Origin of the sequence: Pseudomonas sp. SBB6 (genome assembly GCF_024213215.1) — a bacterium.
In the GTDB taxonomy this organism is placed as follows: Bacteria; Pseudomonadota; Gammaproteobacteria; order Pseudomonadales; family Pseudomonadaceae; genus Aquipseudomonas; species Aquipseudomonas donghuensis.
Window position 1 is genome coordinate 223,449 of record NZ_JANAVH010000001.1, and the last position, 55,741, is coordinate 279,189.

The 55,741-nt window shown below is 62.5% G+C and carries 53 protein-coding genes and 1 pseudogene (2 of these 54 only partly in view); 27 read left to right on the forward strand and 27 right to left on the reverse strand.

Annotation, left to right across the window (positions count from 1 at the left end; genetic code table 11):
• Nucleotides 1–64, forward strand: the end of a protein-coding gene (locus NLX68_RS01100; protein WP_254282243.1) for an SDR family oxidoreductase. 794 nt of this gene lie to the left of the window's left edge; 64 of the gene's 858 nt are visible here — the last part of the coding sequence; the start codon falls outside the window, past its left edge; it ends in the stop codon at nt 62–64.
• Nucleotides 65–67: 3 nt separating this feature from the next.
• Here the strand turns inward: NLX68_RS01100 and NLX68_RS01105 are convergent, their stop codons facing one another.
• The 5 genes from NLX68_RS01105 to NLX68_RS01125 form a co-directional block, all read right to left on the reverse strand.
• Nucleotides 68–805 carry a hypothetical protein gene (locus NLX68_RS01105; RefSeq protein ID WP_254282245.1) on the reverse strand — a complete coding sequence of 246 codons (738 nt, stop codon included), beginning with the start codon at nt 803–805 and terminating at the stop codon, nt 68–70.
• A 61-nt stretch (nt 806–866) separates the two neighbouring features.
• Nucleotides 867–1,247, reverse strand: a complete 381-nt coding sequence (locus tag NLX68_RS01110) for a RidA family protein (RefSeq protein WP_003229509.1) — start codon at nt 1,245–1,247, stop codon at nt 867–869.
• 23 nt (nt 1,248–1,270) lie between these two features.
• Entirely contained in the window at nt 1,271–3,379 is a 2,109-nt protein-coding gene (gene spoT / locus NLX68_RS01115) for a bifunctional GTP diphosphokinase/guanosine-3',5'-bis pyrophosphate 3'-pyrophosphohydrolase (RefSeq protein ID WP_010225903.1), read from the reverse strand.
• A gap of 60 nt (nt 3,380–3,439) precedes the next feature.
• A complete protein-coding gene (gene rpoZ / locus NLX68_RS01120) occupies nt 3,440–3,706 on the reverse strand; it encodes a DNA-directed RNA polymerase subunit omega (RefSeq protein ID WP_010225901.1) in 267 nt (88 codons plus the stop codon).
• A 240-nt stretch (nt 3,707–3,946) separates the two neighbouring features.
• Nucleotides 3,947–4,825, reverse strand: coding sequence for a LysR family transcriptional regulator (locus tag NLX68_RS01125; RefSeq protein ID WP_010225899.1), 879 nt, complete (start codon nt 4,823–4,825; stop codon nt 3,947–3,949).
• A 246-nt stretch (nt 4,826–5,071) separates the two neighbouring features.
• Between NLX68_RS01125 and NLX68_RS01130 the strand changes: the two genes are divergently transcribed.
• The 4 genes from NLX68_RS01130 (at nt 5,072) to NLX68_RS01145 (ending at nt 10,392) form a co-directional block, all read left to right on the forward strand.
• A complete protein-coding gene (locus NLX68_RS01130; RefSeq protein WP_254282246.1) occupies nt 5,072–6,454 on the forward strand; it encodes a glutamine synthetase family protein in 1,383 nt (460 codons plus the stop codon).
• A 17-nt stretch (nt 6,455–6,471) separates the two neighbouring features.
• Nucleotides 6,472–7,965 carry an aldehyde dehydrogenase gene (locus tag NLX68_RS01135; protein WP_254282253.1) on the forward strand — a complete coding sequence of 498 codons (1,494 nt, stop codon included), beginning with the start codon at nt 6,472–6,474 and terminating at the stop codon, nt 7,963–7,965.
• Between the two features lie 14 nt (nt 7,966–7,979).
• Nucleotides 7,980–8,759 carry a gamma-glutamyl-gamma-aminobutyrate hydrolase family protein gene (locus tag NLX68_RS01140; protein WP_254282255.1) on the forward strand — a complete coding sequence of 260 codons (780 nt, stop codon included), beginning with the start codon at nt 7,980–7,982 and terminating at the stop codon, nt 8,757–8,759.
• A 112-nt stretch (nt 8,760–8,871) separates the two neighbouring features.
• The gene (locus NLX68_RS01145; RefSeq protein WP_254282257.1) at nt 8,872–10,392 is read left to right on the forward strand and encodes an APC family permease; all 1,521 of its coding nucleotides are present in this window, start codon (nt 8,872–8,874) and stop codon (nt 10,390–10,392) included.
• A gap of 21 nt (nt 10,393–10,413) precedes the next feature.
• Here NLX68_RS01145 and gmk read toward each other — a convergent pair whose 3' ends face one another.
• Together gmk and NLX68_RS01155 are read right to left on the reverse strand one after the other, a co-directional pair.
• Entirely contained in the window at nt 10,414–11,034 is a 621-nt protein-coding gene (gmk, locus tag NLX68_RS01150; protein WP_254282259.1) for a guanylate kinase, read from the reverse strand.
• A gap of 13 nt (nt 11,035–11,047) precedes the next feature.
• Nucleotides 11,048–11,911 (reverse strand): YicC/YloC family endoribonuclease, encoded by an 864-nt coding sequence (locus NLX68_RS01155; protein ID WP_254282261.1) that lies wholly within the window; start codon nt 11,909–11,911, stop codon nt 11,048–11,050.
• Between the two features lie 236 nt (nt 11,912–12,147).
• Between NLX68_RS01155 and rph the strand changes: the two genes are divergently transcribed.
• Together rph and NLX68_RS01165 are read left to right on the forward strand one after the other, a co-directional pair.
• Nucleotides 12,148–12,870 (forward strand): ribonuclease PH, encoded by a 723-nt coding sequence (gene rph, locus NLX68_RS01160; protein WP_010225884.1) that lies wholly within the window; start codon nt 12,148–12,150, stop codon nt 12,868–12,870.
• A 24-nt stretch (nt 12,871–12,894) separates the two neighbouring features.
• Nucleotides 12,895–13,263: a DUF4870 domain-containing protein gene (locus NLX68_RS01165; protein ID WP_254282263.1), complete on the forward strand. Its 369-nt coding sequence runs from the start codon at nt 12,895–12,897 to the stop codon at nt 13,261–13,263.
• A 66-nt stretch (nt 13,264–13,329) separates the two neighbouring features.
• Here the strand turns inward: NLX68_RS01165 and NLX68_RS01170 are convergent, their stop codons facing one another.
• On the reverse strand, nt 13,330–14,109 hold the full coding sequence (locus NLX68_RS01170; RefSeq protein WP_010225880.1) for an exodeoxyribonuclease III: 780 nt from the start codon (nt 14,107–14,109) through the stop codon (nt 13,330–13,332).
• 80 nt (nt 14,110–14,189) lie between these two features.
• Here NLX68_RS01170 and pyrE point away from each other — a divergent pair, with 80 nt between their 5' ends.
• Nucleotides 14,190–14,831 (forward strand): orotate phosphoribosyltransferase, encoded by a 642-nt coding sequence (pyrE, locus tag NLX68_RS01175; protein ID WP_010225878.1) that lies wholly within the window; start codon nt 14,190–14,192, stop codon nt 14,829–14,831.
• Nucleotides 14,832–14,937: 106 nt separating this feature from the next.
• Here pyrE and argB read toward each other — a convergent pair whose 3' ends face one another.
• The 4 genes and pseudogenes from argB to coaBC form a co-directional block, all read right to left on the reverse strand.
• The gene (gene argB / locus NLX68_RS01180; protein WP_010225876.1) at nt 14,938–15,843 is read right to left on the reverse strand and encodes an acetylglutamate kinase; all 906 of its coding nucleotides are present in this window, start codon (nt 15,841–15,843) and stop codon (nt 14,938–14,940) included.
• Nucleotides 15,844–15,872: 29 nt separating this feature from the next.
• Nucleotides 15,873–17,243, reverse strand: a pseudogene (locus NLX68_RS01185) (phosphomannomutase/phosphoglucomutase); the annotation flags it as partial.
• Nucleotides 17,244–17,384: 141 nt separating this feature from the next.
• Complete coding sequence (gene dut / locus NLX68_RS01190; protein ID WP_254282265.1) at nt 17,385–17,840, reverse strand: dUTP diphosphatase; 456 nt, start codon at nt 17,838–17,840, stop codon at nt 17,385–17,387.
• Nucleotides 17,841–17,846: 6 nt separating this feature from the next.
• Nucleotides 17,847–19,055 carry a bifunctional phosphopantothenoylcysteine decarboxylase/phosphopantothenate--cysteine ligase CoaBC gene (gene coaBC, locus NLX68_RS01195; RefSeq protein ID WP_254282267.1) on the reverse strand — a complete coding sequence of 403 codons (1,209 nt, stop codon included), beginning with the start codon at nt 19,053–19,055 and terminating at the stop codon, nt 17,847–17,849.
• 133 nt (nt 19,056–19,188) lie between these two features.
• Here coaBC and radC point away from each other — a divergent pair, with 133 nt between their 5' ends.
• Nucleotides 19,189–19,863: a DNA repair protein RadC gene (gene radC / locus NLX68_RS01200; protein WP_254282268.1), complete on the forward strand. Its 675-nt coding sequence runs from the start codon at nt 19,189–19,191 to the stop codon at nt 19,861–19,863.
• On the opposite strand, the gene NLX68_RS01205 is transcribed toward radC, so the two are convergent.
• On the reverse strand, nt 19,860–21,449 hold the full coding sequence (locus NLX68_RS01205) for an ABC transporter substrate-binding protein (protein WP_254282270.1): 1,590 nt from the start codon (nt 21,447–21,449) through the stop codon (nt 19,860–19,862). The two genes, radC and NLX68_RS01205, sit on opposite strands and share 4 nt — an antisense overlap.
• A gap of 362 nt (nt 21,450–21,811) precedes the next feature.
• Here NLX68_RS01205 and rpmB point away from each other — a divergent pair, with 362 nt between their 5' ends.
• Together rpmB and rpmG are read left to right on the forward strand one after the other, a co-directional pair.
• Nucleotides 21,812–22,048: a 50S ribosomal protein L28 gene (gene rpmB, locus NLX68_RS01210; RefSeq protein ID WP_010225868.1), complete on the forward strand. Its 237-nt coding sequence runs from the start codon at nt 21,812–21,814 to the stop codon at nt 22,046–22,048.
• 11 nt (nt 22,049–22,059) lie between these two features.
• The gene (gene rpmG / locus NLX68_RS01215) at nt 22,060–22,215 is read left to right on the forward strand and encodes a 50S ribosomal protein L33 (RefSeq protein ID WP_010225867.1); all 156 of its coding nucleotides are present in this window, start codon (nt 22,060–22,062) and stop codon (nt 22,213–22,215) included.
• Between the two features lie 163 nt (nt 22,216–22,378).
• Here rpmG and NLX68_RS01220 read toward each other — a convergent pair whose 3' ends face one another.
• Nucleotides 22,379–22,744 carry a cupin domain-containing protein gene (locus NLX68_RS01220; RefSeq protein ID WP_254282271.1) on the reverse strand — a complete coding sequence of 122 codons (366 nt, stop codon included), beginning with the start codon at nt 22,742–22,744 and terminating at the stop codon, nt 22,379–22,381.
• Between the two features lie 197 nt (nt 22,745–22,941).
• Here NLX68_RS01220 and NLX68_RS01225 point away from each other — a divergent pair, with 197 nt between their 5' ends.
• Nucleotides 22,942–24,435, forward strand: coding sequence for an aldehyde dehydrogenase (locus NLX68_RS01225; RefSeq protein WP_254282272.1), 1,494 nt, complete (start codon nt 22,942–22,944; stop codon nt 24,433–24,435).
• Nucleotides 24,436–24,521: 86 nt separating this feature from the next.
• On the forward strand, nt 24,522–25,661 hold the full coding sequence (locus NLX68_RS01230; protein ID WP_254282273.1) for an MFS transporter: 1,140 nt from the start codon (nt 24,522–24,524) through the stop codon (nt 25,659–25,661).
• On the opposite strand, the gene NLX68_RS01235 is transcribed toward NLX68_RS01230, so the two are convergent.
• Entirely contained in the window at nt 25,658–27,214 is a 1,557-nt protein-coding gene (locus NLX68_RS01235) for a phospholipase D family protein (RefSeq protein WP_254282274.1), read from the reverse strand. The genes NLX68_RS01230 and NLX68_RS01235 overlap by 4 nt on opposite strands.
• 60 nt (nt 27,215–27,274) lie before the next feature.
• Complete coding sequence (locus NLX68_RS01240) at nt 27,275–28,705, reverse strand: PLP-dependent aminotransferase family protein (protein ID WP_036995226.1); 1,431 nt, start codon at nt 28,703–28,705, stop codon at nt 27,275–27,277.
• Nucleotides 28,706–28,883: 178 nt separating this feature from the next.
• On the opposite strand from NLX68_RS01240, the gene NLX68_RS01245 reads away from it, so the two are divergent.
• Nucleotides 28,884–29,114: a DUF1127 domain-containing protein gene (locus tag NLX68_RS01245; RefSeq protein WP_254282275.1), complete on the forward strand. Its 231-nt coding sequence runs from the start codon at nt 28,884–28,886 to the stop codon at nt 29,112–29,114.
• Here the strand turns inward: NLX68_RS01245 and NLX68_RS01250 are convergent.
• Complete coding sequence (locus tag NLX68_RS01250; protein WP_254282277.1) at nt 29,111–30,415, reverse strand: FAD-binding oxidoreductase; 1,305 nt, start codon at nt 30,413–30,415, stop codon at nt 29,111–29,113. The two genes, NLX68_RS01245 and NLX68_RS01250, sit on opposite strands and share 4 nt — an antisense overlap.
• A 114-nt stretch (nt 30,416–30,529) precedes the next feature.
• Between NLX68_RS01250 and NLX68_RS01255 the strand changes: the two genes are divergently transcribed.
• The gene (locus tag NLX68_RS01255; protein ID WP_254282280.1) at nt 30,530–30,883 is read left to right on the forward strand and encodes a YkgJ family cysteine cluster protein; all 354 of its coding nucleotides are present in this window, start codon (nt 30,530–30,532) and stop codon (nt 30,881–30,883) included.
• A gap of 3 nt (nt 30,884–30,886) precedes the next feature.
• Here the strand turns inward: NLX68_RS01255 and dadR are convergent, their stop codons facing one another.
• A complete protein-coding gene (gene dadR / locus NLX68_RS01260) occupies nt 30,887–31,375 on the reverse strand; it encodes a transcriptional regulator DadR (protein ID WP_008366790.1) in 489 nt (162 codons plus the stop codon).
• A 156-nt stretch (nt 31,376–31,531) separates the two neighbouring features.
• Here dadR and dadA point away from each other — a divergent pair, with 156 nt between their 5' ends.
• From dadA to NLX68_RS01290, 6 genes are all read left to right on the forward strand, one after another.
• On the forward strand, nt 31,532–32,833 hold the full coding sequence (dadA, locus tag NLX68_RS01265) for a D-amino acid dehydrogenase (RefSeq protein ID WP_254282282.1): 1,302 nt from the start codon (nt 31,532–31,534) through the stop codon (nt 32,831–32,833).
• The gene (locus NLX68_RS01270; RefSeq protein ID WP_010225843.1) at nt 32,805–33,158 is read left to right on the forward strand and encodes a RidA family protein; all 354 of its coding nucleotides are present in this window, start codon (nt 32,805–32,807) and stop codon (nt 33,156–33,158) included. The genes dadA and NLX68_RS01270 overlap by 29 nt, the downstream gene beginning before the upstream one ends.
• 97 nt (nt 33,159–33,255) lie before the next feature.
• Entirely contained in the window at nt 33,256–34,329 is a 1,074-nt protein-coding gene (alr, locus tag NLX68_RS01275) for an alanine racemase (RefSeq protein WP_254282284.1), read from the forward strand.
• A 108-nt stretch (nt 34,330–34,437) separates the two neighbouring features.
• Nucleotides 34,438–34,986, forward strand: a complete 549-nt coding sequence (locus tag NLX68_RS01280) for a cupin domain-containing protein (protein ID WP_010225839.1) — start codon at nt 34,438–34,440, stop codon at nt 34,984–34,986.
• Nucleotides 34,987–35,125: 139 nt separating this feature from the next.
• Complete coding sequence (locus tag NLX68_RS01285; RefSeq protein ID WP_010225838.1) at nt 35,126–35,548, forward strand: cytochrome c5 family protein; 423 nt, start codon at nt 35,126–35,128, stop codon at nt 35,546–35,548.
• Between the two features lie 126 nt (nt 35,549–35,674).
• The gene (locus NLX68_RS01290; protein ID WP_254282645.1) at nt 35,675–37,585 is read left to right on the forward strand and encodes an acetyl-CoA hydrolase/transferase C-terminal domain-containing protein; all 1,911 of its coding nucleotides are present in this window, start codon (nt 35,675–35,677) and stop codon (nt 37,583–37,585) included.
• Nucleotides 37,586–37,680: 95 nt separating this feature from the next.
• On the opposite strand, the gene NLX68_RS01295 is transcribed toward NLX68_RS01290, so the two are convergent.
• Nucleotides 37,681–38,253, reverse strand: coding sequence for a xanthine phosphoribosyltransferase (locus NLX68_RS01295; protein ID WP_010225834.1), 573 nt, complete (start codon nt 38,251–38,253; stop codon nt 37,681–37,683).
• 63 nt (nt 38,254–38,316) lie between these two features.
• Nucleotides 38,317–40,326, reverse strand: coding sequence for a DNA helicase Rep (rep, locus tag NLX68_RS01300; protein WP_010225832.1), 2,010 nt, complete (start codon nt 40,324–40,326; stop codon nt 38,317–38,319).
• 265 nt (nt 40,327–40,591) lie between these two features.
• Between rep and NLX68_RS01305 the strand changes: the two genes are divergently transcribed.
• On the forward strand, nt 40,592–42,256 hold the full coding sequence (locus NLX68_RS01305) for a bifunctional diguanylate cyclase/phosphodiesterase (RefSeq protein ID WP_254282286.1): 1,665 nt from the start codon (nt 40,592–40,594) through the stop codon (nt 42,254–42,256).
• Between the two features lie 116 nt (nt 42,257–42,372).
• Here the strand turns inward: NLX68_RS01305 and NLX68_RS01310 are convergent, their stop codons facing one another.
• Entirely contained in the window at nt 42,373–43,764 is a 1,392-nt protein-coding gene (locus tag NLX68_RS01310; RefSeq protein ID WP_254282288.1) for a NorM family multidrug efflux MATE transporter, read from the reverse strand.
• A gap of 155 nt (nt 43,765–43,919) precedes the next feature.
• Between NLX68_RS01310 and NLX68_RS01315 the strand changes: the two genes are divergently transcribed.
• Nucleotides 43,920–44,864 (forward strand): LysR substrate-binding domain-containing protein, encoded by a 945-nt coding sequence (locus NLX68_RS01315; protein ID WP_254282290.1) that lies wholly within the window; start codon nt 43,920–43,922, stop codon nt 44,862–44,864.
• Nucleotides 44,865–44,869: 5 nt separating this feature from the next.
• On the opposite strand, the gene NLX68_RS01320 is transcribed toward NLX68_RS01315, so the two are convergent.
• Together NLX68_RS01320 and NLX68_RS01325 are read right to left on the reverse strand one after the other, a co-directional pair.
• Nucleotides 44,870–46,267, reverse strand: coding sequence for a VOC family protein (locus tag NLX68_RS01320; protein ID WP_254282292.1), 1,398 nt, complete (start codon nt 46,265–46,267; stop codon nt 44,870–44,872).
• A gap of 95 nt (nt 46,268–46,362) precedes the next feature.
• The gene (locus tag NLX68_RS01325) at nt 46,363–47,259 is read right to left on the reverse strand and encodes a LysR family transcriptional regulator (RefSeq protein ID WP_254282294.1); all 897 of its coding nucleotides are present in this window, start codon (nt 47,257–47,259) and stop codon (nt 46,363–46,365) included.
• Nucleotides 47,260–47,394: 135 nt separating this feature from the next.
• On the opposite strand from NLX68_RS01325, the gene NLX68_RS01330 reads away from it, so the two are divergent.
• Nucleotides 47,395–48,885 carry an aldehyde dehydrogenase family protein gene (locus NLX68_RS01330; protein WP_254282296.1) on the forward strand — a complete coding sequence of 497 codons (1,491 nt, stop codon included), beginning with the start codon at nt 47,395–47,397 and terminating at the stop codon, nt 48,883–48,885.
• A 118-nt stretch (nt 48,886–49,003) separates the two neighbouring features.
• Nucleotides 49,004–50,290, forward strand: coding sequence for an FAD-binding oxidoreductase (locus tag NLX68_RS01335; RefSeq protein ID WP_254282298.1), 1,287 nt, complete (start codon nt 49,004–49,006; stop codon nt 50,288–50,290).
• A 3-nt stretch (nt 50,291–50,293) separates the two neighbouring features.
• On the opposite strand, the gene NLX68_RS01340 is transcribed toward NLX68_RS01335, so the two are convergent.
• The 4 genes from NLX68_RS01340 to NLX68_RS01355 form a co-directional block, all read right to left on the reverse strand.
• Nucleotides 50,294–51,724, reverse strand: a complete 1,431-nt coding sequence (locus NLX68_RS01340; RefSeq protein ID WP_254282300.1) for a mechanosensitive ion channel family protein — start codon at nt 51,722–51,724, stop codon at nt 50,294–50,296.
• A gap of 55 nt (nt 51,725–51,779) precedes the next feature.
• Nucleotides 51,780–53,273, reverse strand: coding sequence for a YifB family Mg chelatase-like AAA ATPase (locus tag NLX68_RS01345; protein ID WP_254282302.1), 1,494 nt, complete (start codon nt 53,271–53,273; stop codon nt 51,780–51,782).
• A 245-nt stretch (nt 53,274–53,518) separates the two neighbouring features.
• A complete protein-coding gene (locus tag NLX68_RS01350) occupies nt 53,519–53,872 on the reverse strand; it encodes a gamma-glutamylcyclotransferase family protein (protein WP_254282304.1) in 354 nt (117 codons plus the stop codon).
• Nucleotides 53,873–53,879: 7 nt separating this feature from the next.
• Nucleotides 53,880–54,143 carry an accessory factor UbiK family protein gene (locus NLX68_RS01355; RefSeq protein WP_254282306.1) on the reverse strand — a complete coding sequence of 88 codons (264 nt, stop codon included), beginning with the start codon at nt 54,141–54,143 and terminating at the stop codon, nt 53,880–53,882.
• A 329-nt stretch (nt 54,144–54,472) separates the two neighbouring features.
• On the opposite strand from NLX68_RS01355, the gene glnK reads away from it, so the two are divergent.
• Together glnK and NLX68_RS01365 are read left to right on the forward strand one after the other, a co-directional pair.
• Complete coding sequence (gene glnK, locus NLX68_RS01360; protein WP_002555808.1) at nt 54,473–54,811, forward strand: P-II family nitrogen regulator; 339 nt, start codon at nt 54,473–54,475, stop codon at nt 54,809–54,811.
• Between the two features lie 43 nt (nt 54,812–54,854).
• A protein-coding gene (locus tag NLX68_RS01365; RefSeq protein WP_010221118.1) for an ammonium transporter crosses the window boundary here: on the forward strand, nt 54,855–55,741 show its 5' portion. It continues 445 nt past the right edge of the window; only the first 887 of its 1,332 coding nucleotides appear in the window; the start codon lies at nt 54,855–54,857; its stop codon lies beyond the right edge, outside the window.

The following is a 55,741-nucleotide window of genomic DNA, read 5'->3' on the forward strand; positions in this document are numbered from 1 at the left end:
CTGGGCGCCACAGTACCCAAGCTACAAGGAAGGCTATGCCGCCATCCTTGCCGGCAGCCTTTAACCCTTACTGACGCTCAAGCAGCCAGCGACGGGTGCCAGGATGCAAATCCGGCATCTCGTCGGCCTTGGCCTGGTTGACGGCCTGGAAGATTTCCAGTTGTTTGCCGTCACGCTTGAAGATCCACGGATTGCCCTGCTGGTTGCGTTCCAGCCACAGGCTGTCGTACTCGCCGCTCATGGCCGCGCAATCGCCGGCCAGGCACAGGGCGTAGCGATCCAGGCCGGGCAGGCCGTCGAGGCTGCCGTTGGCGCGAAAATGTGCCACCGCCCCCTGTCCCGGGCCCTCGACAATCTTCCAGTCGCCACCCAGGTAGGCGCTATAAAGCGCAGTTTCAAAGGTGGTGCCCACGGGGGCGTCGATGGGGGCCGGTGTTTCGGCACGCTGGAAACTCTGCTGGCCATTGGCGTCGCTGGCGGTTTGCACCAGTTCATCGCCATCCAGGCTCAGGGTTTCGGCGTAGTTGCCGTAGAAATCAACTTCCCACTGGCCGTCCTTGAGCGCCTTGAGCTTGCCGTCGCCGGCTTCGAAGCCATTGCTATAGGTGGCCTGGCCAGCAGCGATATTGACCTTCCACTCCAGGTTCGGGCCATTGGCGAGCAGGGCCTGGCGCAAGTTGGAGCCTTTGGCGGCGGCGTCGATGGCGTTTTGATTGATCCAGGTACCGTTGAGGTCTTCCGGGCTGTGGCTGGCGCAGCCGCTCAACAGGGTGGCGAGCAGCGACAGGGCGAGCGCGTAGCGCATGGCGGGGGTCCTTGCAGGGGCTGGGGATGAAGGCGCGCCGGGCGACGCGCCTTCGCAGGTGTTACTCGATGACCAGGATGGCATCCATTTCAACCTGCGAACCCTTCGGCAGGGCAGCAACGCCGATGGCGGCGCGGGCCGGGTATGGCTGGTCGAAGTACTTGCCCATGATCTCGTTGACCTTGGCGAAGTGGCTCAGGTCGGTGAGGAAGATGTTCAGCTTGACGATGTCCTTGAACGAACCGCCAGCAGCTTCAGCAACGGCCTTGAGGTTTTCGAAGACCTGAACGGTCTGGGCTTCGAAGCCTTCGACCAGCTCCATGGTTTTTGGGTCCAGCGGGATCTGCCCGGACATGTACACCGTGTTGCCGGCCTTGATCGCCTGGGAGTAGGTGCCGATGGCGGCTGGGGCCTTGTCACTGGTGATGACGGTCTTGGTCATGATGACTCCTTGCTGTTATTGGGCTACGCACGCATGCGGGTGATTCGGATCACACCGGCCAGGGCGCGCAGTTTCTTGATCACGCGTGCCAGGTGCACGCGGTCGTGCACGCTGACCACCAGTTGGACCACGCTGATGCGACCATCGCGTTCATCCATGCTGATTTTCTCGATATTGCCGTCGGCGGCGTTGACGCTGCTGGCCAGCAGGGCGATCAGGCCGCGCTGGTGCTCCAGCTCGACGCGCAGCTCGACGTTGAATTCGCCAGTGACATCCTTGGCCCAGGACAGCTGGATGCACTTTTCCGGGTTGTGGCGGATTTCGCTGATGTTGCGGCAGTTTTCCAGGTGCACCACCATGCCTTTGCCGGCCGACAGGTGGCCGACAATCGGGTCGCCCGGGATCGGCGTACAGCATTTGGCGTAGCTCAGTACCAGGCCTTCGGTGCCGCGGATCGCCAGCGGACCTTCCGGGCTTGGCAATTGCTCGCCCTCGGTGGACAGCAGGCGGCGGGCCACCACATAGGCCATGCGGTTGCCCAGGCCGATGTCTTCGAGCAGGTCTTCGATCAGCTCCAGGCGGTATTCGCCGAGCATGGCCTGGATGCGCTCCTGGGGGATCTTGTCCAGGGCGCTGTCGAAACCGTTGAGGACCTTGTTCAGCAGGCGTTCGCCCAGGCTGATGGATTCCGAGCGGCGCTGCAGCTTGAGTGCATGGCGGATGTGCGTACGCGCCTTGCCGGTCACCACGAAATTGAGCCAGGCCGGGTTCGGTCGCGCGCCCGGGGCGCTGACGATCTCGACCGTCGAGCCGCTTTGCAGCGGTTCGGACAACGGCGCCAGGCGGCGGTTGATGCGGCAGGCAATACAGCTGTTGCCGACGTCGGTGTGCACCGCGTAGGCGAAGTCGACCGCCGTGGAGCCTTTGGGCAGCTCCATGATCCGGCCTTTGGGCGTGAACACATAGACCTCGTCCGGGAACAGGTCGATCTTCACGCTCTCGATGAATTCCAGGGAGTTGCCTGCGCGTTGCTGCATTTCCAGCACGCCTTTGACCCACTGGCGCGCCCGGGCATGAGTACCCTTGGGTTGCTCGTCGTCACTGGACTTGTACAGCCAGTGAGCGGCGATGCCGTTGTTGGCCATCTCTTCCATTTCGCGGGTGCGGATCTGGATCTCGATGGGCACGCCGTGCATGCCGAACAGCGTGGTATGCAGCGACTGGTAGCCGTTGGCCTTGGGGATCGCGATGTAATCCTTGAAGCGCCCCGGTAGCGGCTTGTACAGGTTGTGCACGGCGCCGAGCACGCGGTAGCAGGTATCGACCTTGTCGACGATGATGCGAAACGCGTAGACGTCCATGATCTCGTTGAAGGCCCGGCGCTTGCCGCGCATCTTCTTGTAGATGCCATAGAGGTGCTTTTGCCGGCCGCTGACTTCGCCCTCGATGCCGTCGACCGCCAGGCAGTGGGCCAGCGATTCTTCGATCTTGTTGACGATTTCCTTGCGGTTGCCGCGGGCGCGCTTGACCGCCTGGTAGATGCGCGCCGAGCGCATCGGGTGCATGGCCTTGAAGCCGAGGTCTTCGAATTCTACGCGCACACTGTGCATGCCCAGGCGGTTGGCGATGGGCGCGTAGATTTCCAGGGTCTCTTTGGCGATGCGCCGGCGTTTTTCGCCGGACAGCACTTCAAGGGTGCGCATGTTGTGCAGGCGGTCGGCCAGCTTGACCAGGATCACGCGGATATCCCGGGCCATGGCCATGGCCATTTTCTGGAAGTTCTCCGCCTGGGCTTCGGCCTTGGTTTCGAAGTTCATCTGGGTCAGCTTGCTGACGCCGTCGACCAGTTCGGCCACGGTTTCGCCAAATTGCGAGCTGAGCGCTTCCTTGGCGATGCCGGTGTCTTCGATCACGTCATGCAGCATGGCCGCCATCAGGCTCTGATGGTCCATGTGCATGTCGGCAAGGATGCTTGCCACCGCCAGCGGATGCGTGACGTAGGCTTCGCCGCTGCGACGGCGCTGGCCGTCGTGGGCTTGTTCGGCGTAGAAATACGCCCGGCGCACCAGGTTGACCTGGTCGGCGCCGAGGTAGGTCGACAAGCGATCGGCGAGGGCGTCTATGCTCGGCATGGGGTTACCTCCTGCCGAGGGACGGGGACCGGCGCCGTACTACGTCGACCAGGCATGGGCTTAGACCGCCTCGTTGGCCTCTTCCTCACCGAATGCGGCGAAGACCGGCTCTTCGTGACGGATCTCTTCTGCGGCCATGAACTCTGGAGTGCAGATGCCTTCAGCGATTTCGCGCAGGGCGACGACGGTAGGCTTGTCGTTTTCCCATGCCACTTTCGGCTCTTTGCCGCCGGTGGCCAGTTGACGAGCACGACGAGTCGAGAGCATGACCAGCTCAAAACGGTTATCCACGTGTTCTAGGCAGTCTTCAACGGTTACGCGGGCCATGGTCTTCCTCAAGTAGCAAATGCGGTGTTCAGCCCGAATGGGCGAGCGGACTCGATAGTTTAAAAAATCACCAGCCTTTAGGGAAGCGTTGATTTCATTTCGAGTCCTTGGTACCCCGACGATAACCACTTAGAGGGCTCTGGCACAACTGTTTGTGGTGTTGTCAGCTTTAAAAGCATCGCGGGGCAAGCCCGCTCCTACAGCGCCCTGTGGGAGCGGGCTTGCCCCGCGATGGCGATTTTACTGTCGGCCCAAGGCATCACGCAGGCGTGGGGTCAATTCGTCGAACAGCGTCTGCACCGAACGCAAGGCCCGGCAATCCGGCCGAGTCAGCAGCCACAGTTCGGTGTCGCAACCGGGCAGCGGATCGCTCAGTCGCTCCACCCCCGGCAGGGTATGGGCCATGTAGTCGGGCAGGGCGGCAACGCCCAGGCCGGCGCTGACCAGTTGAGCGATCGCCGAGATGCCACTGCAGCGGTACTTGGGCATCACGCCGGGCATGTGCTCGCTGCGCCAGACCACCGTCGGGTGATCCTGCATGGCATCGTCCGGGGCGATCCATGCAACGCTGGTGGGGTTTTCAGCCAGGCGTTGACGAAACTCCTCGCGACCGCAGATCACATAGGACGCCGCGCCCAGGCAACGTCCGACCAGGTGTTCCGGCGGCGTATTGGTCAGGCGCAGGGCCAGGTCGGCATCACGCCGGCTGAGGTTGGCAAAGGTGTTGGAGGTCGCCAGCTCCAGCGATAGCGCCGGGTAGGCCGGCATGAACTCGGCCAGCGCCGGCAGCAGCAGGCTGTGCAGCACGGCGTCGGTGCAGGTCAGGCGCACCGTGCCGCTGACCACTTGCTCACCGTGCTCCAGCGCCACCCGCGCGGCATCCAGCGCCTGCTCGGCGCGCTCGGCCTGTTCGGCCAGGGCCTGGGCGGTGCCGGTGGGGATGTAACCCTTGCGGCTTTTGACGAACAACGCGGTACCCAGGGCGGCTTCCATGCGCCGAATCGAACGAAAAACAGTCGATACATCGACCTTCAGCAGCTCGGCGGCCTTGGCCAGGGAGCGGCCGCGAACCAGTGCGAGCACCAGAGAAAGGTCAGCGTGGCTGATCTGATATTGCATGGATGCACTCTTTACTTGCCTAAATGCCAATGTCTGTTGCGTGGGGGCCATTCTATAGTGAGGCGGCAGTCGCGAATCAAGTCACGATGTTTACAGAAGAATCTGGAACGTCCGTGCGAAGCCGCGGCGCCCAGCTGTTCCCCACGATGGGACCACTTAAAAGAACAAATGAAACCATCGCCGCTCCCGATAGCGCAGTAGTACCTCCTCCATGTCGTTCGATAAAAAATCAAAGGATGCCTAGCCATGACGTCGGTCTCCCCGTGCGCCATCCCTCTCGATGAGATGGGTGAATTTCTCCAGGCCCACCCTGAGGTGCAATTTGTCGATCTGCTGATTGCAGACATGAACGGCGTGGTGCGTGGCAAGCGCATCGAGCGTGCAAGCCTGGTCAGGGTCTACGAAAAAGGCATCAATCTGCCGGCTTCACTGTTTGCCCTGGACATCAACGGCTCGACCGTCGAAAGCACCGGCCTGGGCCTGGACATCGGCGATGCCGACCGCATCTGCTATCCGATCCCCGGCACCCTTGCTTATGAGCCTTGGCAGAAACGCCCGACCGCGCAATTGCTGATGACCATGCACGAGCTGGACGGCACGCCATTCTTCGCCGACCCGCGGGAAGTGCTGCGCAGCGTGGTGGAGAAGTTCGACGCGCTGGGCCTGGACATCTGCGCGGCGTTCGAGCTTGAGTTCTACCTGATCGACCAGGACAACCTCAATGGCCGTCCGCAACCGCCGCGCTCGCCGATCTCCGGCAAGCGCCCGCAGTCGACCCAGGTGTACCTGATCGACGATCTTGATGAATACGTCGATTGCTTGCAGGACATGCTCGAAGCCGCCAAGGAGCAGGGCATTCCGGCGGATGCGATCGTCAAGGAAAGCGCCCCGGCACAGTTCGAGGTCAACCTGCACCACGTCGCCGACCCGATGAAGGCCTGCGACTACGCGGTGTTGCTCAAGCGCCTGATCAAGAACATCGCCTACGACCATGAAATGGACTCCACCTTCATGGCCAAGCCCTACCCGGGCCAGGCCGGCAACGGCCTGCATGTGCACATTTCGTTGCTGGACAAGAAAACCGGCAAGAACATTTTCACCAGCGAAGACCCCGAGCAAAGCGAAACCCTGCGCCACGCCATCGGTGGCGTGCTGGAGACCATGCCGGCGTCGATGGCCTTTCTGTGCCCGAATATCAACTCCTACCGGCGTTTCGGTGCCCAGTTCTACGTGCCCAATGCGCCAAGCTGGGGCCTGGACAACCGTACCGTCGCCGTCCGCGTACCGACCGGCAGCAGCGATGCCGTGCGCATCGAGCACCGTGTCGCCGGCGCTGACGCCAACCCGTACCTGATGATGGCGGCGATTCTCGCCGGTATCCATCACGGTCTGACCAACCAGATCGAGCCGGGAGCGCCTATCGAAGGCAACTCCTACGAGCAGCTGGAGCAGAGCCTGCCGAACAACCTGCGCGATGCGCTGCGTGAGCTCGATGACAGTGAAGTGCTGAACAAATACATCAGCCCGGACTACATCGATATTTTTGTCGCCTGCAAGGAAAGCGAGATGGCTGAGTTCGAAGTGTCGATTTCCGACCTCGAATACAACTGGTACCTGCACACGGTGTGACGCCGGAGAGAACAACAATGACAACAGCACCACGCCAACACTGGGAACAGCTTTTCCAGAGCCTGACCATCGAAGGCCGCGCCTTTATCGACGGCCAGTACTGCGCCAGTGTGTCCGGCGAGACCTTCGAGTGCGCAAGCCCGGTCGACGGCCGCCAACTGGCGCAGATCGCCAGCTGTGACAGCGCCGACGCCGAACGTGCGGTGGCCGCTGCCCGGCGCAGTTTCGACAGCGGCATCTGGGCTGAGCAGGCCCCGGCCCAGCGCAAGCGGGTGCTGATCGCCTTTGCTGATTTGCTTCTGGCAAATGCCGAAGAACTGGCATTGCTGGAAACCCTGGACATGGGCAAGCCGATTGCCGATTCCCTGAGCATCGACATTCCGGCCGCGGCCAACGCCATCCGCTGGAACGCCGAAGCCATCGACAAGATTTACGACGAAGTTGCTGCGACCCCGTCCGACCAGCTGGGTTTGGTCACCCGCTCGCCGGTCGGCGTGGTCGCGGCCATTGTTCCGTGGAACTTTCCACTGATGATGGCCTGCTGGAAACTCGGCCCGGCCCTGGCCACCGGTAACTCGGTGATCCTCAAACCGTCCGAAAAGTCGCCGCTGACCGCCATTCGTATCGCCCAATTGGCGATCGAAGCGGGTCTGCCGGCCGGTGTACTCAACGTGCTGCCAGGCTACGGCCATACCGTCGGCAAGGCCCTGGCCCTGCACATGGATGTCGACACCCTGGTGTTCACCGGCTCCACCCGTATCGCCAAGCAACTGATGGTCTACGCCGGTGAGTCGAACATGAAGCGGGTCTGGCTCGAAGCCGGTGGCAAGAGCCCGAACATCGTCTTCGCCGACGCTCCGGACCTGCAGGCGGCCGCCGAAGCTGCGGCCAGCGCCATTGCCTTCAACCAGGGCGAGGTATGCATTGCCGGTTCGCGCCTGCTGGTCGAGCGCAGCATCAAGGCGCGCTTCCTGCCGATGGTGGTCGAGGCTCTCAAGGCCTGGAAACCCGGCCATGCGCTGGACCCGGACACCCGCGTCGGCGCCCTGGTGGACACCACCCAGCTGGATACCGTGCTTGGTTACATCGAAGCCGGCAAGGCTGACGGTGCCACCCTGCTCATTGGCGGCGAGCGTGTCCTGGAAGACACCTGCGGCGTGTATGTGCAGCCGGCGATCTTCGACGGCGTTACCAATGCCATGCGTATCGCCCGCGAAGAAATTTTCGGCCCGGTGTTGTCGGTGATCACTTTCGACAGCGCCGAAGAAGCCATCGCCATTGCCAACGACTCGCCCTTCGGCCTGGCCGCGGCGGTATGGACCAGTAACATTTCCCGCGCCCACAACACGGCTCGCGCCCTACGTGCCGGCAGCGTCTGGGTCAACCAGTACGATGGCGGCGACATGACCGCCCCGTTCGGCGGCTTCAAGCAGTCAGGCAATGGCCGGGACAAATCGCTGCACGCTTTCGACAAATACACCGAACTCAAGGCGACCTGGATCAAGCTGTAAGGGAGGGTGAACCCATGCAAACTACCGCCGCAATGTCGCCTTTGATTGGCGTTTCCGCTTGCCGCCAGCAACTGGGCAAGAACTCGTCGCACACCGTTGGCGACAAATATGTCGAGGCCGCAGGCTTTGCCGGGATCCCCCTGATCCTCCCGGCAAGGGCCGAGCCCAGCGACCCGCGCCGTATGCTAGAGCGGCTCGATGGCATTCTTTTTACCGGTTCGCCTTCAAATGTCGAGCCGCATCATTACAATGGCGCCCCCAGCGTGGAAGGGACCAGGCACGACGTGTTTCGCGACCGGCTGACCCTGCCGCTGCTGCAGGCCGCGATTGCCGACGGCGTGCCGGTGTTCTGCATCTGCCGTGGATTCCAGGAACTCAACGTGGCCCTCGGCGGCACCCTGCACCAGCGCGTGCAGGAGCTGCCGGGTTACCTGGATCATCGCGAGCCGCAGGATGCCCCGCTGGAAGAACAGTACAGCCCCCGTCACCTGGTCACAGTCCAGCCCGGCGGGCTGTTCGAGCGCCTGGGGATGGAGCACCGCTTCATGGTCAATTCGCTGCACAGCCAGGGTATCGATCGCCTGGCCGACGGCTTGCGAGCCGAAGCATTGGCCCCCGATGGACTGGTCGAGGCGGTGTCCATGGATGACGCCCCAGGCTTTGTGGTCGGTGTGCAATGGCACCCCGAGTACCGCTTTGCCGACAACCCGGTCTCGCTGCGCCTGTTCGAGGCGTTCCGTGAGGCATGCCTGGCCCGTGCCATGGGCGAGCAGATCCGGGAGAAGACCCTATGAGGTCAGCCGGTTGATCCGGGCTTGAAGTACCACGCAACAGGTTTCAGTGAGTGAAAGCGGACACCCTGTGGGGCGTCCTGAAAAACAATACCAATATTGGCGGCAACTACTCATGAGTGAACACAAAGCAGGCCTGTCCCCAGGTGAGGGCGGGCGATCCAAGGGGCTGGCCAAGGGCCGGCTCGGACTGCTGGCCAGCATCGTGCTGGGCATTTCCACCATCGCCCCGGTCTATACCCTGACTGGCGCGCTGGGACCGACCGTGCGTGAAGTCGGGGCTCACCTGCCGGCGGTATTCATCGTTGGCTTCCTGCCGATGCTGCTGGTGGCCCTGGGTTACCGCGAACTGAACGCGGCCGAGCCGGACAGCGGTACTTCCTTTACCTGGTCGGCGCGGGCGTTCGGCCCGATGATCGGCTGGATCGGCGGCTGGGGGCTGGTCACCGCGACCACCATCGTGCTGTCCAACCTGGCCGGGGTGGCCGTCGACTTCTTCTATCTATTCCTTGGGCAGATCACCGGCAGCCACGAGGTGGCTGCGCTGAGCGACAATCTGCTGGTTAACGTCGTCACCTGCTGCGTGTTCATCGCCATGGCGGTGTGGATCTGCTGTCGCGGCATTGCTACGACCATGACTGTGCAGTACGGCCTGGTCGCGTTGCAGCTGGTGGTGCTGGTGGGCTTTGCCATGGCCGCGTTTGGCGAGTCTTCGGCAACGCCGCCGCTGGCGTTCGACCTGGACTGGTTCAACCCCTTCGGCGTTGAATCGTTCTCGGCCTTTACCGCCGGCCTGTCGCTGTCGATCTTCATCTTCTGGGGCTGGGACGTGTGCCTGAGCATCAGTGAAGAGTCGGTAGGTAGCGGTGACACCCCCGGCCGCGCGGCAACTCTGACAGTACTGTTGATTCTCGGCCTGTACCTGGTCACGGCGATTGCCACGCTGCAGTTTGCCGGTATCGGTGATATTGGCCTGGGCTTGAACAACCCACGTATTCAGGAAAACGTCTTCGCCCACCTGGCAGGTCCGGTCATGGGCCCGTTGGCGATCCTGATGTCGATCGCCGTGCTGGCCAGTACCGCCGCCTCGCTGCAGTCCACTTTCGTGTCACCGGCGCGTACGCTGTTGGCCATGGGGTACTACGGCGCTGTGCCCGAGCGCTTCGCCAGTATCTGTCCGCGCTCGAAAACCCCGCGTTATGCCACCATCTGCGCTGGCGTTGCAGCAGGCGTGTTCTACGTGACCATGCGCACCCTCAGCGAGAACGTCCTGGCTGACACCATCACCGCCCTGGGGATGATGATCTGCTTCTACTATTCGCTGACCGCCTACGCCTGTGTCTGGTACTTCCGCCACAGCCTGTTCGACAGCCTGCGTCACTTCCTGATGCGTGGCCTGTGCCCGCTGCTCGGCGGCGGCATCCTTTCGGTGATCTTCCTGCAGACGGCCGTCGACAGCGCTTCGCCGTCATTCGGCAGCGGTTCGCATGTGGGTGGGTTGGGGCTGGTGTTCGTGATCGCAATGATCATCACCGTGCTCGGGCTGGTGCTGATGATGCTGTCCCGCCTGCGTGCGCCGGCGTTCTTCCTGGGCATGACCTTGCACCGTCACGCCACGGTCTCCAGCCGCCGCTAAGCGGCTGGAGGTGCCGGTTGCTCAGGCAAGCAATTGCTTGAGCAACTGGCCATGACGCTGCTGCTGATTGGCCTGCAGCAAGCGATTGGCGCGGAACACCGCCTTGAGGTCTTCCAGTGCCGTGGCGAAGTCATCATTGATGATGACGAAGTCATACTCGTCGTAGTGACTCATCTCGCCCACCGCTTCACGCATCCGTCCTTCGATGATCTCGTCGCTGTCCTGGCCGCGGTTGGTCAGGCGCTGGCGCAGGGCCTCCTGGGTCGGCGGCAGGATGAAGATCGAGCGCGCCTCGGGCATTAGCTTGCGCACCTGCTGGGCGCCTTGCCAGTCGATCTCGAGGATCAGGTCCTGGCCCTGGTCAAGCGCCTGCTGCAGCGCGCTGCGCGAAGTCCCGTAGAAGTTACCGAATACCTCGGCCTGCTCGAGGAAGTCGCCTTGCTCGATCATCAGCTTGAACTCGGTATGCTCGACGAAGTGGTAGTTCACGCCGTGCACTTCGCCCGGGCGCATGGCCCGGGTGGTGTGCGAGACCGACACCTGGATGCTGTTGTCAGCGTCGATCAGGGCTTTGACCAGGCTGGTCTTGCCGGCGCCGGAGGGGGCCGAAACGATGTAAAGGGTGCCGCTGCTGTGATTCATGGTCGGGGTGGCCTTACTCAATGTTCTGTACTTGTTCACGCATCTGCTCGATCAGTACCTTGAGGTTGACCGCGGACTGGGTGCTGCGTGGGTCGAAGGCTTTGGAGCCCAGGGTGTTGGCTTCGCGGTTGAGCTCCTGCATCAGGAAGTCCAGGCGCCGGCCGGCGGCGCCGCCGGACTTGAGTACCCGGCGCACTTCGGTGACGTGGGTGCTCAAACGGTCGAGCTCTTCGGCAACGTCGCTCTTTTGCGCGAGCAGGACCATTTCCTGTTCCAGTCGCTGCGGGTCGAGCTCGGCCTGCATGTCGGTGAAGCGGTCGAGGATCTTCTGCCGTTGCGCGGCGAGCATCTGCGGTACCAGCGCGCGCAAGGTGGTGACCTCGCTGGCCATGCTGTCCAGGCGCTCGTTGATCAACCGGGCGAGCTCGCTGCCTTCGCGGTTGCGGCCGTTCTTCAGCTCGTTCAGGGCTTCTTCGAACAGGGTCATGGCCTCGTTGTTGAGCGCCTGCGGGTCGGTGGCATCGGCCACCAGTACACCAGGCCAGGCCAGTACTTCGAGTGGGTTGAGCGGCGCCGGCTGCTTGATCAGGCTGGCCACCGTCTCGGCGGCGGCAACCAGTTGCGCGGCCCGCTCGCGGTCAACCTGCAAGGCCTTGCCGTTGTTCTCTTCGTTGAAGCGCAGAGTACACTCGACCTTGCCGCGCGACAGGCCCTGGCGCAGGCTTTCGCGTACGGCGCCTTCGAGGTCACGGAAGGCTTCCGGGAGGCGCAGGTGCGGCTCCAGGTAGCGATGATTGACCGAGCGCAGTTCCCAGATCAGGGTGCCCTGGCTACCGGCGCGCTCGACACGAGCAAAAGCGGTCATGCTGTGCACCATGGGAAGTACCTCGCGCAATAGATGAAAGAAAGCCAACGGCTGAAGGCGCAGGATTGTAGCGCAGTGCGGCGCTGGCTCCCAATCCACTGATGTTACAAACAGTCAGGGCGCCTCTGGAAAAACCCGACCTGCGGCCCTGGGCCCCCTGTTTCGGGCCCTGCGACAATAGGCGTGTCCTCATTGCCCGGCGCGCTCTATAATGCTGGGCAGATTCAAGTCCAGTACAGGTATCCCAAATGAAACGTCCAAGTGGTCGCGCTGCCGATCAGCTCCGCTCGATCCGCATCACCCGCAACTACACCAAACACGCCGAGGGGTCAGTACTGGTCGAGTTCGGTGACACCAAAGTCATCTGCACCGTCAGTGTCGAGAACGGTGTCCCGCGCTTCCTCAAGGGCCAGGGCCAGGGCTGGCTGACGGCCGAGTACGGCATGCTGCCGCGCTCTACCGGTGAGCGTAACCAGCGCGAAGCCAGCCGCGGCAAGCAAGGCGGCCGCACCCTCGAAATCCAGCGCCTGATCGGCCGCTCCCTGCGCGCTGCGCTGGACATGAGCAAGCTGGGCGACATCACCCTGTACGTCGACTGCGACGTGATTCAGGCCGATGGTGGCACCCGTACCGCTTCGATCACCGGCGCCATGGTCGCCCTGGTCGACGCCCTGCGCGTGGTCAAAAAGCGTGGTGGCCTGAAGGGCGGTGACCCGCTCAAGCACATGATCGCTGCCGTTTCGGTGGGCATGTACCAGGGTGAGCCGGTGCTCGACCTGGACTACCTCGAAGACTCGGCCGCCGAGACCGACCTGAACGTGGTGATGACCAGCCAGGGCGGCTTCATCGAAGTACAGGGCACCGCCGAAGGCGCGCCATTCCAGCCTGAAGAGCTCAATGCCATGCTGGCGTTGGCGCAAAAAGGCATGATCGACCTGTTCGAACTGCAGAAGGCCTCGCTGGCCGACTGATCCACCCATGGCAAGGAGCAGAGCATGACCGAGCAACCGTTGCAGTTGCCCACCCCCAACGCCGAGATCCGGCAATGGGCAATGTTCTGCCACCTCGCTGCCTTGCTCGGTCTGGTCTTTCCGCTGGGCAACCTGCTGGGGCCGTTGGTGATGTGGATCTGGAAGAAAGACCTGGATCCGTTCATCGATGCCCAGGGCAAGGAAGCGCTGAACTTTCAGATCACCGTGTTCCTGGCCTCGATCATCTGCTTTGCGCTGATGTTCGTGCTGGTGGGTATCGTACTGTTCGGCATGCTGATGGTTGCCGTGCTGATCCTCACTATTGTTGCCGGGGTCAAGGCCAACGAAGGTCAGCCGTATCGCTACCCGCTGACCTGGCGGCCGATCAAATAATGATCAGCTAAAAGTTTCAGCCACAAAAAAGCCGACGCGAAGTCGGCTTTTTTGTGGCTGAAACCATCAGATGGTCAGCGTCCAGTCGTAGTCCACGATCAGCGGCGCATGCTGGGAGAAGCGCGGCTGGCGTGGCAGACGTGCGCTGCGCACGAAGCGGCGCAGGCCTGGCGTCAGCAACTGGTAGTCGAAACGCCAGCCCAGGTTGAGCATCTCGGCCTGTTCGTTGTCTGGCCACCAGCTGTACTGGTCGCCTTCACGGCTGACTTCGCGCAGGGCATCGACATAACCCATGTTGCCGACAATCTCGTCCATCCAGGCGCGTTCCGGCGCCAGGAAGCCTGGAGACTGCTGGCCATCGCGCCAGTTCTTGACGTCGAGCTTCTGCTGCGCCACGTACAACGAGCCGCAATAGATGTATTCACGACGCTTGCGCCGTTGCTTGTCCAGGTACTTGGCGAAGTCGTCCATCAACTTGAACTTCTGGTTCAAGTCTTCATCGCCGTTCATTCCCGAAGGTAGCAACAGGGTTGCGATACTTACCTTGTCGAAATCGGCCTGCAGGTAACGTCCGTAGCGGTCGGCTGTCTCGAAGCCCAGGCCGCTGATGACTGCCTTGGGCTGCAACCGCGAATAAAGTGCCACGCCGCCTTGGGCGGGAACTTCTGCGTCGCAGGCATAAAGGAAGTAGCCATCGAGCTGGAAAGCTGGGTCGTCGAGTTCAAAGGCCGAGGCGCGGGTATCCTGAAGGCAGATGACGTCAGCATTCTGGGCTTGTAGCCAGCTGAGCAAACCACGCTCAACGGCAGCCTGAATGCCATTAACGTTCACACTGATGATCCGCATAAATGGCCCCAAAAATCTCGTGCGTGTATGATACCCGAGCTGTACTCAATTAGCTAAATCCGTGGTATCCGGGACTCTTCATGCAGCCGTATCAGCGCGACTTCATTCGTTTTGCCATCGACCGCGGGGTTCTGCGCTTCGGTGAATTCACCCTCAAGTCCGGGCGCACCAGCCCGTACTTCTTCAATGCCGGCCTGTTCAACAGTGGTTCGGCCCTGGCTCAGCTCGGGCGTTTCTATGCTGCGGCGATCGTCGACAGCAAGATTCCCTTCGACGTGCTGTTCGGCCCGGCCTACAAGGGTATCCCCCTGGCGGCGGCTACTGCCGTGGCCCTGGCCGAGCACCATGACCTCGACCTGCCATGGTGCTTCAATCGCAAAGAGGCCAAGGCCCATGGTGAAGGCGGCAGCCTGGTGGGCGCACCGCTGACCGGTGATGTGCTGATCATCGACGACGTGATCACTGCCGGCACTGCCATCCGCGAAGTCATGCAGATCATCCAGGGCCAGCAAGCCAAGGCTGCTGGCGTGCTGATCGCATTGAACCGCCAGGAGCGCGGCAATGGCGAGCTGTCAGCCATCCAGGAAGTGGAGCGTGACTTCGGCATTCCGGTGGTGAGCATCGTCTCGCTGACCCAGGTGCTGGAGTTCCTCGCCGACGACCCGGCGCTCAAGCAGCACTTGCCGGCCGTCGAGGCCTACCGGGCGCAGTACGGTATCTGAAGCCAATAAAAAAAGGCGACCATAGGGTCGCCTTTTTTTGTGCCTCATCGCGGCTCAAGCCCACTCCCACAGGCTCTGTAGGAGCGGGTTTGAGCTGCGAAAGGGTTTAACGCGGCTTGTGATTGGTAATCAAAGTACCCACACCGCTGTCGGTGAAGATCTCCAGCAGTACCGCGTTCGGCACCCGGCCATCGATGATGTGCGAGCTGTTGACGCCGCCTTGCACCGCTTCCAGGGCACAGCGGATCTTCGGCAGCATGCCGCCGTAGATAGTGCCATCAGCGATCAGTTCGTTGACCTGTTCGGTGGTCAGGCCGGTGAGCACGGTGCCTTGCTTGTCCATCAGGCCGGCGATGTTGGTCAGCAGCATCAGCTTTTCAGCCTTCAGTGCTTCAGCCACCTTGCCTGCCACCAGGTCAGCGTTGATGTTGTACGACTCGCCGTTGGCGCCCACGCCGATTGGCGCGATTACCGGGATGAAGTCACCTTTGACCAGCATGTTGAGCAGGTCGGTGTTAACCCCGACCACTTCGCCAACATGGCCGATGTCGATGATTTCCGGGGTGGTCATTTCTGGTGTCTGGCGGGTGACGGTGAGCTTTTTCGCGCGAATCAGCTCGGCGTCCTTGCCGGTCAGGCCGATGGCGCTGCCGCCGTGACGGTTGATCAGGTTGACGATGTCTTTGTTGACCTGGCCGCCGAGGACCATTTCTACCACGTCCATGGTTTGCGCATCGGTAACGCGCATGCCATCGACGAAGCGGCTTTCGATCGACAGACGCTTGAGCAGGTCACCGATCTGCGGGCCGCCACCGTGCACCACCACCGGGTTGATACCCACGGCTTTCATCAGCACCACATCGCGGGCAAAACCGGTTTTGAGCTCTTCGCTCTCCATCGCGTTGCCGCCGTATTTGATCACCAGGGTCTTGCCGACAAAGCGGCGAATGTAAGGCAGCGCTTCGGACAAAACCTGGGCGACATGGGTGGCGGCATCGCGATCGAGGGTCATGCATGGCTCCAATTGGAACAGATAGTCGGTCAGAACTTGGGTTGCAGGTCAGGGGCAACGCGCTTCAGCTGGGCGCGAAATACCTCTTTGATACGCTGCAGTTCGGCATCATTGTCGGCCTCGAAGCGCAATACCAGCACCGGCGTGGTGTTGGAGGCGCGAACCAGGCCCCAGCCGTGGGGGTAGTCGACCCGTACACCATCGATGGTGGTCAGGTTGGCGTTGTCGCCCCAGTCGGCGTCGCGTTGCAGTGCATCAATGATGCTGAATTTACCCTCGTCGGTCACATCAATATTGATTTCCGGCGTGGAAATATCGTTTGGGAACGCAGCAAACAGCTGTTCAGCATCGGTTTTGGCCTTGCTGAGGATCTCCAGCAGGCGCGCAGCGCTGTAGATGCCGTCGTCAAAACCATACCAGCGTTCCTTGATGAAGATGTGGCCGCTCATCTCTCCGGCGAGCAAGGCGCCGGTCTGCTTCATCTTCTTCTTGATCAACGAATGACCGGTCTTCCACATTAGCGCGCGGCCGCCGTATTGCTCGATCAACGGGGTCAGGCGGCGGGTGCATTTGACGTCGAAAATGATCTCGGCGCCCGGGTTGCGCTCCAGCACGTCCTGGGCGAACAGCATCAGCAGGCGGTCGGGATAGACGATGTTGCCGGTGTTGGTCACCACGCCGACGCGGTCGCCATCGCCGTCGAAGGCCAGGCCCAGGTCGGCACCGGTTTCCTTGACCTTGGCGATCAGGTCGACCAGGTTCTCAGGCTTGCCCGGGTCCGGGTGGTGGTTGGGGAAGTTGCCATCGACCTCGCAGAACAGCGGGATCATCTCGCAGCCCAGGGCTTCGATCAGTTGCGGGGCGATAACGCCGGCCGCACCGTTACCGCAGTCGACGACCACTTTGAGCTTTTTCGCCAGCTTGATATCGCCGGTGATCTGCTGGAAGTAGCGCGCGAGGATTTCGACTTTCTCGACGCTGCCTTCGCCGCGGCTCAGGTCGTTGGTCTGCAGGCGGGTCAACAGCGCCTGGATTTGTTCGTTGGCCAGGGTGTCGCCGGCAATGACGATCTTGAAGCCGTTGTAGTTCGGCGGGTTGTGGCTGCCGGTGAGCATCACCCCGGACTTGCCAGCCAGGACATTGGCGGCGTAGTACAGGGCCGGGGTCGGCACCAGGCCGACATCGCTTACCGTGCAGCCGGCTTCGACCAGGCCCTTGATCAGTTGTTCGACCAGCATCGGTCCGGACAGGCGGCCGTCGCGGCCGACCGAAATGTTCGGCTCGCCTTGGGCAAGGGTCTGTGCGCCAATGGCGCGACCAATCCAGTAGGCGGTTTCGGCAGTGAGGGTTTCGCCGACCACGCCACGGATGTCATAAGCGCGGAAGATACTGGCGGGAAGTACAGGTACCAGGTGTGCCATGTCGTTCATCTCTGGGAGCTCCAATTTAGAGGGCGTGCAGGGCAGGCTCAAACTGAACGCTTTGACGGCCATTTCGCCAGAGAGTTCGCCATCCTTGGCTCGCGCTGGGCAACCGACGGATCAATGGCTACCGGAATGACCGAAGCCACCAGCGCCACGCTGGCTTTCGTCGAAGGCTTCAACGATATCGAAGTGCGCCTGTACTACCGGTACCAGCACCAGTTGCGCGATGCGTTCGCCGATGGCGATGGTGAATGGGGTCTGGCCGCGGTTCCAGCAAGAGACCATCAGCTCGCCCTGGTAGTCGGAGTCGATCAGGCCGACCAGGTTGCCAAGGACGATGCCGTGTTTGTGGCCAAGGCCCGAGCGCGGCAGGATCAGTGCCGCCAGGCCCGGGTCACCGATGTACACCGACAGACCGGTAGGGATCAGCAGGGTCTGGCCGGGCTCGAGGACGGTGTCTTCCTTGAGCATGGCGCGCAGGTCGAGGCCGGCCGAACCCGGGGTGGCGTACTGCGGCAGCGGGAACTCGCTGCCGATGCGTGGATCGAGAATCTTGGCTTGTAGAGCGTGCATGCGAAATTAAACCTGGTTGAGACGTTCGGCGATGAAAGCGACCAGCTGGCGGGCGATCTTGCCCTTGCTGGTCTGCGCGAAAACAGTGGCGTGAAGTTGGCGGTCGATGACGCTGCAGGCGTTCTCTTCGCTGTTGAAGCCGATGCTGGGGTTGGCCACATCGTTGGCGACAATCAGGTCGAGGTTCTTGTCCTTGAGCTTGCGCGCGGCGTAATCGAGCAGGTGTTCGGTCTCGGCGGCAAAGCCGACGCTGAACGGGCGATCGGGACGGGTGGAGATACTGGCGAGAATATCCGGGTTGCGAACCATCTGCAGCAGCAGGCCGTCACCTGTCGTAGGGTCTTTCTTGAGTTTTTGCGGGGCCACCACCTCTGGGCGGTAGTCTGCGACCGCAGCCGAGGCGATGAAGACATCGCAAGGAATGGCGGCTTCGCAGGCGGCGAGCATGTCGCGGGCACTGACCACGTCGATGCGGGTAACCCGATCGGGCGTTGGCAGGTTCACCGGGCCCGTGACCAGGGTGACTTTGGCGCCAGCCTCGACAGCTGCTTCGGCCAGGGCAAAGCCCATTTTCCCCGAGCTGTGGTTGGTGATGTAGCGCACCGGGTCGATGTTCTCCTGGGTCGGGCCGGCGGTAATCAGCACGTGTTTGCCGGTCAGCGACTCGCGCTTGAAGGTCTCGGCGGCGCACCAGGCCAGGTCAGTGGCTTCCAGCATGCGGCCGAGGCCGACATCGCCGCAGGCCTGACTGCCGGACGCCGGGCCGAATACCTGGATGTCGCGGCTTTGCAGCAGTTCGAGGTTGGCCTGGGTGGCCGGATCGCGCCACATTGCCTGGTTCATCGCCGGGGCCACGGCCACGGTGGCGTCAGTGGCCAGCACCAGGGTGGTCAGCAGGTCGTCGGCGACGCCCTGGGCCAGACGTGCGAGCAGGTCGGCGGTGGCGGGTGCAATCAGCACCAGGTCGGCCCACTTGGCCAGCTCGATATGGCCCATCGCCGCTTCGGCAGCAGGGTCCAATAGGTCCATGTGCACCGGGTGCCCGGACAGGGCCTGCAGGGTCAGCGGGGTGATGAATTCGGCCCCGCCACGGGTCATGACGACGCGCACTTGGGCGCCGTGTTCCAGGAGTCGGCGAACCAGCTCGGCACTCTTGTAGGCGGCAATGCCGCCGCCGACGCCGAGAACGATGCGCTTCCGATACAGCCGCTGCATAGGCTTGCCTTTTGCTCAGTGATTACACGCGGCGACGACGCCTCCCCAGGCCGGTTCGTCGCGTAAAAATGAGGGGCTAATGTAGCACAGGGCTCAAACCGGGAGCAGTAACCGAAAGACAGAGGGAATTGTCATGAGTATCAAGGATTGGCCCGCAGCGGAAAGACCGCGGGAAAAGCTGTTGGTGTCGGGGGCGGTGAGCCTGTCGGATGCGGAACTGCTGGCGATATTTTTGCGTACCGGTGTGCGTGGGCGTAGTGCGGTCGATCTGGCCAGGCATTTGCTGGGGCGGTTTGGTGGCTTGCGCGGGTTGCTCGAGGCCGATAGCCGCAGCTTCAATGGCGAGCTCGGGCTGGGGCCGGCTAAGTTTGCCCAGTTGCAGGCGGTGCTGGAAATGGCCCGGCGTCACCTGGCCGAGCGTCTGCGGCGTGACTCGGCCTTGCAGAACCCGCAGGCGGTCAAGGACTACCTCAAAGCGCGTCTGCGCCATGAACCGCATGAAGTATTCGCTGCCCTGTTTCTCGACAGCAAGCACCGGGTGCTGGCCTTCGAGGCGCTATTCCAGGGCTCGATCAACAGCGCCAGCGTCTATCCGAGGCAGGTGATCAAGCGTGCCCTGGCGCACAACGCTGCGGCGTTGATTCTCTGTCACAACCACCCCTCGGGGGTGAGCGAGCCCAGCGACGCCGACCTGGTGCTGACCCGGCGCCTGACCAAGGCGCTGGCGATGATCGAAGTCTGCGTGCTCGACCACTTCGTCATCGGCGACGGTGAGCCGCTATCGATGGCCGAGCACGGCTGGCTCTAGCGCGAGGACGTCACCCCGGCAAAGTCCTGGCGGCCGAATGGGCTGACCTGGTAACCCTGGACATCCTTGCGCGCCAGCACGGCAGCCGTCGGGTGGGCCAGGGGCAGCCACAAGGCCTGCTGCTGGATCAGCGTCTGGGCCTGCTGGTACAGGCGGCTGCGCACGCTCTGGTCGTTGGTGGTCTTGCCGGCGCTGATCAACTGATCGAGGCGCTGGTCGCAAAAGCGTGCGAAGTTGGTGCCGGACTTGACCGCCGCGCAGGAAAACTGCGGGCTGAGGAAGTTGTCCGGGTCGCCGTTGTCCCCGGCCCAGCCCATGAACAGCAGGTCATGCTCACCCGCCTTGGCCCGGCGAATAAGCTCACCCCATTCAATCACGCGGATCTCGGCCTTGATGCCGATCTTGCCCAGGTCCGCCTGCAGCAGTTGTGCGCCCAGGCTCGGGTTGGGATTGAGCAGGCTGCCTTGCGGGCGGGTCCAGATCGTGGTGCTGAAGCCGTCCTTGAGGCCGGCCTTGGCCAACAGTGCCCGGGCTTTGTCGAGGTTGGCCGGATAGCCGGGCAGGTCCTTGGCGTAGCTCCAGGTATTGGGCGGGTAGGGGCCATTGGCAGCCACGGCGGTGTCTTCGAACACGGCCTTGAGGTAGCTGGCCTTGTCGAACGCGAGGTTGATGGCCTGGCGTACCTCCGGCTTGTCCAGTGGTGCATGCTGGCTATTGATGGCGACGAACGCAGTCATGAAGGCTTCGGTCTTTTCCACCTTCAGTGTCGGATCTTCACTGGCAGCAGCGATGTCCAGTGGCTTGGGCGACAGGGCAATCTGGCATTCGTTGCGCTTGAGTTTTTGCAGGCGCACATTGGCATCGGGGGTAATGGCGAAGATCAACGGGTCGACACCCGGTTTGCCGGCAAAGTAGTCAGCGTTTGCCCGGTAGCGGATCACGGCATCCTTCTGAAAGCGATTGAAGACGAACGGCCCGGTGCCGATTGGCTGGCTGTTGAGCTTCTCCGGAGTACCGGCCTTGAGCAGCTGGTCGGCGTACTCGGCAGAGTAGATCGAAGCAAAGCCCATGCTCAGCGTGGCCAGGAAAGTGGCGTCGGGGTGGTCGAGGGTAAAGCGCACGGTCAGCGGGTCTGGGGCCTCGATCTGCTTGATCAGGCTTGGCAGTTGCAACGATTGGGCGTGCGGGTAACCGCTCTGGGCGATCTTGTGCCAGGAATGGGCGGGGTAGAGCATGCGCTGGAAACTGAACAGCACGTCGTCGGCATCCAGTGTGCGACTGGGCTTGAAGTAGCCGGTGCTGTGGAATTTCACCCCCGGATGCAGCTTGAACTCGTAGATAAGGCCGTCCGGCGATACCGTCCAGCTTTCGGCCAGGCTCGGCACTACCTGGCCCTGGCGCGCGTCGAACTCGACCAGGCGGTTCATCAGCACATCGGCCGAGGCATTGGTGGTACTCAGCGAGTTGTACTGGACCACGTCAAAGCCTTCGGGGCTGGCTTCGGTGCACACGCTCAGCGCAGCCGCCTGGGCGAAAGCCGGGCCGAGCAGGGTGGCGAACAACAGGGGTAGAACGGCAGCACGCATGGGGATTCCTTGGCTGATCGATGGCCCATCTGCCAGTGCAGTCTGGAAAAGTCCTACCCTAGTGCGCTGGGGCGCAAATGACCATATCCTTTTTTGCCGATCGGGCGACGAGCGGTCGACAGCTTGCCGGGCCAGTGGTTATGCTGCTCCGGCGTGTCGAACAGCAAGTCAAAGCACATCTTCTGTTGTTGTGCTCTGGTCTTTCTGGTATAAAGCAGCGCTCTTTTCTAGGGGCTCGGCTTGTCGCATCTGCTGACCGAGTCGATAAGACCCTGAAGAAACACGGCGCCTGGCGCCAAAGACTGAGAGATTAAGCGGCCAACCCATGCCGGGTTGGGCATGTGGTTTTAGAGGGCTGAGGCATGTCGAGAGTCTGTCAAGTTACCGGTAAGGGTCCGGTAACCGGGAATAACATTTCCCACGCAAACAACAAAACCCGTCGTCGTTTCCTGCCGAACCTGCAGCATCATCGCTTCTGGGTCGAGTCCGAGAAGCGTTTCGTGCGTCTGCGCGTATCTGCCAAAGGCATGCGCATCATCGACAAGCGCGGCATTGATGCCGTTCTGGTCGACATTCGCCGTAACGGCGCTAAGGTCTAAGGGAGAGAATCATGCGTGAATTGATCCGTCTGGTGTCGACCGCTAATACCGGCCACTTCTACACCACCGACAAGAACAAGCGCACCACTCCGGACAAAATCGAAATCAAAAAATTCGATCCGGTTGTTCGCAAGCACGTGATCTACAAGGAAGCCAAGATCAAGTAATTGATCTGGCTGACGAAAAAAGGGCCCGTATCTCTGGATACGGGCCCTTTTTTTATGCCGTCTGTAGGAGCGGGCTTGCCCCGCGATCATACCAGTGCAGCCTACGACCGCTCCGCGCTCGATCGCGGGGCAAGGCCCGCTCCCACAAGGATTGTGCCTGGGTTTAGCCTTCTTTCTGCTCGAACATCACATAGATCTTGCGGCATGGCTCCAGCACTTCCCAGGTGCCCTTGAAGCCCGCCGGGATCACGAAGCGGTCACCAGCGCGCAGGGTTTTCGCCTCGCCCGCCTCATCACGCAGTACCGATACCCCTTGTACGATTTCGCAATACTCGTGTTCGGTGTAATTGACGGTCCATTGCCCGACGGCCCCTTCCCAGACGCCTGCATGAAACTGTGCGCAGGGGCTGGAGTAATGGTTGAAGACCGCCTGCTCGGGGTCGCCCTTGAGTACCTTTTCCGCCGCAGGGCGGTAGCGTTCCGCCTCGGTCAGCACCTGGGCAAAGTCGATGATCTGGTTAATGCTCATGGTCGGGCCCCTTTTGTTGTTTAATAAAATGAACATCAGTAGGTGTTTGATGTGATTATGTCAAATATATTGAAAATTAGGGTGCCGGTGGTTTAGGGTGACAGGTGCCTGTGCGCCTGTGTCGCCCAGCCAGAATTTTCGCCAGTGCCCCCAAGCCCTCGTGCGGCACTGCACCTTAACAAGAGGAGGAGTTTCGTATGACCACCCTGACTCGTGCGGACTGGGAACAGCGTGCCCAGCAATTGAAGATCGAAGGCCGTGCCTTCATCAATGGTGAATACACCGCGGCCGTTTCCGGCGCCACGTTCGAGTGCCTCAGCCCGGTCGACGGACGCCTCCTGGCGCAGATCGCCAGCTGCGACGAGGCCGATGCCAAGCGTGCGGTAGAAAATGCCCGCGCCACTTTTGCCGCTGGCGTCTGGTCGCGCCTGGCGCCGGCCAAACGCAAGGCCACCATGATTCGTTTCGCCGGCCTGCTCAAGAAGAACGTCGAAGAGCTGGCCCTGCTGGAAACCCTGGACATGGGTAAGCCGATCAGCGACTCGCTGAACATCGACGTACCGGGTGCCGCCCAGGCCTTGAGCTGGAACGGTGAAGCGATCGACAAGATCTACGACGAAGTCGCCGCCACCCCACACAATCAACTGGGTCTGGTGACGCGCGAGCCGGTGGGTGTGGTTGCCGCCATCGTGCCGTGGAACTTCCCGCTGCTGATGGCCTGCTGGAAACTCGGCCCGGCCCTGGCCACCGGTAACTCGGTGGTACTCAAGCCTTCGGAAAAATCGCCACTGACCGCCATCCGCATCGCCCAATTGGCGATCGAGGCCGGTATCCCGGCCGGTGTGCTCAACGTGCTGCCAGGTTATGGTCACACCGTCGGCAAGGCCCTGGCCCTGCACATGGATGTCGATACCCTGGTGTTCACCGGTTCGACCAAGATCGCCAAGCAACTGATGATCTATGCCGGTGAGTCGAACATGAAGCGGGTCTGGCTCGAAGCCGGTGGCAAGAGCCCGAACATCGTTTTCGCCGACGCTCCGGACCTCAACGCCGCCGCCGAAGCTGCCGCCAGCGCCATCGCCTTCAACCAGGGCGAAGTCTGCACCGCAGGTTCGCGCCTGCTGGTCGAGCGCTCGATCAAGGACAAGTTCCTGCCGTTGGTGCTTGAAGCGCTCAAAGCCTGGAAGCCGGGCAACCCACTGGACCCAGCCACCACCGTGGGTGCCCTGGTCGATACCCAGCAGATGAATACTGTGCTGTCCTACATCGAAGCCGGCCACAGCGATGGCGCCAAGCTGCTGGTGGGCGGCAAGCGGATCCTCGAGGAAACCGGTGGCACCTACGTCGAGCCGACGATTTTCGACGGCGTCAGCAACGCCATGAAAATCGCCCAGGAAGAGATCTTCGGCCCGGTACTGTCGGTGATTACCTTCGACAGCGTCGAGGAAGCGATCAACATCGCCAACGACACCCCGTACGGCCTGGCTGCCGGTGTGTGGACCGCTGACATCTCCAAGGCGCACCTGACCGCCAAGGCCCTGCGCGCCGGCAGCGTGTGGGTCAACCAGTACGATGGCGGCGACATGACCGCACCGTTCGGCGGCTTCAAGCAGTCGGGCAACGGCCGTGACAAGTCGCTGCATGCACTGGACAAGTACACCGAGCTGAAAGCCACCTGGATCAAGCTGTAAGACCTGGGCGTCCTTATCGCGGGACAAGCCCGCTCCCACAGTGTGGGAGCGGGCTTGTCCCGCGATTGTTTCTGGAGGAAGACAGCGTGCGTTGGGGAACCTATTTCGCCGTGCTGGCGGCCGTGCTCAGTGTCGGCCTGGCCTTGGGCGTCAGCATGCCGCTGGTGTCGTTGCGCCTGGAAGGCTGGGGCTACGGCAGTTTTGCCATTGGCGTGATGGCGGCGATGCCGGCCATCGGCGTGCTGGTCGGTGCCAGTCTGTCCAGCCGTCTGGCCGCACGCTTCGGCACGCCGGGGTTGATGCGCTTGTGCCTGTGGGCCGGGGCGTTTTCCATTGGTTTGCTGGCACTGCTGCCCAGCTATCCGTTGTGGCTGGCCCTGCGTTTGCTGATCGGGGTGATCCTCACCATCGTCTTCATCCTTGGCGAAAGCTGGATCAACCAACTGGTGGTCGAGCAGTGGCGCGGGCGTCTGGTGGCGCTGTACGGCAGCAGCTATGCCTTGAGTCAGCTGGCCGGGCCGTTGTTGCTCGGCGTGGTGGGCTCGGAAGATGACCTGGGTTTCTGGATTGGAGCCGGCCTGCTGATTGGCGCGCCGCTGGTGCTGCTCGGCCGCGATGGTGCGCCCAGTGCCGAATCCTGCAGCGTGACCTTTACTGATCTGTTCGACTTCTGCCGGCGCTTGCCGGTGATTGCCTGGGCCATCGCACTGTTTGCTGCCTTCGAGGCCATGATTCTGACCTTGCTGCCGGTCTACTGCCTGCAGCAAGGCTTCACCACGGAAATCGCCCTGTTCATGGTCAGCACCGTCGTGGTCGGTGATGCGCTGCTGCAGCTACCGATTGGCGCGCTGGCCGACCGTATGTCCAGGCGTACGCTGTTCAGCGGCTGTGCGGTGATGCTACTGGGCTCCAGCCTGGCGATACCGTTGCTGCTGCAAACGCCGTTGATCTGGCCGCTGTGGGTGCTGTTCGGCGCCAGTGCCGGTGGCCTGTTCACCTTGTCGCTGGTGCTGATCGGCGAGCGTTACCGCGACGATGCACTGGTACGCGCCAATGCCCACGTTGCGCAGCTGTGGGGCATCGGTTGCCTGATCGGGCCGCTGGCGGCAGGGGCGGGCAGCCAGTGGATCAGTGGCCATGCGCTGCCGCTGTTCATGGCCGCAGGGGCATTCGGCCTGGTGCTGCTGGCAAGGCGGCCCGATGCCTTCGAGCCGGCGCCGGTCTAGAGCATCTTTTCCAGGCCCACGGCTTTGCTGATCCAGGCGTTGAAGCGCCGCCACAGCCCGCCGGGCTCGGTGGTCAGGGTGTGCAGGCGATGATTGTCTTCGGTAACCCAGACCAATTGGCCGTCGATCAGTTGCAGCTGATAGCTGAGGGCCGGGGCCATGCCCTGGGCCGCCAGCTCGCGGGTGTACTCGGCCAGCTCCGGGCTGTCGACCAGCACCCCGACTTCAGTGTTCCACAGCAGCGAGCGGGGATCGAAGTTAAATGAACCGATGAAGGTCTTTTTCCGATCGAAGACGATTGCCTTGCTGTGCAGGCTGGAATCGGAGCTGCCATGAAAGCGCATGGCCCGACGTGAGCTCGGCTCGCCAGGCTGGCGGCGCAATTCGTACAGATGGACACCGTGCTCGAGCAGCGCCTTGCGATACGGTGCGTAGCCACCATGCACGGCGGGCACATCGGTCGCTTCCAGGGAGTTGGTCAGCAGCTTGACCGAGACGCCGTTGTCGGCGCGGCTAGTCAGGTACAGCAAGCCTGACTCGCGGGGCACGAAGTAGGCCGAGACCAGGATCAATTCATGCTGCACATTGTTCAGGTCAGGCGCCAACTGTTGGGTCATCAGCAGCTGCGGGTCGGGTTCATCGCGGGCCAGGACCTTGCTTGGCGCGTCCCAGAGCGCCTGGTTGTGGGCCCAGATCAGCTCGTTGCGCCAGACATCCAGGCGCGGTCGAGTCTGATAGGCCATCAGCCGCTCGTACTGGGCCTTGCGCTTGATCCGCGCCTCGGCCAGTGAAGCCTCCAGGCGCTGGCGGCTGTTACGTAGGTCGCCAGCGTCGGGCTGGCGGAGCAGGAAGTCGCCGATCGGCTTGCTCAGGGCACTGTTCCAGTACTGATCGAAGCTATGCCCCAGTTGTTCGGCCACTGGGCCGACGCCGAGCAGGTCGATGTCGGTGAAGTTCAGGTTGGGTTCGGCATCGAAATACTCATCGCCCAGGTTGCGCCCACCGACGATGGCCATGCTGTTGTCCACCAGCCACAGCTTGTTGTGCATGCGCCGATGCTGCAACGACAGGTTGAACAGGCGGCCCATGGCCCGGGTCGCGCCGGTGCTGCGGCCCAGGTGCAAGGGGTTGAATACACGTATCTGGATGTTCGGATGTGCAGCCAGGGTGCCCATCAGTTCGTCGAGGCCGTCACTGGTGGTGTCATCGAGCAGGATGCGCACCCGTACACCACGGTCGGCCGCTTGTAGCAACTCATGCACCAGGGCACGCGTGCTGAGGCCGTCATGGACGATGTAGTACTGCAGGTCGATGCTCGATTGGGCGTTGCGGATCAGTTCGGCGCGGGCGCGGAAGGCTTCATTGCTGTTGGGCAGCAGGCGAAACCCGGAGCGCCCGTCGTAGGCCGAGGCCTGGCGCTGTACTGAGCGGCCGAACGCCGAGTCGCTGGCCGGCAGGGCCTGGCTGACTTCCCGTGGCTGGCTGACACTGGCGCAGCCATTCAGGCCGAGCAATAGCGACAGCAGTAGTGGCAGCACCCGCTGGCTTCTCAAGAAAATTCGTCCTATTACAACTGGGGCGTATGGATATGGACCGCGAGCGGCGGCGAAAAGTTACCCGTCACTGTGTTCCTGGGCCAGTAGACGAATGGCGGTCTCGCCAACCTTGCGCACTGCCGCTTCGATCTCGGTGCAGGGGCGTGCGGCAAAGTTCATGCGCAGGCAATTGCGGTACTTGCCCGAGGCCGAGAAGATACTGCCGACGGCAATCTGCACTCCCTGCCCAAGTAAAGCCCGGTTCAGGCGCAGCGTGTCGAAACTTTCCGGCAATTCCACCCAGAGCATGAAGCCGCCCTGGGGCCGGCTGGCGCGGGTGCCCGGTGGAAAGTAACGGGCCACCCAGTCGCTCATCTGGTCGCGGCCACGCTGATACTGGCTGCGCATGCGCCGCAGGTGCGGCTGGTAGTGGCCGCCTTCGATGAAGTCGGCGATCGCCAGTTGTGGCTGGGTCGCCGTGCAGCCGGTGCTGATGTACTTCATGTGCAGCACCCGTTCCAGGTAGCGGCCGGGGGCTGCCCAGCCAATGCGCAGGCCCGGAGCGAGTGTCTTGGAGAAGGAACTGCACAGCAGCACCCGGCCGTCCTCGTCGAAGGATTTGATGGTCCGCGGTCTGGGGTAGGTGTAGGCAAGGTCGCCATACACATCGTCTTCGAGGATCGCTACATCGAAGCGTTGCGCCAGGGTCAGCAACGCCTTCTTGCGCGCCTCGGGCATGATGTAGCCGAGCGGGTTGTTGCAGTTCGGGGTGATCTGGATGAGCTTGATCGGCCATTGTTCCAGGGCCAGTTCCAAGGCTTCGAGGCTGATCCCGGTGAGGGGGTCGGTGGGGATTTCCAGGGCTTTCATGCCCAGGCCCTTGAGGGTTTGCATGGCACCATGAAAGCTGGGCGAATCCACCGCCACGATATCGCCGGGTTGGCACACTGCGCGGATGCTGGTGGATAGCGCCTCATGGCAGCCGGTGGTGACCACAAGGTCGGCCGGGCTGACCGTACAGCCGGAATCGAGCATCAGCCGGGCGATCTGCTCGCGCAGGGCCAGGGTGCCGCAGATGGTGTCGTAATACAGGCCGGGCATGTCCTGACGGCGGCTAAGCTGGGCCAGGCTGCGCAGCAGCGGTTTGAGGGTCGGGCTGGTGATGTCGGGCATGCCACGGCCCAGTTGAACCACGTCCTTGCTCGGTACGCTGCGGATCAGCTCGATGACCTGCTCCCACTGGGAAATGTCCACCGGGCGCTGGGCCGGGCGGCTGACGGCGGGCAGGGCAGGCAGGCTGCGGTTATTGGGTACGAAGTAGCCAGACTTGGGCCGCGGCGCAGCCAGGCCGTTGTCTTCCAGGAGGCGGTAGGCCTGCTGCACGGTGCTCAGGCTGACCCCATGCTCGATGCTCAGGGCGCGCACCGACGGCAAGCGATCGCCGGGACGGTACAGGCCTTGTTCGATGCGAGCGCCGAGCAACTCGGCGAGGTTGATGTACAGCGTCATGGCATACTCCGGAAGACGGCTACAGAAAATGACCAATACAGATGAGGAAAAAATACAGCATTCAGTAGGAAATGTACCAATTCTGTATGGAAGTAATAGTCGGTCTTTGGATCTGTAATGGTCTTGCACTGACGCGCATGCTTGTTCCACGGTTCACACACCCTGGAGGTAACAAGCAATGAGCGGCATGAGCGATGTGCGCCTGAAACTGTATGCCGAAGAACTGAGCCGTGAGCAGCGCACCCAGCTGTTCAGTGCGCCCACCGGCCTCAGTCGCTGGGGCCTGATGATCCATCGCTGGCATACCCGCAGGGCGCTGCTGGAACTGGACACAGCGCAACTGCGCGACGTCGGCCTGACCCCGGAGCAGGCTCGTGAAGAAGGTTTGAAGCCTTTCTGGCGTGCCTAGACCAGCTCTTTCATGCGGTGCCAGAGCATGCCCAGGGCCAGCAGCGGCGAGCGCAGGTGCTTGCCGCCCGGGAAGGTGATGTGTGGTACCCGGGCGAACAGGTCGAAGCGCCCGCCATGCTGGCCGCTGATGGCTTCACCGAGCAGCCTGCCGGCCAGGTGAGTGGCATTCAAGCCATGGCCGGAATAGGCCTGGGCGAAGTACACGTTGGGCTGGTCGCGCAAGCGGCCGATCTGTGGCAAGCGGTTGGCGCCGATGCCGATCATTCCGCCCCATTGATAGTCGATACGCACATCAGCGAGCTGCGGGAATACCTTGAGCATTTTCGGCCGCATGTAGGCGGCGATATCTTTTGGGTCGCGCCCGGAATAATGGCAGGCGCCGCCGAACAACAGCCGCCGATCGGCGGACAAGCGGTAGTAGTCCAGGGCCACGCGCTGGTCGCACACGGCCATGTTTTGCGGCAGCAGCTGGCTGGCCCGGGCCTCGCTCAGGGGTTCGGTGGCGATGATGTAGCTACCGGCGGGCAGCACCTTGCCGCCAAGCTCGGCATTCAGCTCATTCAGGTAGGCATTGCAACCGAGCACCAGGGTGCTGGCGAGCACCGAGCCTTGTGCAGTATGCACGCGCACCTGCGGGCCATAATCGATGCGCGTCACTGCGGATTGCTCGAACAGGCGCACGCCCAGCTTGCTGGCGACGACCGCTTCGCCCAGTGCCAGGTTGAGCGGGTGCAGATGCCCGGAGCCCATATCGATCAGGCCGCCGACGTAGCGGTCCGAGCCGACCACGCTGTGCATCTGCTCTGGCTGCACCAGGCGCAACTCGTGGCGATAGCCGAGACTGCGCAGCTCTTCGGCGTCCTCGGCGAACCCCTCCAGGTCGCGGGGTTTGTTGGCCAGGTCGCAGTAACCCCAGGTCAGGTCGCAGTCGATGCTGTGGCGTTCGATTCGCTCGCGGACGATGTCCACGGCTTCCAGGCCCATCAGCTTGAGCTCGCGCACGCCATCACAACCGATGATCGGAGTGAACTGCTCAAGGCCGTGGCCGACGCCACGAATCAGTTGCCCGCCATTGCGCCCGCTGGCGCCCCAGCCGATCTTGCGGGCTTCCAGCAGGATCACGTTGAGACCGCGCTCGGCCAGTTCGATCGCCGTGTTCAGCCCGGAAAAACCACCGCCCACCACGCAGATGTCACAGCTCAGTTCGCCCTGCAGCTGTGGATAATTCGCCTGTGGGGCGCTGCTGGCAGCGTAGTAGGAAGCGGTGTGCGAGGCGGGCTGCTGAACGCCGGCGTTCATGGCGATGTCCTGGTTCTGAGTGTTTGGAAAATTTTACGCAGGATAAGCTGCACTTTCAGGGGCGGGCAACCGTAGGGCAAAATAGTGCGCCACCCTTCTTTGCCGCAGGCCGCCATGAGTTGCAACAGCCACAAGATCCGCTTCCTGCGTGAGCAGATCCCGTCCTTTGAATGTGTGCCGGGCTGTCACGACTGCTGCGGGCCGGTAACCACTTCGGCGGAAGAAATGGCCCGCCTGCCGCGCAAGAGCGCCGCCGAGCAGGAAGCCGCACTGGCGGAACTGAACTGCGTGCACCTAGGCCCCAACGGCTGCACCGTGTACGAAGAGCGGCCGCTGATCTGCCGCTTGTTCGGTACCACTCCCAAGCTGCCATGCCCCAATGGCCGGGCCCCGGCCGAGATGATCGACCCACACGCCGAAAAGCTGGTGCACCAGTACATCGCCAGCACCCGGCAGGTGCTGGTCTGAGCCTCAGTCCGGAATCGGCAGGTTGAGGCTTTCCTTCACCTCTTCCATGACGATGTAGCTCTTCGACTCGCGCACGTGCGGCAGCTTGAGCAGGATGTCGCCGAGCAGCTTGCGGTAGGATGCCATCTCGGAAATCCGCGCCTTGACCAGGTAATCGAAGTCGCCGGAGACCAGGTGGCACTCGAGCACGTGCGGCAACTTCAGCACGGCACGTCGGAATTCTTCGAAGGTGTCGCCTGACTTGTAGTCGAGGCTGATTTCGACGAACACCAGCAGGCTACCCTTCAGGTGCTGCGGGTTGAGCCGGGCGTTGTAGCCCATGATGATCCCTTCGCGCTCCAGGCGCCGGACCCGCTCGGTGCAGGGGGTGGTCGACAGGCCGACCTTTTCGCCCAGTTCAGTAAACGAGATGCGCCCATCTGCCTGCAGGATGCGCAGGATATTGCGGTCGATCTTGTCCAGTTCACGTTTGCTTTGGTGCTGGGTTCTCATAGTGGATGCCCCTCCGTAAAAGCCAACCTTGCCGAGAATTCTCGCCAAATATAGGCTTTTATATAGTGAAAAGCACTGGTCATACCTTCCTATACTGCGCGCATCTATGCCATTAACAACAAATGTCAGCGGTATGCTGCGTCGAGGGTATTAAACATGCGAGTTCTGGTGCTTGGTAGCGGTGTGATCGGAACCGCCAGTGCCTACTATCTGGCACGGCAAGGGTTCGAAGTCGTCGTGGTCGACCGTCAACCGGCAGTCGCCATGGAAACCAGCTTTGCCAATGCCGGCCAGGTCTCGCCTGGTTACGCTTCGCCCTGGGCTGCCCCGGGTGTGCCGCTCAAAGCCATCAAGTGGCTGCTGGAGCGTCACGCCCCCCTGGCCATCAAGGCCACCGCCGACATCGACCAGTACCTGTGGATGGCGCAAATGCTGCGCAACTGCACCGCCAGCCGTTATGCGGTCAACAAGGAGCGCATGGTGCGCCTGTCCGAGTACAGCCGTGACTGCCTCGACGAGTTGCGTGCCGAAACCGGCATTGCCTACGAAGGCCGTACCCTTGGTACCACGCAACTGTTCCGCACCCAGGCGCAACTGGACAACGCCGCCAAGGACATCGCCGTCCTCGAGCAGTCCGGTGTGCCGTACGAAGTGCTCGACCGCGCAGGCATCGCCCGCGTCGAACCGGCCCTGGCCAACGTTACTGACATTCTTGCCGGCGCCCTGCGCCTGCCCAACGACCAGACCGGCGACTGCCAGCTGTTCACCACCCGCCTGGCGGAAATGGCGATCAAGCTCGGCGTCGAGTTCCGCTTTGGCCAGGACATTCAGCGCCTGGACTACGCCGGTGACCGCATCAATGGTGTGTGGATCGACGGCAAGCTGGAAACTGCCGACCGCTACGTGCTGGCCCTGGGCAGCTATTCGCCGCAGCTGCTCAAGCCGCTGGGCATCAAGGCCCCGGTCTACCCGCTCAAGGGCTACTCGCTGACGGTACCGATCACCGACCCGGCGATGGCGCCGACTTCGACCATTCTCGACGAAACCTACAAGGTCGCGATCACCCGTTTCGACAACCGCATCCGCGTTGGCGGCATGGCCGAAATTGCCGGTTTTGACCTGTCGCTGAACCCGCGTCGACGCGAAACCCTGGAGATGATCGTCAACGACCTTTATCCTCATGGCGGCGACCTGAGCCAAGCCAGTTTCTGGACTGGCCTGCGCCCGACCACCCCGGATGGTACGCCGATCGTCGGAGCCACGCCGTTCCGTAACCTGTTCCTCAACACCGGTCACGGGACGCTGGGCTGGACCATGGCCTGCGGTTCCGGTCGCCTGCTGGCCGACCTGATTGCGCGCAAGAAGCCGCAAATCAGTGCCGAAGGCCTCGATATCTCTCGCTACGGAAAACACCAGGAGCCTGCCAAGCATGTCAGTCCAGCGCCAGCTCACCAATGAACGCATGAGCCAGATCGTTACCCACAACGGCACCGTCTACCTGGCGGGCCAGGTGGGTGACGACATGAACGCCGGGATCGAGCAGCAAACCCGCGAGACCCTGGCCAACATCGAGCGCCTGCTGGACCTGGCCGGTACCGACAAGAGCCGCCTGCTTTCGGTGACCATCTACCTCAAGGACATCGACGCGCACTTTCAGGGCATGAACGCGGTGTGGGACAAGTGGCTGCCAAAAGGCGTCGCGCCGGCCCGTGCCACCGTTGAAGCCAAGCTGTGCGAACCGGAAATCCTCATCGAGCTGTCGGTGGTCGCCGCCCTGCCGTAACACCCGATCCCTCACCCGGTGCCGCAGGCGGCCGACCAGTTGCCTTTTGAGCACCGGGCTTTTTACTTCTAACCAGACTGCCCAGAAGGCTGCCGTCATGCGTCCTGCACGTGCCCTGATCGATCTTCAAGCCCTGCGTCACAACTATCAACTTGCCCGCGAACTGACCGGAGCCAAGGCCCTGGCCGTGATCAAGGCCGATGCCTATGGTCATGGTGCCGTGCGTTGCGCCCTGGCCCTGGAGCAGCAGGCCGATGGTTTTGCCGTGGCCTGTATCGAAGAGGCGCTGGAGTTGCGCGCAGCCGGGATCAAGCCGCCGATCTTGCTGCTTGAAGGCTTTTTCGAAGCCAGCGAACTGCAACTGATCGCCCAGCACGACCTGTGGTGCGTGGTGCATTCGCTGTGGCAGCTGGAAGCCATCGAGCAGGCGCACCTGAGCAAGCCGATCACTGTCTGGCTCAAGCTCGACTCGGGCATGCACCGCGTTGGCCTGCATGCCAAGGACTATCAGGCCGCGTACCAGCGCCTGCTGGCCAGCGGCAAGGTTGCGCGCATCGTGCTGATGAGCCACTTCGCCCGTGCCGACGAACTCGACAGCGATGCCAGCAACGAACAGCTGGCGGTGTTCCAGGCTGCGCGCCAGGGCCTGAGCGCCGAGATCAGCCTGCGCAACTCGCCGGCCGTGCTCGGTTGGCCGAATGTGCCCAGCGATTGGGTGCGCCCGGGCCTGATGCTGTATGGTGCCACGCCGTTCGACGTACCCCAGGCAGAAGCTGCGCGCCTGCAGCCGGTGATGACCGTGCAATCGCGAGTGATCAGCGTACGTGAGCTACCGGCCGGTGAGCCTGTAGGTTATGGCGCCAAGTTTGTCAGCCCGCGGCCGACCCGGGTTGGTGTGGTGGCCATGGGTTACGCCGACGGCTACCCGCGCCAGGCGCCAAACGGCACACCAGTGCTGGTGGCCGGCAAGCGCACCCAACTGATCGGCCGGGTGTCGATGGACATGCTCTGCATTGACCTGACCGACGTGCCGGAAGCGGGCCTCGGCAGTCCGGTGGAGCTGTGGGGCAAAAACGTGCTGGCCAGCGAAGTGGCCATGCATGCCGGCAACATTCCCTACCAGATTTTCTGCAACCTCAAGCGTGTACCGCTGGACTACAGCGGCGATTAAAGCGCCAAAGCGGACAGGCTGCGGGTCGAAGTGTTGTAAATACTGAACGCTGTTGCGATGATAACGTTCAATTTCGACCCCACTCGTTCGTTTAGGAGGGCTCCAGCATTGGACGTCGGTGAACGACTGCAAGCCATTCGCAAGCTCAAGGGCCTGTCACAGCGTGAACTCGCCAAACGTGCGGGCGTCACCAACAGCACCATCTCGATGATCGAGAAGAACAGCGTCAGCCCCTCCATCAGCTCGCTGCGCAAGGTGCTGAGCGGTATTCCGATGTCGATGGTCGAGTTCTTTTCCGAAGAGCTGCAACCGGAAAACCCTACCCAGATCGTCTATAAAGCCCACGAGCTGATCGACATTTCGGACGGTGCGGTGACCATGAAACTGGTCGGCAAGGCGCACCCGAGCCGGGCCATTGCCTTTCTCAACGAGGTCTATCCGCCGGGTGCCGATACCGGCGAAGAAATGCTCACCCATGATGGTGAAGAGACCGGCATCCTCCTCGAAGGTCGCCTTGAACTGGTGGTGGGCCTGGAAACTTTCATCCTCGAAGCGGGCGACAGCTACTATTTTGAAAGTACCAAGCCGCACCGTTTCCGCAATCCTTACGATGAGCCGGCTCGGTTGATCAGCGCGGCGACTCCGGCCAACTTCTAGCGGGTATTGCGCGGCGGATTGTCGCGGCTAAGACCCTTTGGACACTAGGGTTGTTTCGGTGAGGCAGGGTTCCCGTTATACTTGCGCCGCCTGCGAAACCGTGGCCGCAGGCGTGACTAGCCACCATGAGGGTGTACGCGTGAATCTAATCAAGAAAATGCTGGCCGTACCAGCTGCCGTATTGGCCCTTTGGGCAGTCAGCGCACAAGCTGCGACCAACGACGACATCGCCAAGCGACTGGAACCGGTTGGCCAGGTGTGTGTACAGGGTCAGGAATGCAAGGGTATGGAAGTCGCAGCGGCTGCTGGCGGCGGCGGTGCCAAGACCCCGGATGAAATCATCGCCAAGCACTGCAACGCTTGCCATGGCAGTGGCCTGCTTGGCGCGCCGAAAATCGGCGACACCGCTGCCTGGAAAGCGCGCTCCGACCACCAGGGCGGTCTGGACGGCATCCTTGCCAAGGCTATTACCGGTATCAACGCCATGCCGCCGAAAGGCACCTGCGCCGACTGCTCGGATGACGACCTCAAGGGCGCCATCAAGAAGATGTCCGGCCTGTAAGCCCAGCGCTTGCCCAACAAAGCCCGCCACGTGCGGGCTTTGTGCTTTTTTAGCGCTGGTCAGCGCGGCAATCTGGCGGCATGCTCGCTCCAACGTGGTCAAGGAATGCCGCAGGAGGCCGAGATGGTGCACCGCTGTTCGATCGACGATGCCGTAGACCAGGTGCTGGCGCGCTTGCCCGCGCACATTCACATGGGCCTGCCGCTGGGGCTGGGCAAGCCCAACCGCTTCGTCAATGCCCTGTATGCGCGCATTCGCCAGTTGCCCGAGCGGCAACTGACGATCTACACCGCCTTGAGCCTGGGCCGTCCGGACCTGGGCGACGGCTTGCAGCGGCGCTTCCTTGAGCCCTTCATCGAGCGGGTGTTCGCCGACTACCTCGAACTGGATTACCTGCACGACCTGCGCCGCGACCAGTTGCCGGCAAACATCCGTGTCGAGCAGTTCTTCCTGCAGCCGGGCAGCCTGCTGCACAGCGCCATGGCCCAGCAGGACTACGTCAGCAGCAACTACAGCCATGCCGCCCGCGATATCAACGCCAAGGGCTTGAACCTGGTCGCGCAACTGGTTGCCGAAGACCCGGCGCATCCCGGGCAATTGAGCCTGAGCTGCAACCCGGACATCACCCTTGACCTGCTGCCGATGATCGCCCGCCGCCGGGCAGCCGGTGAAACCATCCTGTTGCTCGGCCAGGTGCATGCGCAACTGCCGTACATGCCGGGCGCTTCGGAGCTGCCCAGGGACGATTTCGACCTGCTGATCGACAGCCCGGAATGCACCCGGTTGTTTTCCACGCCGAACATGCCGGTCACCACTCAAGACCATTGCATCGGTCTGCATGCCAGCACGTTGGTGCGCGATGGCGGCACCCTGCAGATCGGCATCGGTGCCATGGGCGATGCGCTGACCGCCGGGCTGCTGGCGCGTCAGGCAGACAGTGAGGCTTACCAAGCGTTGCTGGCTGAGCTTGACCTGACGCCTTGGCAAACCCTGGTCGAGCGTGAAGGTGGCATCCTGCCCTTCGCCCGCGGCCTGTATGGCTGTAGCGAAATGTTCGTCAACGGCCTGCTGGCGCTGGTCGAAGCCGGGATCATCCGCCGTCCGGTTTACCCTGACGAGGCGCGCCAGCAGGCGGCCAACAACGGCGAGCTGGATGATCAGGGTGTGCTGGTGCATGGCGGCTTCTTTCTTGGCCCTCAGGCGTTTTACCAGCGCTTGCGGGAAATGCCGCCAAGCCTGCGCAAACGCTTTGCCATGAGCGCCATCAGCTACATCAACGAGCTGTGTGGCCAGGAGTCGCTCAAGCGTCTGCAGCGCCGGGATGCACGCTTTATCAACACGGTGTTCACCATGACCTTGATGGGCGCCGGGGTGGCCGATCAGCTGGAAGATGGCCGGGTGCTCAGCGGGGTGGGCGGGCAGTACAACTTTGTCGCCCAGGGCCATGCACTCGAAGGTGCGCGTTCGATCCTGCTGCTGCGCAGCTGGCGCGAGGCGGGCGGCGAGGTCAGTTCCAACCTGGTCTGGGAGTACGGTCACTGCACCATCCCCCGGCACCTGCGCGATATCGTCGTTACCGAGTACGGTATTGCCGATCTGCGTGGGCAGACTGATGCCGAGGTGATTGCCCGGTTGCTGGCGATCAGCGACTCGCGCTTTCAGCCCGAGCTGATCGAGCGAGCCCAGAAGGCTGGCAAGTTGCCGAAGGATTTCCGTCTTGATCAGCGCTTCACCGAGAACACCCCGCAGCGTTTGCAGGCGCTGCGCGAAAGGCACCCACGGTTGTTCCCCGAGTATCCGCTGGGCAGTGATTTCACCGCTGAAGAGCGTGATTTATTGCGTGCGCTGAACTGGCTCAAGAGCAAGTTCAAGCTGAGCGAGGTGCTGGAGCTGGGTAAGGCGGCGCTGGATGCGCCGGCACCCGAGGCGTTTCCTGCGCAGTTGGCGCGGATGGGGTTGGCGCAGCCGCAGGGGCTGAAGGAGGAACTGTATCAGCGCTTGTTGCTGGCGGGGCTGCAGGCTACAGCGGTCGCTTGAGGGCCCATCGCCGGCAAGGCCGGCTCCCACAATGGTTCAGGGTAAACCCAGTTTCCTGTGGGAGCCGGCCTTGCCGGCGATGGGGCCGACGCGAATTACTCGATGAAAGTAACCACGCCACCTTCCAGCGACTTCACCCGAGCCAGCGATTCAACGCGGTAGCCCTGGCTGTCCAGCTCGGCGCGGCCGCCCTGGAACGACTTCTCGATGACGATACCCAAACCGGCAACGGTGGCACCGGCTTGCTTGATGATCGAGATCAGCGCCTGGGAGGCTTTGCCGTTGGCCAGGAAGTCGTCGATCACCAGCACGCGGTCGCTGCTGTTGAGGTGGCGCGGGGAGATCGCCACGGTGTTTTCAGTCTGCTTGGTGAAGGAATACACCGAAGCCACCAGCAGGTTTTCGGTCAGGGTCAGCGACTGGTGCTTGCGCGCGAAAATCACCGGAACGCCCAGCTTCAGGCCGGTCATCACCGCCGGGGCAATGCCCGAGGCTTCGATGGTGACGATCTTGGTGATACCCGAATCGGCGAACAGACGGGCGAACTCGTCACCAATCAGTTGCATCAGCGCAGGGTCGATCTGATGGTTGAGAAACGCATCGACTTTGAGAACCTGATCGGAAAGCACGATGCCTTCTTCGCGAATCTTCTGGTGCAGTGCTTCCACTGTGGTATTTCCTCGATGTAGCAAGAGTGGCCACGGCAATACGCCGCAGCAAAGGTTGATTATCTAACGTTTGAGCATGGCACGGATATCGGCCAGTGCATTGTTGCCGCGAGCGGCCTTCACTTCGGTCGGCGCGTCGTCCAGGCCCTCCCAGGCCAGGTCGTCGTCGGGCAGCTCGTCCAGGAAGCGGCTCGGCGAACAATCGATGATCTCGCCGTATTGCTTGCGTTTGGCGGCAAAGGTGAAGGCCAGGGTCTGACGGGCGCGGGTAATCCCGACGTAGGCCAGGCGCCGTTCTTCTTCAATGGTGTCGGCTTCGATACTGGAACGGTGGGGGAGGATTTCCTCTTCCATGCCCATGATGAACACGTAGGGGAATTCCAGGCCCTTGGAGGCGTGCAGGGTCATCATCTGCACACCTTCGGCGCCGTCTTCCTCTTCCTGCTGGCGCTCGAGCATGTCGCGCAGTACCAGCTTGCCAATGGCTTCTTCGATGGTCATGCCACCGTCTTCGTCTTTCTCGAGGGTGTTTTTCAACGCCTCGATCAGGAACCAGACGTTGCTCATGCGAAAATCTGCAGCCTTGTCGCTGGAGCTGTTGGTGCGAATCCAGTTCTCGTAGTCGATGTCCATGATCATGCTGCGCAGGGCAGCGATCGGATCCTCCAGCGCGACCTGCTCGCGGACCTTGTCCATCCAGCGCTTGAAGCGCTGCAAACGGTCGGTGTAGCGGCTGTCCAGATGCTCGCCGAGGCCCAGCTCCTCGCTGGCGGCGTACATCGAGACCTTGCGTTCGGTGGCATAGTTGCCGAGCTTTTCCAGGGTGGTCGAGCCGATTTCCCGGCGCGGTACGTTGATCACCCGCAGGTAGGCGTTGTCGTCGTCCGGGTTTACCAGCAAGCGGAAGTAGGCCATCAGGTCTTTGACTTCCTGGCGTCCGAAGAAGCTATTGCCGCCTGACAGACGATATGGCACCTGGTGGTGCTGCAGCTTCAGCTCGATCAGCTTGGCCTGGTAGTTGCCCCGGTAAAGAATGGCGAAGTCGCTGTAGGGCCGGTCGGTGCGCAGGTGCAGGCTGAGGATCTCCATGGCCACCCGTTCGGCCTCGGCTTCCTCGTTTTTGCAGCGAATCACGCGGATCTCGTCGCCATGGCCCATCTCGCTCCACAGCTGTTTCTCGAAGGCGTGCGGATTGTTCGAGATCAGTACGTTGGCGCAGCGCAGGATACGGCTGGTGGAGCGGTAGTTCTGCTCGAGCATTACCACCTTCAGCGAAGGGTAGTCGTCCTTGAGCAGCATCAGGTTCTCGGGCCGCGCGCCGCGCCAGGCGTAGATCGACTGGTCGTCGTCGCCGACCACGGTGAACTGGTTGCGCGTGCCGATCAGCATTTTCACCAGCAGGTACTGGCTGGCGTTGGTGTCCTGGTATTCGTCGACCAGCAGGTAACGCACCTTGTTCTGCCACTTCTCCAGGACATCGGGGTTGTCCTGGAACAGCTTGACCGGCAGCAGGATCAGGTCGTCGAAGTCCACCGCGTTGAACGCCCGCAAGGTGCGCTGGTAATGCGCATAGACCACAGCGGCGGTCTGTTCCTTGGGGTTGCGGGCCTTTTCCAGGGCCTCGGGCGGCAGGATCAGGTCGTTTTTCCAGGCACCGATCATGTTCTTGATCTCGTCGACGCCGTCGTCGCCCGAGTACTCCTTCTGCATGATGTCGGTCATCAGGGCTTTGACGTCGGTCTCGTCGAAGATCGAGAAGCCCGGTTTGAAGCCCAGCCGTTCATGCTCCTTGCGGATGATGTTCAGGCCCAGGTTGTGGAAGGTCGACACGGTCAGGCCGCGGCCTTCGCCCTTGCGCAGCAGGGTGCCAACCCGCTCTTTCATCTCCCGCGCGGCCTTGTTGGTGAAGGTCATGGCCACGATGTACTGGGCGCGGATGCCGCAGTTCTGGATCAGGTGCGCGATCTTGCGGGTGATCACGCTGGTTTTGCCGGAGCCAGCACCGGCGAGCACCAAAAGAGGGCCGCCGACGTAGTTCACGGCTTCTTGTTGCCGAGGGTTGAGTCGGGACATGACGAAAACCGGGGACGCTAGAAAAATAGCCGGGCATTTTAGCAGGGGTAGAAAGTTTCTGCCGCGACCGTCTGACAGTGTGACGTACCACGCGATCTAAATTTGCCGCATTTGATACTTTCCCGCAGGATGCGTGGCGAAACCTGCGGGATGTCGGCAATGGAATGGCATGACTTTAAGTGAAAATCATTTTCATTAATGGTTTAGGATACGCATTCTCGCTGCCCATCGTCATTTGACTGTGTCTACGTCCTAAGGAGCCAGCTTGTCTACGCCCGTCGAACCCTTGCGTTTGCTCCTGTTGGCCGATGAGCCGGAATGGGCCACTGTCTTGCGCGAGTGTCTGCTGCCGATGGCGGGCCAGGCGGTACTGCTGACCGCTCCGAACTGGGAGGCGGTCGACAGCCTGTTTGCCAATGACCGCAATGCGCTGGTGCTGGCGACTCCGCCACTGCAACCGGCGCCCGGGCGCTGCATATTGCCAATGGTTCTGCTGCTCGAACACGAGCCGCAGGTGCCGCCGCCGGGGGTCAGCGACTGGCTGATCCGTGACCAACTGACCAGCAATATCCTGCGCCGCAGCCTGCGCCACGTCCGCGAACGCGGCGTGCTGGAAGCGACCCTGCAGCGCCTGGCCGAACAGGACCCGCTGACCGGTATCGCCAACCGCCAGGGCTTCCAGACCCTGCTGGCGGCGCGCCTGGCCGACAATGACGGGCGCGGCGTTGCCCTCGGTCACCTGGACCTGGACAACTTTCGCCATGCCAACGATGCCCTCGGCCACCAGGCCGGCGACCGGCTGATCCTGCAAGTGGTGGGTCGGCTGAAAAGCCAGCTGGAAGCCGGTGACCAGGTCGCACGCCTGGGCAGCGACGAGTTCGCCCTGTTGATCGACACCCGCCGCGAGCCACAACGCGCCGAGTGGATGGCCGAACGCATTACCGAAGCCCTGGCCGAACCCTACTGGATCGACGGCGAAAGCCTGCTGCTCGGCTGCAGCCTGGGTGTCGCCCACGCCCGCGCCCAGGGCGGCGCCGACCCGCTGATGTGGCATGCGCACATTGCCATGCAGCAGGCCAAGAGCACCCAGGGCTGTACCTTTCACGTCTTTAACGAACGCATCAACCGTAACGCCCGCAGCCTTGCCGACCTGGAAAGCGAACTGCGCCGGGCGCTGCGTCGCGACGAGCTGGAGCTGCACTACCAGCCGCGACTGAACCTGGCCGATGGGCGCATCGTCGGCCTCGAAGCCCTGGTGCGCTGGCGCCATGCCGAGCGCGGGCTGCTGCCGCCCAGCGAGTTCGTGCCGCTGGCCGAGCAGAGCGGGTTGATCGTGCCCCTGGGCTACTGGGTGATTTCCCGCGCCCTGCGCGACATGCAGGCGCTGCGCGAGCAAGGCCTGGCGCCGCTGCACATGGCGGTGAACCTGTCGTTTCGCCAGTTCCAGGACAGCCAGTTGTTGGCGACCCTGAGCCGGCTGATCATCGAGCATGGTGTCGATGCCCGCTGGCTGGAGTTCGAGCTGACCGAAACCGCAGTGATGCGGCGCAATGACCTGGTCAAGCAGACCATGGATGCCCTCGGGCGCCTGGGGGTGCGCTTTTCCCTGGATGACTTCGGTACCGGCTTCTCGTCGTTCGTGCACCTGAACAGCTTGCCGATCACCTTGCTCAAGGTCGATCGCAGTTTTGTCGGCGGGATGGAGCAGCGCGAAGAGAACCGCAAGCTGGTGCACGCGATGATCAACCTGGCGCACAACCTCAATCTGGAGGTGGTCGCTGAAGGTGTGGAAACCCCTGAGCAAATGGGCCTGTTGCGCAGTTTTGATTGCGACCAGGTGCAGGGGTTTCTGATCAGCCGGCCGTTACCGATCGATGAGTTGATGGCGTATTTGCTGCGGGGGCCAGCGCAGCAGTCGGTAGCTTTCTAGAGACTGGGACTGCTGTGCAGCCCATCGCTGGCAAGGCCAGCTCCCACAGGTTTGGCGTACACAGATCCACTGTGGGAGCAACTGTCTTAATCAGGCTGTTTGCTCCCACAGGGGCCTCAAAGCACCGAAGCAGTCGCCTTGTTCTCCCCACCCGAGCTGCCCAGCAAGCGCTTCACCCGCCATTCGAAGGCCAGGGTCAGGCTCACCGCTGCACACGCCAGGCCCAGCGCCAGCCCCCACCACACGCCCACCGCACCCAGGCCAAGGTTGAACGCCAGCAGCCAGGCGGCCGGCGCACCAATCACCCAGTAGCAGAACAGCCCGACCAGAAAGGTGGTCTTGGCGTCCTTGAGCCCGCGGATCGAACCCATGGCAATGGTTTGCACGCCATCGAACAGCTCGAACCAGGCGGCGACCATCAGCAGGCTTACGGCCAACTGGATGATCTCGGCAAAGGCCGGGTCACCGTGGTCGAGGAACAGCCCCACCAGCGGATCCGGCAGCAGCCAGAAGAGGATGGCGAACATCAGCATCATCGCCGCGCCAAAGCCGATCCCGACGCGGCCGGCATGGCGAGCACCGAGAAGGTTATCGGCACCGTAATAGAGCCCTACACGCATGGTCACGGCGTACGACAAGCCTGCCGGAATCATGAATGCAGTAGAGACGATCTGCAGGGCGATCTGGTGTGCGGCCAGTTCGGTGCTGCCGAGCACGCCCATGCACAGTGCGGCGAAGGCGAACAGGCCCACTTCTACGGTGTAGGTGCCGCCAATCGGCAAGCCCAGGCGCCACAACTCGCGCAAGGCCGGCCACGAAGGGCGGCTCAGGCCCTGGCTGATCGGGTAGGGCGCGTAGGCCGGGTGCCAGCGGATATACAACGCCATGGCCACGGCCATGCAGTTGGCAACGATGGCGGTCACCAGGCCGATGCCCACCAGGCCCAGTTTCGGCAGGCCGAACATGCCCTCGATCAACGCGTAGTTGAGCAGGAAGTTGGCCACTGTGCCGATCAGGCTGATCACCATCACCGGCGTCGAGCGGCCAATGGCGCTGGTAAAGCCGCGCAGGGCCATGAAGCTCAGGTAGCCGGGCAGGGCGAAAGGCAGCAACAGCAGGAACTGCGCGGCAGCCTCGACGTTGTTCGGGCTCTGGCCCAGCAGTAGCAGCACTGGCTCCAGGTTCCATAGCGCCAGCGCCGTCACCAGGGCCATGACCCAGGCCAGCCACAACCCGGCCTGGGTCAGGCGGGTGGCGCCGACGATATCACCGGCACCCTTGCGAATCGCCACCAGGGTACCGACCGCGGCGATCACGCCCAGGCAAAAAATCGACACGAACGAATAGCTCGCCGCACCCAGACCGCCGCCGGCCAGTGCCTGCGGGCTGATGCGGGCCATCATCAGGGTGTCGGTGAGCACCATCAGCATGTGCGCCAACTGCGAGGCGATCAGCGGCCCGGCCAGGCGCAGCAAAGCCTTGAGTTCATGGGTAGGCGCAGCCTGCATGGAGTCGTCCTTTTCTTACGCGATAGATTCAAAGCGTGAAAGTCTGAGCCTTTGTACGGTTATCCACAAAAGGATAATAGCGATGGTTGGCATGATTAAAACTCATGGGGGTATGATCCTGACGATTGCTTGTGGAAAACCCGGAGCCCGCCGTCATGTCTCGTCGTTTACCGCCTCTATACGCACTGCGGGCTTTTGAAGCGGCGGCCCGGCACAGTTCGTTTACCCGCGCCGCAGATGAGTTATCGATAACCCAGAGCGCGGTCAGCCGCCATATCCGCACGCTTGAGGAGCACTTCGCCTGTCGTTTGTTCGTGCGCAATGGCCGCAGCCTGCAGCTCAGCGAAGCGGCGCGCTTGCTGTTGCCAGGGGTGCGCGAAGGCTTTGCGGCGCTGGAGCGTGCCTGTAGCACCCTGCGCAGCGAAGACGACATTTTGCGCATGAAAGCGCCCTCGACCCTGACCATGCGCTGGCTGCTGGCGCGCCTCAGCCGCTTTCGTCACCTGCAGCCGGGCAACGAAGTGCAACTGACCAGTGCCTGGATGGACGTCGATCATGTCGATTTCAATCACGAGCCTTTCGACTGCGCGGTGTTGCTCAGTGATGGGCACTTTGCGCCGGACTGGGAGGTCAAGCGGCTGTTTTCCGAGCTGCTGATCCCGGTCGGGGCACCGGAACTGCTCAAGGAAGGGCCCTGGGACGAGCGGCGCCTGGCGGGCATCGAGTTGCTTCACCCGACCCCCGACAAGCGCGACTGGCGCAGCTGGCTGGCGCGCATGGACCTCACCGACAAGGTCTCGCTCAAGGGCGGCCAGGTGTTCGACACCCTGGAGCTGGGCATGATCGCCGCCGCCCGGGGCTATGGCGTGTCCATGGGCGACTTGCTGATGGTCGCCGAGGACGTCGCTCAGGGCCGGCTCAGCCTGCCCTGGCCGACGGCGGTTGCCAGCGGGCTGGACTACTACCTGGTCTGGCCGAAAACCCGCCCGGGTGGCGAGCGCTTGCGGCGCTTGAGCGACTTTCTGCAAGGCGAGGCCGATGCCATGGATTTGCCAAAAGTGGAAATTCTGCAGGCAACGGCTGCGATCACCTCGGTATAAAGGGCTTAAAGCGCAGGAAGACCCAACGCCTGCGCGCACGCCTGCAACGACCGCCGCTGGCTCTCGGCATACAACGCCAACTCATCCTGCACCGGCTTGCCCAGCGCCTGCTCGAAGGCATCGCGGTTGGCATTGCTGCCGTACTCGCTCTGCGCATCATCGCCCAGGTTGGACTGGAAAATCCCAGCCGCACTGACCGGCAGAAAATCCTCGTACACCAGGGCTTCAAAGTGGATATGCCCGGCGTCGATCAAATCTTGCAATGAACTTGGCCGCTGGGTATCCCCGCGCGCCGCCAGGCCACGCTCGGTGGGGAAGTAGCGGAAGTACGCGAGGTCCTGTTCACGCATTTGCGCCAGGTCATCCGGGAAGGCCTTGAAGCTGTCGCTGAGCAAACCCATGTAGTGCGCGGCATTGGCCTCGGCGGGCACGCCACCCAGCGCCGCGCGGGCGCTATCGAGCAGTTGGTCGTACAGCTGGCGACCCTTCGGCGTCAGCGCGGCGCCCCGTTGCTCGATCTCGCCAAAGCGCGCGGTATGGCTGCCGCTGCCTTCACCGTGCTGATCGGTGAAGGCGACCTTTTCCTGCAGCGCCTTGAAACTGGTCTGACGCAGAAGAATCGGGCAGCGACGCGGTGGCGGGCCTTCGATCACGGCTTTGGGCGGAATACCTTTGGCCGGCATGCCCAGCTGGATGGCATCGATGTCCAGGGTGCGCGGGGTCAGGTGGTTGATGTGTGGGCCTTTGAAAGCCACCACATCGGCAATCAGGCGGTGCTGATCATGCAGTTGCTGGTACTGCTCGGCGGTCACGGTGGCGTCCCGGTGCCAACGGAAGGTGTGCAGCGCTTCGTTGACAAAAACCTGGGCATCGTCGGCATTCAAGCCGCCATCACGCTCGAATTGCTCGATCAGCTGTAGGGCGCGCGGGGTGAAGATCTGCCGCCGGGCGAGAATCTCGCCAGACAGTTCACGCAGCGCCGGGTTGTCGATCAGCTCCAGACGCAGCAGCGAGGTGAAGACCCGGAACGGGCTGATGTGCAGCGATTGCTCGTGCACGGCGCGAAAGGCGGTGGAATGCACCGGCACGCCGGCAGAGCTGAGGTCGTAGTAACCCACTGGCTGCATGCCCATCACCGCGAACAGGCGGCCGATGGTTGCCAGCTCTTCAGCCGTGCCGACGCGAATGGCGCCGTGGCGTTCCTGGTCGAGGCGTTCAATCTCGCCGGTCCAGCGCAAGGCCTGGGCAACCTCGGGCTGCTCGGCCATGACTTGCTGATTGATTTCGCTCACCAGCGACAGCAGCGTGCCGTACAGCGGCACCTCTTGCTTGTACATGAGCGACATGGCGGCCGAGAACTGCGCGCGAATGCTGTCCGGGCTGACGAAATCTTGAGCGGGCATCGAAAGCTTCCTGGTAAGTGGGCACCCTTACATGAAAGCGAGGAATGCAGTGCCTGCACAAGCGAAAAAAATTCGATCTGTCATTCCAAAAATTATCAATCTTGCCCGGCCAGCTCCGCGCGAATCCAGTCAACCAAGGCGCGCACCTTTGGCACCTCTGCCGCATGCTCGGAAAACGCCAGGAAATGCGCACCATTGCTGCGCATGCTGTACTGCCAAGGCACGATCAGTTTGCCTTCGGCGAGCTCCTGGGCCACCAGGTAGCGCGGCACCAGGGCCACGCCGCAGCCGGACTGAGCAGCGCTGAGGCTCATATAGAAGGTATCGAAGCGCGGACCGTGATAACTGTTGGCCGAATGCAGGCCCTGTTCCAGGAACCACTCGTGCCAGGCTTCCGGGCGCGAGGTACTTTGCAGCAGCACCAGTTCGGCCACTTCGCTGGCGTCCTTGAGCGTACGCCCCTGCAACAGTTCCGGCGCGCACACCGGCAGCACTTCTTCGCCGAACAGCTCGATGCAGGTTGCCCCTGGCCAGGTACCCTGGCCGAAGAAGAACACCACGTCGGCGGTGGCCTGCAGCAGGGCGAAGGGCTCCATCTCGTTGCGGATGTCGAGGTGGATGTTCGGGTACTGCTTGCCGAAACCTTTGAGGTGCGGGATCAGCCAGCGCACACCAAAGCTCGGTTGGGTCGCTACCTTGAGGACTTCGGTCTGTTCGCCGTAGGACATGATGTAACGGCTGGACATGTCGACCTGGGTCAGAATCTTGTTGACCTCGGCCAGGTACAGCGCGCCTGCTGGTGTCAGCTGCAGGCGCCGGCGGATACGCAGGAACAGGTGATGGCGCAGCATCTCTTCAAGCTGGGCCACCTGCTTGCTCACCGCGCTCTGGGTCAGGTGCAGTTCCTCGGCGGCGCGGGTGAAGCTCAGGTGCCGGGCGGCAGCCTCGAAACACTGCAGGGCGGCCATCGATGGCACCAGACGTTTGGACATAGCGGTCTCTAAGCCAGTAGATCATTACCTGGCGGAATGATATGCAGAATAAAGGTCGTTTGTTGCGCCAGAGTGATCGGATTAATACTGATCCCTATCACTTTTTCAACCACTCATCGCATGCAGGAGAAGAAAATGGTTGATGGACTGCTTGACCGCCTCGGTGTCCCGGCTGCTGCCTACACCCACGGTAACCATCCCGTTCACACCCCTATCGATGGCAGCGCGATTGCCTCGGTGCACCTGGAAAGCAAAGCCCAGGTGACCGCCAAGATCGATCAGGCCGAAAAAGCCTTCCAGGCCTGGCGCAACGTCCCGGCCCCGCGCCGCGGTGAGTTGATCCGCCTGTTTGGCGAAGTGCTGCGTCAATACAAGGCCGAGCTCGGTGAACTGGTGTCGATCGAAGCCGGCAAGATCACCCAGGAAGGCCTGGGCGAAGTGCAGGAAATGATCGACATCTGCGACTTCGCCGTCGGCCTGTCGCGCCAGCTCTACGGCCTGACCATCGCCTCCGAACGCCCGGGCCACCACATGCGTGAAACCTGGCACCCGCTGGGTGTGGTCGGGGTGATCAGCGCTTTCAACTTCCCGGTCGCGGTCTGGGCCTGGAACACCACCCTGGCGCTGGTGTGCGGCAACGCCGTGGTGTGGAAACCGTCGGAGAAAACCCCACTGACCGCGCTGGCCTGCCAGGCGCTGTTCGAAAAAGCCCTGAAGGCGTTCGGCGAAGCGCCAGAAGGCCTGAGCCAGTTGATCATTGGTGATCGCGATGCCGGCGAAGCGCTGGTCGACGACCCGCGCGTGCCGCTGGTCAGCGCCACCGGCAGCACCCGCATGGGCCGCGAAGTCGGCCCGCGTGTCGCCGCGCGTTTCGGCCGCAGCATCCTGGAACTGGGCGGCAACAACGCGATGATCCTTGCGCCCAGTGCCGACCTCGATCTTGCCGTGCGCGGCATCCTGTTCAGCGCCGTCGGTACCGCCGGCCAGCGCTGCACCACCTTGCGCCGCTTGATCGTCCATCGCTCGATCAAGGACGAAGTGGTTGCTCGGGTTAAGGCCGCCTACGCGAAAGTGCGCATTGGCGACCCGCGCAAGGACAACCTGGTCGGCCCGCTGATCGACAAGGCTTCGTTCCAAGGCATGCAGGATGCCCTGGCCCGTGCCCGTGATGAAGGCGGCCAGGTATTCGGCGGTGAGCGTCAGCTTCAGGACCAGTACCCGAATGCCTATTACGTGGCCCCGGCCATCGTCGAGATGCCAGGCCAGAGTGCTGTGGTTCAGCATGAAACCTTCGCACCGATCCTCTACGTGCTGGCCTACGACGAATTCGAGGAAGCCCTGCGTTTGAACAACGAAGTCCCGCAAGGCCTGTCGTCATGCATTTTCACCACCGACCTGCGCGAAGCCGAGCGCTTCCAGAGCGCGGCAGGCAGTGACTGCGGGATTGCCAACGTCAACATCGGCACCAGTGGGGCGGAGATTGGCGGGGCCTTTGGCGGCGAGAAGGAAACCGGCGGTGGCCGTGAGTCGGGCTCGGATTCGTGGAAGGCCTACATGCGTCGGCAGACCAATACCGTGAACTATTCCCGCGAGCTGCCGTTGGCGCAGGGGATTGTGTTCGACTGAATACCGAGTCGGCCCCATCGCTGGCAAGCCAGCTCCCACAAGGACCGCTGCTCCCTGTGGGAGCTGGCTTGCCAGCGATAGGGGCACCACTGCACAAGAATAAAAGAGGAAGCCGGCCATGCCAGAACTGCGTCAACAATGCCTCTGGGAACACGTCACCCAGCCCGCCGCGCCATCCCGGGTGCTGAACGCCGAGCTCAAGGCCGATGTGTGCATCATCGGCGGCGGTATCACTGGCCTGTCGGCAGCCATCCACCTGCTCGAACAGGGCAAGACGGTGATCCTGCTCGAAGCCTGGAAAATCGGCCACGGCGGTTCCGGGCGCAACGTTGGCCTGGTCAACGCCGGTACCTGGATTCGCCCAGACGATGTCGAAGCCACCCTTGGCCAGAAACAGGGCAGCCGCCTGAACAAGGTGCTGGGCGAGGCGCCGGGCGAAGTGTTCGCCACCATCGAGCGCCTGGGTATCGACTGTCAGGCCCACAACAGCGGCACCCTGCACATGGCCCACAACGCCACCGGCGTTGCCGATCTCGAAGCCCGCCACCAGCAATGGAGCCGCCGTGGCGCCGATGTCGAGCTGCTGACCGGGGCAAAGTGCGAAGAATATTGCGGTACCGACAAGATTTCCGCCGCGCTGCTCGATCGCCGCGCCGGCACCATCAACCCCATGGGTTATACACAGGGCCTGGCCGCTGCGGTCGAGCGTCTGGGCGGGCAGATCTTCCAGCAGTCCGCGGTTCAGGGCCTGGAGCGTGAAGGCAGCAAATGGCGCGTGAAAACCGTCAAGGGTTCGGTCAGCGCCGACAAGGTGGTGATCTCCACTGGTGCCTACACCGAAGGCGACTGGACCAATCTGCAACGCCAGTTCTTCCGCGGCTACTACTACCAGGTCGCTTCGGTGCCGCTGCAAGGCGCCGCTGCCGACAACGTGCTCAAGCACGGCCAGGGCTCGTGGGACACGCGCACGGTGCTCAGCAGTATCCGTCGCGATGATGACGGGCGGTTGCTGCTCGGCAGCCTCGGGCGGGTCGACAACAAGCCGGCCTGGTTCATTCGCAGTTGGGCCGACCGCATCCAGAACCACTACTTCCCGCAACTGGGCAAGGTCGAGTGGGAAATGCACTGGACCGGCTGCATCGACTTCACCCCGGACCACCTGATGCGCCTGTTCGAGCCGGCGCCGGGCATCGTCGCGGTCACCGGCTACAACGGTCGCGGCAACACTACCGGCACGGTGATCGGCAAAGCCTTTGCCCAGTACCTGCTATGCGACAACCCGGATGCCTTGCCGATTCCGTTCTCGGCAATGAAACCGGTATCGGCGCCAGCGCTGCGTACCGGCTTCTACGAAACCGGCTTCTCGCTGTATCACGCCGGCCAATGCTTGCGCGTGGTGCTCTGACGACTATTTGTGCAGCCAGCTGAGAAAGCCGCCTTTCTTGATGGCTGCAGGTTTTTGCTCCAGCAGTGACTGGCGAGTTTGCTGGCGGATGCGTTGCAGCTTGATCAGCGCGGTCTTGACCTCGCTGCGTTGCTCCAGGCAACTGCGCACTTCGTCCTTGTCGATGCGGTAGAGAATGCAGCTGGTCAGGGTGCGGAACTCAGCAGTTGAATCATCCGCTTCAAGCAAGCCTTCTACCCCCAGCACCTCACCCGGGCCCATGCGCCCGGCTTCGAGCTGCTTGTCGCCATCACGAATGCCGACCGACACCACCCCGGTGCCAATCACCAGCAGGTAATCCGAGCTGTCGCCGACGCCGAGGATGACCTGATCGGCCAGGTATTCCACGGCGGTCATGCGCTGGCTGAGGCTGTCTTTCTCCTCGTTGCTCAGCGAGCGGAAGATCCGCACGTCTTCGAGCAGGGCGCGCTGGCGGTTCCACATCTGGCCTGGCTGGGTGTCGCTGTTCCAGACCACGCCGGCGGCTTCCAGGTGCCGGTGGGCGAGGTCGAACATATGGTTGCGCACCTCGGTCTTCTGGCTCATGGCACTGACAAAGCCGCTGGCCTCGTACTCCACCGACTCCAGGCTCGAACTCTTGATCGTCGCTTTCGGGGCAGGGGTGATCAGTAAGGTGCGCGTGCCTTGCAGGGTTTTCTCCAGCGCATCGAGCACCCGTCGCGGGCGCACCTTGGCCGGCACCACGACGGTGATGGAGACGCCGTGCACATCGCTGGGCTGGCTGAAGTTGAGCAGCTTGGCCTTGGCCGCCACCGAGTTGGGAATTACCGCCATGCTGCCGTTGCCGGTAAGCAGGCGGGTGGCGCGCCAGTCGATCTCGATGACCTTGCCTTCGGTGCCGTCGATGCTGATCGAATCGCCGATCTGATAGGGGCGGGTGGTATTCAGCACAATGCCGGAGAACACATCGCTCAGCGTGCTCTGCAGCGCCAGGCCGATCACGATTGCCATCACCCCGGAGGTTGCCAGCAGGCCCTTGACCGGCAGCTGCAGCACATAGGCCGCTGCGGCAACAATGGCGACCAGGAAGATCACCGCCCCCAGCACATCCTGCAGCAACCGCCCGGTGTGACCGCTACGGGCCACCAGCACCAGGCCGATCACCACCGTCGCGGTACGCGCCGCAAACAGCCACCAGGCAATCCCCAGCACCGTAGCGAGCAGATTGCGCGGCACATCCTCGACCCAGGGCGCAGGTTGCAGCGGGCTGACCCCGGCGCTGATCAACACCCAGGTAAACAGCGAAAACGCCAGCAAGCGTGCACCGATGCGCCAAGGGCGGCGATTGATGGGAATCAGTTGCCAGAGCGTGAGGTCGAGCACGATCAGGGTAATGCCGAGCAACAGCGGGTAACTCTGGACGAATGCGAACATACCGGTCTCGGTGCGGTGGGCTGTTGCCAAGTTAAGAGCAGAATGCGCGGATTTACTACTGGTTGTTGGGGCGATAGTGCAGCGCTTCGGCCAGGTGTTCGCGGCCAATGTTTTCCACCTGTTCCAGGTCAGCCAGGGTGCGTGCCACCTTGAGCAGACGGTGGGCGGCGCGCAAGGACAGGGTCAGGCGTTCGCAAGCGCTTTCCAGCCAGGTCTGGTCGGCTGTGGATAACCCGCAGTACTGGCGCAGGCCGGGCAGGTCGAGGAAGGCGTTGGCGCAGCCCTGGCGCTGTTGCTGGATGTCGCGGGCGGCGGCGACTTGCGCGGCGATGGTGGCGCTGCTTTCGCCGTGGCTGCTGCTGGTGGACAGTGCCGTGGCTTCGCGGGCGACAGTCAGGTGCAGGTCGATGCGGTCGAGCAAGGGGCCGGAGAGTTTGTTGCGGTAGCGCTGGATCTGTTCGCTGCTGCAGCGACAGCGGCCGGTGGGGTCGCCGAGATATCCACAGGGGCAGGGGTTCATGGCGGCGACCAGCTGGAAGCGGGCCGGGAAGCGGATCTTGTCCTTGGCCCGGGCGATGACGATTTCGCCGGATTCCAGCGGTTCGCGCAGCACTTCCAGTACGCGCCGCTCGAACTCCGGCAGCTCATCGAAGAACAGCACGCCGTGATGGGCCAGGGTTATCTCTCCTGGCTGCGGTCGGCTGCCACCGCCGACCAGCGCAGCACCGGAGGCCGAATGATGCGGATGACGAAACGGACGCTGCGGCCAACTGCTCAGCGGCACGTGGCTTGCCACCGACTGGATCGCCGCCACCTCCAGCGCTTCACGTTCATCCAGTGGCGGCAGCAGGCCGGGCAGGCGGCTGGCGAGCAGGGTCTTGCCGGTGCCGGGTGGGCCGCTGAACAGCAGGTTGTGTGCGCCTGCGGCGGCAACCAGTAGCGCGCGCTTGGCGGCTTGCTGGCCTTGCACTTCGTTGAGGTCGGGGTAGGGGCGGATCTGCAGCAACAAGCCGTTGGCAACGTAGGGGTTGAGCGGGGTCTGGCCGTTGAAGTGGGCGACCAGTTCCAGCAGGTGACTGACTGCGAACACCACCAGCCCCGATGCCAGGCAGGCTTCTTCGGCATTTTCCTGCGGCACGACCAGGGCCCGACCGGCTTCTCGTGCAGCCAAGGCTGCGGGCAGAACGCCTTGCACCGAGCGGATCGCGCCAGACAGCGCCAGTTCACCCAGGCACTCCACCTCGCCAAGCGCTGCAATCGGGAATTGGCCGTTGGCGGCGAGAATCCCCAGGGCGATGGCCAGGTCGAAGCGTCCGCCATCCTTGGGCAGGTCCGCTGGCGCGAGGTTGAGGGTGATGCGCCGGGCGGGGAATTCCAGGCCGGAATTGAGGATCGCGCTACGTACCCGATCCTTGCTTTCCTTCACGGTCGCTTCCGGCAGGCCAACCAGGGTCAGCGCCGGCAAACCATTGGCCAGATGCGCTTCAACACTGACCGCCGGGGCCGAAACACCGACCTGGGCACGGCTGTGGACAAGGGCGAGGGACATGAACGCTCCATGATCTAGACGAGGCCGCGTCCTGCGGCTCTGCAAGCGTAGTGGGGTGGAGCGGATCGGGGCGGGGAAGAGTGAGTCTGGTTTTTACAGGACCATTTGTGCGAGCGCTGCGCACTCGATCGCTGGCAAGGCCAGCTCCCACAGGTCCGGCGTACACAGCCCCCCTTGTGGGAGCGGCGGTGCGACGACTCGACTTGACCCGCGATGAGGCCAGCTCAGCCAGCCACGCCATGAGCTCAGGCGCGCACGTAAACCCAGGCCGTCAGGCCAGAGGCCAGGGTCACGGCGACCCGCTTGTAGTCGGACACTTCATAGGCATCCGCCGCCGCAAGTTCGGCCTCGCTGATCTGGAAGACCATACCGGCCACCCTGTCGTCGGCATTGCTGCTGGGGGTGACGATCGGGTGGTGGGTCTTGCCGCTGGTGGCCAGGACTTCAGGGTCGGTGATTTCCACCCAGGCCTGGCTGTAACCGAGCATCCGGTCCGCCTGGCCGACCAGTTCACGGCCGAAGTTGACCAGCTGCACGGCTTTGTCCTGCAGGGTGCCGTAGGAAAACAACAGCACCGGGTAATCAGCAGATGGCGTCATCGCACGTTCACTCGGCAGCGGGTGGGTTCAGGCGTGCTTCCATCTGCTCGACCTTGGCTTCGAGCGCTTCAAGGCGGGCGCGGGTGCGGGCAAGAACGACCATCTGGCTGTCGAATTCTTCCCGGCTGACCAGTTCCAGTTTGCTGAAACCGCTTTGCAGCAGGGCCTTGAACTGGCTTTCGATTTCGCTGCGGGGCTGCGAGGTGTCGCCGCTGAACAGGCGCGAGGCCTGGTCGCTCAGGGCATCAAGAAAGGCTTTGGGCGCGAGCATGTTCGGCTGTCCACAGTATGCAAGGGGGCGCCAGTGTAACACGCAGCATTCGCGCCCCAATGCTGCACGCTTTTCGCGCATGGCGGCGAAACGCCGCGCACCGTTGTTGTGCATCAAAACGGTGCTGGCGACTGGCCAAGTCGGGCCGGGTAACGTAAGTCCCTGTAATTCTGGGCTTTAACCAATCTGGCAAGCTTTCTGCTAAGACCTTCATGACCCATGCACTGATGCAGTCACCATGACGACGCGTTACAAAGCCAGGCACTGCGCTTAGACTTGAGTCGGGTTTGTTTTCCTGGGGCAAGTCCACCAATTCGGGAGAGAGTTTCATGAAGCTAGTCACTGCCATCATCAAGCCGTTCAAGTTGGACGACGTGCGCGAGTCGCTGTCCGAAATCGGCGTGCAGGGCATCACTGTCACTGAAGTCAAAGGCTTCGGCCGGCAGAAAGGTCATACCGAGCTGTATCGCGGCGCTGAATATGTGGTCGATTTCCTGCCCAAGGTGAAGATCGACGTTGCTATCGACGACAAGGATCTGGACCGGGTCATCGAGGCGATCACCAAGGCGGCCAACACCGGCAAGATCGGTGACGGCAAGATTTTCGTGGTCAATCTGGAGCAGGCGATTCGCATCCGTACCGGCGAAACCGATACCGACGCGATCTAACAAAAAAGCCTCACCAAACCCCAACGCCCCAGGAGATAACAATATGACTCTGCGTCAGTTCGCAGGGCTAGGAGCCCTTTTGTCCCTCGTAATGCCCGGCCTGGCCCTGGCAGAGGAGGCAGCCCCCGTGCTCAACTCCGGCGACACCGCCTGGATGTTGACCGCCACAGCCCTGGTGCTGTTCATGACCATCCCTGGTCTGGCCCTGTTCTACGGCGGCATGGTGCGTTCCAAGAACGTGCTGTCGGTGATGATGCAGTGCTTTGCGATCACTGGCCTGATCAGCGTTCTGTGGGTGGTTTACGGCTATAGCCTGGCGTTCGATACCACTGGTATGGAGCAAGGCGTAGTCAACTTCAATTCCTTCGTTGGCGGTCTGTCCAAGGCGTTCCTCGCCGGCGTGACCCCAGCGAGCCTGACCTCTTCGGCGGCGCTGTTCCCTGAAGCGGTATTCATCACCTTCCAGATGACCTTTGCGATCATCACCCCGGCGCTGATCGTCGGTGCCTTTGCCGAGCGCATGAAGTTCTCGGCGATGCTGATCTTCATGGCCATCTGGTTCACCCTGGTCTACGCGCCCATCGCCCATATGGTCTGGAGCGGCAACGGCGGCCTGATGTGGGACTGGGGCGTGCTCGACTTCGCCGGTGGCACCGTGGTGCACATCAACGCCGGTATCGCCGGCCTGGTGGCCTGCCTGGTGCTGGGCAAGCGCAAAGGCTTCCCGACCACGCCGATGGCGCCGCACAACCTCGGTTACACCCTGATGGGCGCGGCCATGTTGTGGATCGGCTGGTTCGGCTTCAACGCAGGCTCCGCCGCTGCGGCCAACGGCACCGCCGGCATGGCCATGCTGGTGACCCAGATCGCCACCGCGGCAGCGGCCCTGGGCTGGATGTTCGCCGAGTGGCTGACCCACGGTAAACCCAG

Excerpts from the sequence above, each read along its gene's own strand:
- NLX68_RS01105 (WP_254282245.1), bottom strand. The coding sequence starts at position 805 with ATGCGCTACGCGCTCGCCCTGTCGCTGCTCGCCACCCTGTTGAGCGGC.
- NLX68_RS01110 (WP_003229509.1), bottom strand. The coding sequence starts at position 1,247 with ATGACCAAGACCGTCATCACCAGTGACAAGGCCCCAGCCGCCATCGGC.
- spoT (WP_010225903.1), bottom strand. The coding sequence starts at position 3,379 with ATGCCGAGCATAGACGCCCTCGCCGATCGCTTGTCGACCTACCTCGGC.
- rpoZ (WP_010225901.1), bottom strand. The coding sequence starts at position 3,706 with ATGGCCCGCGTAACCGTTGAAGACTGCCTAGAACACGTGGATAACCGT.
- NLX68_RS01125 (WP_010225899.1), bottom strand. The coding sequence starts at position 4,825 with ATGCAATATCAGATCAGCCACGCTGACCTTTCTCTGGTGCTCGCACTG.
- NLX68_RS01130 (WP_254282246.1), top strand. The coding sequence starts at position 5,072 with ATGACGTCGGTCTCCCCGTGCGCCATCCCTCTCGATGAGATGGGTGAA.
- NLX68_RS01135 (WP_254282253.1), top strand. The coding sequence starts at position 6,472 with ATGACAACAGCACCACGCCAACACTGGGAACAGCTTTTCCAGAGCCTG.
- NLX68_RS01140 (WP_254282255.1), top strand. The coding sequence starts at position 7,980 with ATGCAAACTACCGCCGCAATGTCGCCTTTGATTGGCGTTTCCGCTTGC.
- NLX68_RS01145 (WP_254282257.1), top strand. The coding sequence starts at position 8,872 with ATGAGTGAACACAAAGCAGGCCTGTCCCCAGGTGAGGGCGGGCGATCC.
- gmk (WP_254282259.1), bottom strand. The coding sequence starts at position 11,034 with ATGAATCACAGCAGCGGCACCCTTTACATCGTTTCGGCCCCCTCCGGC.
- NLX68_RS01155 (WP_254282261.1), bottom strand. The coding sequence starts at position 11,911 with ATGGTGCACAGCATGACCGCTTTTGCTCGTGTCGAGCGCGCCGGTAGC.
- rph (WP_010225884.1), top strand. The coding sequence starts at position 12,148 with ATGAAACGTCCAAGTGGTCGCGCTGCCGATCAGCTCCGCTCGATCCGC.
- NLX68_RS01165 (WP_254282263.1), top strand. The coding sequence starts at position 12,895 with ATGACCGAGCAACCGTTGCAGTTGCCCACCCCCAACGCCGAGATCCGG.
- NLX68_RS01170 (WP_010225880.1), bottom strand. The coding sequence starts at position 14,109 with ATGCGGATCATCAGTGTGAACGTTAATGGCATTCAGGCTGCCGTTGAG.
- pyrE (WP_010225878.1), top strand. The coding sequence starts at position 14,190 with ATGCAGCCGTATCAGCGCGACTTCATTCGTTTTGCCATCGACCGCGGG.
- argB (WP_010225876.1), bottom strand. The coding sequence starts at position 15,843 with ATGACCCTCGATCGCGATGCCGCCACCCATGTCGCCCAGGTTTTGTCC.
- dut (WP_254282265.1), bottom strand. The coding sequence starts at position 17,840 with ATGCACGCTCTACAAGCCAAGATTCTCGATCCACGCATCGGCAGCGAG.
- coaBC (WP_254282267.1), bottom strand. The coding sequence starts at position 19,055 with ATGCAGCGGCTGTATCGGAAGCGCATCGTTCTCGGCGTCGGCGGCGGC.
- radC (WP_254282268.1), top strand. The coding sequence starts at position 19,189 with ATGAGTATCAAGGATTGGCCCGCAGCGGAAAGACCGCGGGAAAAGCTG.
- NLX68_RS01205 (WP_254282270.1), bottom strand. The coding sequence starts at position 21,449 with ATGCGTGCTGCCGTTCTACCCCTGTTGTTCGCCACCCTGCTCGGCCCG.
- rpmB (WP_010225868.1), top strand. The coding sequence starts at position 21,812 with ATGTCGAGAGTCTGTCAAGTTACCGGTAAGGGTCCGGTAACCGGGAAT.
- rpmG (WP_010225867.1), top strand. The coding sequence starts at position 22,060 with ATGCGTGAATTGATCCGTCTGGTGTCGACCGCTAATACCGGCCACTTC.
- NLX68_RS01220 (WP_254282271.1), bottom strand. The coding sequence starts at position 22,744 with ATGAGCATTAACCAGATCATCGACTTTGCCCAGGTGCTGACCGAGGCG.
- NLX68_RS01225 (WP_254282272.1), top strand. The coding sequence starts at position 22,942 with ATGACCACCCTGACTCGTGCGGACTGGGAACAGCGTGCCCAGCAATTG.
- NLX68_RS01240 (WP_036995226.1), bottom strand. The coding sequence starts at position 28,705 with ATGACGCTGTACATCAACCTCGCCGAGTTGCTCGGCGCTCGCATCGAA.
- NLX68_RS01245 (WP_254282275.1), top strand. The coding sequence starts at position 28,884 with ATGAGCGGCATGAGCGATGTGCGCCTGAAACTGTATGCCGAAGAACTG.
- NLX68_RS01250 (WP_254282277.1), bottom strand. The coding sequence starts at position 30,415 with ATGAACGCCGGCGTTCAGCAGCCCGCCTCGCACACCGCTTCCTACTAC.
- NLX68_RS01255 (WP_254282280.1), top strand. The coding sequence starts at position 30,530 with ATGAGTTGCAACAGCCACAAGATCCGCTTCCTGCGTGAGCAGATCCCG.
- dadR (WP_008366790.1), bottom strand. The coding sequence starts at position 31,375 with ATGAGAACCCAGCACCAAAGCAAACGTGAACTGGACAAGATCGACCGC.
- dadA (WP_254282282.1), top strand. The coding sequence starts at position 31,532 with ATGCGAGTTCTGGTGCTTGGTAGCGGTGTGATCGGAACCGCCAGTGCC.
- NLX68_RS01270 (WP_010225843.1), top strand. The coding sequence starts at position 32,805 with ATGTCAGTCCAGCGCCAGCTCACCAATGAACGCATGAGCCAGATCGTT.
- alr (WP_254282284.1), top strand. The coding sequence starts at position 33,256 with ATGCGTCCTGCACGTGCCCTGATCGATCTTCAAGCCCTGCGTCACAAC.
- rep (WP_010225832.1), bottom strand. The coding sequence starts at position 40,326 with ATGTCCCGACTCAACCCTCGGCAACAAGAAGCCGTGAACTACGTCGGC.
- NLX68_RS01310 (WP_254282288.1), bottom strand. The coding sequence starts at position 43,764 with ATGCAGGCTGCGCCTACCCATGAACTCAAGGCTTTGCTGCGCCTGGCC.
- NLX68_RS01315 (WP_254282290.1), top strand. The coding sequence starts at position 43,920 with ATGTCTCGTCGTTTACCGCCTCTATACGCACTGCGGGCTTTTGAAGCG.
- NLX68_RS01320 (WP_254282292.1), bottom strand. The coding sequence starts at position 46,267 with ATGCCCGCTCAAGATTTCGTCAGCCCGGACAGCATTCGCGCGCAGTTC.
- NLX68_RS01325 (WP_254282294.1), bottom strand. The coding sequence starts at position 47,259 with ATGTCCAAACGTCTGGTGCCATCGATGGCCGCCCTGCAGTGTTTCGAG.
- NLX68_RS01330 (WP_254282296.1), top strand. The coding sequence starts at position 47,395 with ATGGTTGATGGACTGCTTGACCGCCTCGGTGTCCCGGCTGCTGCCTAC.
- NLX68_RS01335 (WP_254282298.1), top strand. The coding sequence starts at position 49,004 with ATGCCAGAACTGCGTCAACAATGCCTCTGGGAACACGTCACCCAGCCC.
- NLX68_RS01340 (WP_254282300.1), bottom strand. The coding sequence starts at position 51,724 with ATGTTCGCATTCGTCCAGAGTTACCCGCTGTTGCTCGGCATTACCCTG.
- NLX68_RS01345 (WP_254282302.1), bottom strand. The coding sequence starts at position 53,273 with ATGTCCCTCGCCCTTGTCCACAGCCGTGCCCAGGTCGGTGTTTCGGCC.
- NLX68_RS01350 (WP_254282304.1), bottom strand. The coding sequence starts at position 53,872 with ATGACGCCATCTGCTGATTACCCGGTGCTGTTGTTTTCCTACGGCACC.
- NLX68_RS01355 (WP_254282306.1), bottom strand. The coding sequence starts at position 54,143 with ATGCTCGCGCCCAAAGCCTTTCTTGATGCCCTGAGCGACCAGGCCTCG.
- glnK (WP_002555808.1), top strand. The coding sequence starts at position 54,473 with ATGAAGCTAGTCACTGCCATCATCAAGCCGTTCAAGTTGGACGACGTG.